This is a genomic window from Rhodococcus sp. NJ-530 (genome assembly GCF_003860625.1).
GTDB classification, from domain to species: domain Bacteria; phylum Actinomycetota; class Actinomycetes; order Mycobacteriales; family Mycobacteriaceae; genus Rhodococcus_F; species Rhodococcus_F qingshengii.
Genome location: NZ_CP034152.1, coordinates 5,290,088 through 5,347,758 on the forward strand (window position 1 = coordinate 5,290,088; position 57,671 = coordinate 5,347,758).

The following is a 57,671-nucleotide window of genomic DNA, read 5'->3' on the forward strand; positions in this document are numbered from 1 at the left end:
TGAAGTCGGACCGTGGTTGGCGGAGAAGTGGGAGGAGACCCCGACCTCGGCGTCCTTCACCATCCGTGACGGGGTGACCTGTACCGACGGATCGACGCTGACACCGCAGACCGTCGCGGACAACATCAACTTCGTGGCCAACCCGGACAACGGTTCACAGTTGCGCGGGTCCTCCGTGCCGACCGGCGCCACTGCGACTGCCGATCCGGCAACGCGCACTGTCACGGTGACCACTCCGGCGCCGAGCCCGTTCCTTCTTCTCAACGTCGGTCGCCTGCCGATCCTGTGCGAGGCCGGATTGAAAGATCCGACAGCGTCGAACAAGAAGTCGCTCGGCACCGGCATGTTCGAAGTCACCGAAGTTGCCGCCAACGACCACTACACGTTCCAGCGTCGCGAGGGCTACAACTGGGGCCCCGACGGCACGACCTCCGACACCCCGGGCGTCCCCAAGACGGTCGTCGCCGCCATGTCGCCGAACGTGAGCACCGCCGCAAATCAGCTGCTCTCGGGTGAACTCAACGCAGCTCCGATCGCCGGTCCGGACAAGGACCGCGTCGCGGCAGCCAATCTGGACTCCGTCGGTCGGCCTCTGCCGGCAGGCCAGATGTACTTCAACCAGATCGCGAGTAATCCCACCAGCGATCCCGCAGTGCGCAAGGCCCTGATCCAAGCGGTCGATCTCGACGACCTCACTCAGGTCATCACCGCCGGACACGGGGTCCGGGCAACCAGCCTCGTCGCCGTCGAACCGCGCGCCTGCGTTTACGACTCTGTCGCAGGCAACATTCCGGACTTCGACCTCACTGCCGCCAAGGCAACACTGGACGGCGCTGGTTGGACCGCCGGCGCTGACGGCAAGCGAAGCAAGGATGGCAAGCCGCTCAATCTCCGCCTCGTGTACGACGGCACCGACGATCCGCGCAACGCGGCGGCGGAACTTGCTCAGTCGGCGTGGTCCGAACTCGGCGCAAACGTCGAGGTGACCGGGGGCGACTCGAACAAGATCATCGACGTCATTCTGAGCGGCAAGGACAACTCTGCCTGGGACATCGCCTGGGTCCAGGTCAACTCCTCGCTGCCCAGCACCTTCACTGCGTACTTTGCCGGGCCGGTTCCCGCAGCAGGCAAGAACTTCGGATCGGTCAGCAACCCCGCCTACGAAGCAGCAGCCACCAAGGCTTCCGGTCTGACCGGTAGCGACGCTTGTGACGCCTGGGCCGACGCCGAGTCGGAGCTCACCAAGACGATCGCGGCCGTGCCCTTCGCAGACTCCGTCATGAACGTGTACTTCAACAAGGCCGGACTCTCATTCGGCAAGTCGCTCAACGGTTCTGCGCTGCGTCTCTACCAGTAGGCCGTCCGCCCACTCTGAAATATCTTCCCGCCCCAGCATCCCGCCCTCCGGAAAGACAGCCCATGAGTCAAACTATTGAAGCCGCGAAACCAGAAGCGGCGCCTCAGGCTCGAGCAAAGTGGCTCGAGTCCGACAGCTGGCCCGCATATCTTCTGCGTCGTTTCGGCACCTTCGTGATTTCACTCTGGGCGCTGGTGACTGCGGCGTTCCTGATGCTCCAACTGATTCCGGGAGACCCGGTTCGGTTGGCACTGGGAATGAACGCACCGGTCGAACTGGTCGAGACAACGAGGTCTCAGCTCGGTTACGACCTTCCCTTGTGGCAGCAGTACTTCCGATTCGTCGGCGGGTTGCTGAGCGGGAATCCCGGTGACTCGATCACCTTGAGGACTCCGGTCTTCGAGGTGATCGCGTCCCGCCTACCGGCAACACTCGAACTGGCTGTACTCACAGTCGTCACGGTGCTGCTAGTGGGCATTCCGATCGGCCTCATCTTCGCTGCACTGACCCGCAACGGTCGACGACGCGGAGTCGAGATCGGTTACACCGCAACGTCGGGCACCATCGCCGTGATCCCCGAGTTCATGTTCGGTACGGCGCTGGTCTACCTCTTTGCCGTCACGTTCCCTGTTCTGCCCGTCGCCGGCCGAGGTGGACCGGAAAGCTACATCCTCCCGGTCGCGGCCATGTCGATCGGTGCCATCGCCTCGATGTCGCGCATCGTCCGTGCAGAGGCGCTCGGCGTGTTGGACATGGACTACATCCGTACGGCGCGCGCCAAGCGAATGCCCGTGGCACGAATCTACTTCCGTCATGCAATGCCCAACCTCATGACGTCGACGCTCACGCTCGCCGGACTCCTCCTGGGTGGTCTGATTGCCGGCACCGTGCTCATCGAGAGCATCTTCGCCTGGCCCGGCATGGGCATGGCGCTGGTCAAGTCCATCACCGAGAAGGACTACCCGCTCGCCCAGACACTGGTCGTGATCTACGGCGCCATCGTCCTTCTCATCAATTTCATCGTCGACGTGGTGCTCGCTCTCATCGACCCACGATCCACAATTCGGGAGAACTGAGTTGAGCACCTCACCTACGGCCCCCACTGCGGCCCCCAAGACGCCCCCGCGACGACACTGGATCGTCGGAACGTTCCGCACCCCATTGGGAATCCTGGCCCTCACCTTCCTGACCGCTCTGATCGCCCTCGTCATCTTCGGACCGATGATCTGGGGTGACGCCGCTGTCGCAGCCAACCCGAAGGCACTCTCTCAGGGACCGAGTTCCGAGCACATCTTCGGCACCGACGCCGGCGGGCGTGACGTCTTCGCCCGCACGATGACCGCCGCGAGACTGTCGGTGCTCATGGCTCTCGGAGCCGTCGCACTCGGTGTCACAATTGGCCTGATACTCGGTACGCTCCCGACGCTCGCTCCCCGCTGGGTCGGACGAATGGTCGTGGCATTCCTCAACTTCGCCATCGCATTCCCCGGACTGCTCCTCGCGATCTTCCTGTTGGTCGTTCTCGGACAGGGTGCTGGCAGCGCGGTGATCGCCATCGGTCTCGCCCTGGCCTCGCCGTTCGCGAGGTTGACGTACGCACTGGCTTCGTCGGTCAACGGACGCGACTTCATCGACGCAGCACGCATCCTCGGGGTTACCAAGCCGGGGCTGCTGTTCCGCCACATTCTCCCCAATATCCGTGAACCACTCATCGTCAATGCCAGCATCGCTGTCGGCAGCGGCCTCGTGGTCTTCGCCGGACTCTCGTTCCTCGGCTTGGGCATTCAGCCGCCTGCATTCGACTGGGGCCGGATGCTCAACGAAGGTCTGTCGAAGATCTTCGTCAACCCGGCCACCGCACTCGCCCCCGGCATCGCCGTCGTGCTCGCCGGCTTGACCTTCACGCTGCTCGGCGAGGCCATTGCTCGCGGCGCGGGAGTTCGCAGCCCGATCAGCAGTCGCCTGCCGAAGTGGAAGCCGATCAACCGGAAAACTGCCCAGGCCGATTCGGCGCCCACCGACGAAGACGCGGTACTGACCGTCCGCAACATGTCCGTCGCAGTCCCCGCGGGTGACGACTGGCGTCGCCCCGTCGACAACATCAGTTTTACAGTTCACCGCGGCGAAACCGTGGGCATCGTCGGTGAATCCGGATCCGGAAAGTCACTGAGTTGCATGGCAATCGCGCAGCTGACCGACCACCCCACCGTGGTCGACGCCGGGCTCATCGAGTTCGACGGCACCGTGCTGATGAAGGACGGCAAGCGGCCGGACGACGCGGCTTCGCGCAAGGTTGCCCGCCAACTCGGCACACGTATGGCGATGGTGTTCCAGGATCCGATGTCGTCCATGAATCCGTCTCTCAAGGTCGGATATCAGGTCGCCGAGATCGGTTGGCTCCACGAAGGTATGAGCAAGGCCGACGCGAAGAAGGCGGCAGTCGAGCGACTGAACGCCGTCAAGATCCCCGACGCGCCCAGGCGTGCGAAGCAGTACCCCCACGAGTTCTCCGGCGGTATGCGTCAGCGCGCGATGATCGCCATGGGTCTGATGGGTAAGCCCGCTCTGATCATCGCGGACGAACCCACCACTGCGCTCGACGTGACCGTTCAGCGTGAGGTCCTCGGGCTGCTCCACGAGGTTCGCGAAGAAACCGGCGCCGCAATCCTTCTCATCTCGCACGACATGGCCGTCATCACCGGCATGTGCACCCGTGTCCTCGTCATGTTTGCCGGCGAAATCGTCGAAGACATCGCAGTCGACGATCTGATTGCCGGCCGTGCAAAGCATCCGTACACCCGCGCGCTGATCGCCGCGGTCCCCACCATGAGCACCGATCGCGACAAGCCGCTTGCCACCGTCGACGAAGCCTGGCAGGTGGAGAGCCTCGACGCCGAGGAGAGCACCGCCGACATCGAGTTGGAAGAACTGTTGGCTGTTGCAGAGGAGATCCGATGAGCAGACTCGAATTCCGTGACGTCAACGTCCACCTCGGTAGCGGTTCGAAAAAATTCCACGCCGTCAAGAACATCAATCTCGACATCCCCTCCGGATCGGTGGTCGGTCTCGTCGGTGAATCGGGTTCCGGAAAGTCGACACTGGCGCGAGCAACTGTCGGCCTGGCCGAGCCCAGTTCCGGCCAGATCCTTCTCGACGGTGTGGACGTCGCTCACGCCCGCGGCGCGACGGCTCGTCTGCGCCACCGGATCCAGATGGTCTTCCAAGATCCGTACTCGTGCCTCGACCCGCGAATGACCATCGGCCAGTCACTCGCCGAGGCGCTGCGGTCCACCGAGCGTCGTGACAAAGCTCGCCGCAGCCGCGGCGACCGCGCTGCCGAGGTCGCTCGACTCCTCACCACCGTCCAACTGCCGGTGGAGAAGGCGCACGAATACCCATCGTCGTTGTCGGGTGGTCAGCGCCAACGCGTTGCCCTCGCGCGGGCTTTGGCAGCCGCACCGGCAGTTCTGCTTGCCGACGAAATCACCTCCGCTCTGGACGTGTCCGTGCAGGGCGCGGTTCTGAATCTGTTGGTGGATCTGCAGAAGCAGCTTGGTCTGACGGTTCTGTTCGTCAGTCACAACCTGGCGGTGATCCGCTACGTCTGTGACCACGTCGCAGTCATGCTCGGCGGCGAGATCGTCGAGCACGGGCCGGTTCTCGACGTGATCGATTCGCCCAAGGAGCCGTACACGGCAAAGCTGTTGTCCGCGATCCCGACATTCGGGGAGCCGATGTTCCAATGACAACGCCGACCACTCTCGACTCCCCCGCAGCCGTAGCCCGTGCCGAAGAACGTCGTTCGGCGAGAATCCAGGATTACGCGTCCGTGGTTACACCGACCAGCATCGCCGTATCGGCGTCGGGACGCATTGCATACGTACGTACCGAATCGAATCCGGCTGCGGATACCAACGAGCACTCGATCTGGTTGGCTTCCCCGCAACTACAGCTCACCGCGGGACCTGCCGACACCTCGCCGGCCTGGCATCCCGTTTCGACGCTGTTGGTCTTCGTTCGGCCGGATTCCTCGGGCACACCACAACTGTGGAAGGTCGACGCCACCGGGGGTCCGGCAACACAGCTGACCACCACGGCGCAGCTCCCGCTCGGCGCGGGGGCACCGGTGTTCTCTCCCGACGGCGCTCGGATCGCCTTCAGCGCCCCCGTCGACCGCACTGCCGCCGGATCGTCATGCCTCTTGGTGGCGAAGCGCCTCAACTACAAGGTCGACGGATCCGGTGTCCGGGGCAGCGTTCGGGCGCACCTGTTCGAGTTCGATCTGGCCGCCGGCTCACTACGGCAGCTGACGGACGGCGATTGGGACGCTTCGCATCCCTCGTACAGTCCCGACGGCACCGAACTGGCTTTCACCGCGGCGATGGACGGCGACGCCGATCTGACGCGGGCGAGTTCCGCCTGGACCGTATCGCTGACTGATCTCGCCTCCGTTCCGCGGATGTTGGGGCACGCACGCGGCATCGCAGGACCACTTGCATGGACACCTGCCGGCGACGCGGTCGTAGCCGTCGGTTGGCACACACCGATCATTCACAACAACGAACTTCTTGTCCTGCACCGCGACCAGCGAGTGGAAGACCGCAGCCTGACGTCCGGACTCGACCGAAACGTCATGCCGGGCGGGACCGGTTATCCCGGTGGCGCACCGAGTTTCACCGCCGACGGCGACATCGTCTTCTGCATCCGCAACCACGGCTCCACCGAACTGCACAAGGTCGATTTCGGATCAGGCTCCGTCTCACCACTTCTCACCGGCGAGCGGACAGTGGTCTCAGGCCTTGCCCTGACGTCCGGGCGAGCCGTCGTCGCGCTGGCAACGGCGACATCCTTCGGCGAGGTCGCCGTCATCGACCTCGAGACTCGTGCAGTCGAAACCGTCACCGAATTGAACACGGAACTGACAACTTCCGTCGCGTTTCCAGTCGCCTCCGAGCGTTGGTTCGACATCAGCGACGGCACCCGTGTTCAGGGTTGGATCCTGCGCGACCCGAACGTCACGGGCGCCGGTCCGCTGGTTCTGGACGTCCACGGCGGACCACACAATGCCTGGACCGGAACGCCGACCGTGATGCACGCATACCACGCGGAACTGGTCGCGCTGGGATTCACGGTCTTGATGATCAATCCGCGCGGAAGTGACGGCTACGGAAACGACTTCTTCGACGGTGTGCGGGACGGCTGGGGTGAGGCGGATCGTGCCGACCTGCTCGAACCGGTCGAAACCCTTGTCGCCGAGGGGATGGCCGATCCGAAGCAACTGGTACTCACGGGCTACAGCTACGGCGGATTCATGACGTGCGCCCTGACGTCCGTCACCGATCGGTTTGCCGTCGCAGTCGCCGGTGGTCTCGTTTGCGACATCGCGAACACAGCCGGCCCCTCGGACGAGGGCATCTTGCTGCAGACGGTCGAATTCGACCCGCAGTCATCTCGGGTACGGGAACTTTCGCCGCTGGGGCGAGTCTCCCAGGTGACGACACCGACGCTGATCCTTCACGGCGGCAGCGACGTCCGTTGCCCGGTCAACCAGGCCGAACAGTGGTTCGGTGGACTGCGTTTGGCCGGCACCCCGACCGAGTTGGTGGTTTTCCCGGACGCGTCACATGCCTTCGTGTTGACGGGTCGGCCGTCCCACCGACTGGAGTACAGCACTCGTCTCGTCGACTGGATCGAACGGCACCTCTCCCCCAAGCCCGCACTGACCACGGTCGATCCCGACTACTGGCAGTACCGACTCGACACCCTGAGTGCGAAGTACGGGGTGCCCGGCGCCTCACTGGGAATTCTGACCACAACCCGCAGCGGATTCTCCCGCACCGTGGTCACGTCCGGTGTCGTCAGTACCCGCACCGGCGTCGCGGCTACGCCCGACACGCTGTTCCAGATGGGTTCGATCAGCAAGGTCTGGACGGCCACCCTGATCATGCAGCTCGTCGAAGAAGGATTGCTGGATCTCGACTCACCTGTCCGGAACATCCTGCCGGACTTCGCAGTTGCCGACGCGGTAGCCACCGAAACGGTCACGACTCGCCACCTGTTGACTCACACCAGTGGCATCGACGGTGACGTTTTCATCGACGGCGGGCGCGGCGACGACTGCGTCGAGCGATACGTCGCATCACTGAAATCAACGGTGCAGCTCTTCGCCCCCGGCACCGATTGGTCGTACTGCAACACCGGCTTCGTGATCGCCGGACGAATCATCGAGGTTCTCCGAGGTAAGAGTTGGGACGCGGTTCTGCGCGAGCGGATCATCGAACCGCTCGGCCTGACCAAAACCACGACCCTGCCTGAGGAGACGGCACTGCACCGCGCTGCAGTCGGGCACGTCGGCGGTGCCGACGACCTCGAGCAGACACCACAGTTCCTCATCCCCCGCTCGATGGGCCCCGCCGGCCTCATCAACAGCACGGCCGAAGATCTACTCCTGTTCGCTCAGGACTCGATGCGCGAGGACCCGGTTCTCCTTCGGCGTTCCACTCATCTGGCGATGCTCGAGGAGCGCCGCCAGATCGGTGACGTGTCGTCAGCGGACATCATGGGAACCACGTGGTTGCTGCACAATTGGGGCGGTGTACTGGCTCATGGCCACAATGGCGGAACTCTCGGCCAGCAGTCGTTCTTGCGAGTGGTGCCGTCGTGCGGTCTAGCCGTGGTCCTGATGGCCAACGGTGGAGCAATGGACGCTCTCTCCGGCGATCTTCTGGCTGAAGTAATCGGTTCCATAGGCGGCGTCAGTGTGACACCGGCATTCTCGCCTGGTGACCCCCACACCCGCGTCACGTCCTCACCTGAAGAACTCGATGCGCTGTGCGGCCTGTACCGCGATGCCGCAGCCGATTTCGTCTTGGAAAGGACCGGCGGTTCCCTGACCGCCCGCCGCACCGATCACATCGACCCTTCGGTCACCGCCGAAAGCGCAGAGTCCGTCTCTCTCAGCCTGATCGAAGTTCACCCTGGAGTGTTCGGGACCCGACTCCCTCAATCAGCAGGTTGGATCCGGATCACTTTCTCCGACAACGGGAGTACACAATTGCTACACGTCGGAAGCCGCGCGTATCCGCGAGTGAACAACCGATGACCATTCTCCGCGATCTGGCCGAGCGCCAACTTCCTCAGATCCTCGAGGACGCCATCGCGCTCATCGAAGTCGAGTCGCCGTCACACGATCTCGAAGCTGTTGCCCGCAGCGCGAAGTGGACGTCAGATCTTGTCCACGAACGACTCGGCGTGACACCGGAGTCGATAGTGACGGAAGGCCGAACCCATCTGGTGACCCGTTTCGGCAGCTCACCGACGCGGTTGATGCTGCTCGGTCATCATGACACCGTGTGGCCGATCGGCACCCTGACACGCCTGCCCGCAGCCGTCACCGACGGAGCGCTCCGAGGTCCGGGCGGACTCGACATGAAACTTGGTGTCGTTCAGGCAATCCACGCCCTCGCTATCGTCCGGGAGCTGCACGGCGACGATGCACTCGACGGAATCACACTCCTCGTGACCGGTGACGAAGAAATCGGTTCACCCACGTCGCGGTCCCTCATCGAGGAACTTGCGGCAGGCGCGGTACTGGTTCTCGAGGCCGGCGGTGACGGTGGCGAACTGAAGACTGTCCGCAAGGGGGTGTCGCTGTATCGGATCCATGTTGCCGGTCGCGCCGCCCACGCCGGGCTGGAGCCGGAAAAAGGCATCAACGCTGCAGTAGAACTGGCTCGTCTCGTGATCGCGATCAACGACTTGTCCTCGCCGGCACAGGCAACCACCGTCACCCCGACTGTCATTTCAGCCGGAACCACAACCAACACCGTTCCGGCAGAAGCCTTCGTCGACGTGGACGTGCGCGCAACCAGCGCCGCCGAGCAGGAGCGCGTCGATGCGAATATCCGAGCCCTGCAGGCAATCCACCCCGAAGCCGTAGTCACGGTCTCGGGTGGTGTCAACCGTCCACCTCTCGAAGCGACGATGTCCGCACCGTTGCTGGCGTTGGCGGAACGCGTTGCGCTCGAGCATGATCTGACTCCGCTCGTCGGCCTCGCCGTCGGCGGAGCCTCGGACGGAAACTTCACTGCCGGTATCGGTATCCCCACCCTCGACGGCCTCGGTGGCGTCGGCGGCGGTGCACACGCCGAGACTGAGCATGCGCTCGTGTCCGCAATCGCTCCGAGGACGGCGTTGGTTGCGGGCCTTATTCGTTCGATCACGTCTGAAGGGGGCCCTCGTGTCGAAAAGCAAAGCGGTTGAGTTTCGAGAACTGGTCGATACCCGCGAAATAGCCGATCTATCCGCCGTTTTCGACGAGATCTGGGCTACCAGTCCCGGACCGGCTCATTTCGGCACTGCGATGTTGGTTGCGCTTCACCACGGTGGTCACTACGTGGTGGGAGCCTTTTCCGAAGGCGAAATGATCGGTGGTTGCGTCGGATTCTTCGTCGAGCCTCTCGGCGAGGTTCTGCACTCACACATCGCCGGAGTACTACCGGGACACGCAGGCAAGGGAATCGGCCGCGCCCTCAAGCATCATCAGCGAGACTGGTGCATCGAGCGCGGCGTCAGGACGATCCGGTGGACCTTCGATCCACTGGTCGCACGAAATGCCTATTTCAACATTCAGCGTCTCGGAGCCGAACCGGCCGAATACAACCCGGATTTCTACGGGTCGATGGCAGACGGAATCAACGCAGGCGACGCCAGCGATCGTATGCTCGTCAGTTGGGACCTCGACGTCGATGGATCTCCGAGTTCTACTGTGGCCGTGAATGATACATTCAAGGTGCTTCAACCCACCGAAGACGGTACGCCTCGAATGCTCCCGATCCCACCCGACTGCGTCGATATCGCAGTCGGAATACCCAGAGACATCGAGCATCTGAGAACAGTCGACCGCGCCTCTGCCTTTGCCTGGCGACACGCGCTTCGCGAGTACCTCGAACCACTGATCGCCTCGAAGGAATGGCAATCGACCGGCTTCGACCCCAGCGGCTATTACATGTTCACGAAAATCTGCGAGACAACCGGAGAAGAGCAAGTCCATGCACATTGAGTCCGTCGAATTGCGCGAACTGCGCATCCCTCTCGTCTCCCCCTTCACCACGTCATTCAGCACCCAGCTCGAGCGCAACACCCTCGTCCTGAAAGTAAGCGGCACCACCGACGGCCCCAACGGTCCGGTGGAGACCGTCGGCTGGGGCGAGTGCGGCTCGCTCAGCGATCCGTACTACAACTCCGAATACACCGCTGGTGCGCGGGCGATGCTTCGCGAGTATCTCGTTCCGACGCTGCGTAAGTCGCAGTCGGATCAGCCGCTCTCGGCCGAGACGGTCGGCAGCGTACTTCACCACGTCGTGGGTCACCAGATGTCGAAGTCGGCTATCGAAATGGCAATCCTCGATGCTGAATTGCGGGCTCGTGGACAGTCTTTCGCTCGGTACCTCGGTGCCACTCGCACTCGGGTGCCCTCGGGAGTGTCCGTCGGCATCCAGGACAGCATTCCGCAGCTACTCGAAACCGTCGGCAACTATCTGTCGCAGGGTTACGTGCGAATCAAGCTGAAGATCAAGCCGGGCTGGGACATCGCTCCCGTGGCTGCGGTGCGCAAGGAGTTCGGCTACGACGTTCCTCTGCAGGTCGACGCGAATGCCGCGTACACCCTCGTCGACGCGCAGTTGCTGCGCCGCCTGGACGAATTCGCATTGCTCCTCATCGAACAGCCGCTGGCCGAGGACGATTTGGTGCAGCACGCCAAGCTCGCCCAGTCCCTCTCGACTCCGATCTGCCTCGACGAGTCGGTCGAGTCGGCCAAGGATGCGGCGGATGCCATCACGCTCGGTGCCGCTTCGGTCATCAACATCAAGCCGAGCCGTGTCGGTGGATATCTGGAAGCCAAGCGCATCCACGATCTCGCCTCGGCACACGGTATTGCGGTGTGGTGCGGCGGAATGCTCGAGACCGGAATCGGCCGCGCCGCCAACGCGGCCCTCGCGGCGCTGGACGGGTTCACGCTGCCCGGCGACATCTCGGCTTCCGATCGCTTCTACAAGGAGGACATCACCGAACCGTTTGTCATCGAGGACGGCCACATCGCTGTGCCGCAGGGACCGGGCTTCGGTGTGACTCCACGTGAAGACGTCATGGATCGCTTCACGGTCGGAACCGAGATTCTGTAGGTCCGTCACACAGTCACGCAGCAGCCACCTCCACCTTCACCCCGGAGGTGGCTGTTCGTCGTTTGTGTCAGTAGGGAGGTGCATAGTGATTCGGACATGACGTTCTGCACCGAAAGGCCCCCGATGAGTAGCTGGTCCGATCGCCCGATCTGCGCGTTCGACCTCGAGACCACGGGGCGGGATCCGTCGACCGCTCGTATCGTCAGTGCCTGCGTCGCGGTGATCGACGGTTCGAGTGTCGAAACACGCACGTGGCTACTCGATCCCGGCGTCGACATCCCCGCCGGCGCCTCGGCTGTTCACGGCATCAGCACCGAGTTCGCGGCGCAACACGGCCAGGATTATTCCGAGGGCTACGAAGAGATTCGCGAGGCTCTGCACAATTCCTGGGCGCGCGATCACGCCGTCGTGGCGTTCAATGCCTCCTATGATCTGACGGTCATGCATGCCGAGGGTCTGCGCATCGGCAAGCCTGCATTCGTTCCGGGGTTGGTGATCGATCCGTACGTGATCGATCGGGCGATGGATACGTTCCGCAAGGGCAAGCGAACGCTTGCGGCCGTGTGCGAGCACTACGGAATTTCATTGGAGTCGGCGCACGAAGCCGAGGCCGATGCCAAAGCTGCGGCAGCGTTGGCCCGCGAGTTGGCCGTGCGGTTCCCCGACATCCTGGGGCTCGATCTCATGGTCGATCAAGCCGATTGGCACGCCGAGCGGCAACGCGATTTCGCCGAGTACCTTCTCAGCCAAGGGAGGGACGTGGCAGATGTGAACGGCCAGTGGCCGATTCGCATCATCGCCTGACGTCCTCCCCGGCTCGGACGACCGCGCGCTACGCCGGGACCGGCGGCCACACCGGCGCAATGGACCACGGACGGGCTGTTTCGAGCTGCGACGCAACCTGAATCAGCAGATCTTCACGGCCGAACGCGCCGACCAACTGCACGCCGATCGGAACGCCGGCCGAGTCATGACCCATCGGCAAGGAAATCGCCGGCTGACCTGAACTGTTGAACGGACTGGTCAAGCCGCTGTACCCGGCCGAATGCTCCCAGATCGACATAGGATTCGCCGTATCGAGCAGACCGAGCGGAGCTGCCGGCCGAGCCATCGTCGGAGTCAGCAACAGGTCGTGATCGACAAAGAACGCACCGATCACCTGGGCGGCCCGCTCGAGTTCCTGCAATGCCTTGACAACGTTCGTCGCACTTTCGGACTTCGCGCGGTCGTAGATCATCCGCGCCATCGGCTCGAGGTCGTCGTCGCGGATCGCGCGGTTCAGGGCGTCGAGTCGTTCGTCGACCTCGATCGTCATCGGAATGCCCATCAACACCGAAAGCCCGGCAGTGAGCGCATCGAGCGGAAAGTTCGGGGCACTCTCGGTGACATCGTGACCGAGTTCTTCGAGCAGGCCGGCAACACCGGTCGCGACGGCCGAGCACTCCGGGTCCACCGGTGTGCCGTCAGGAAGAGCGTTACTCAGACCGATCCGCAACCGTCCGGGATCGGCACCCACTTCCTCGATGTACGGCCGCTTCGGCGCCAGGATCACGTAAGGATCGCCCACTGTCGGCCCGGCGGACAGATCGAGAAGCAGCGCAGTGTCGCGGACACTTCGGGTGAGCGCGTGATGAACACTCATCGGCGACGAGAAGAGCGTGCGCGCCGGTGCCGTCGGAGTACGTCCTCGGCTCGGCTTGAGGCCTACCAGGCCGCAGGCCGATGCGGGAATACGGATCGATCCACCACCGTCGCTGGCATGCCCGCCTGGCACAATCCCGACGGCAACAGCTACAGCCGTGCCACCCGAAGATCCGCCGGGCGAACGATCAAGGGCGTAAGGGTTACGGGTGGGTCCGAACAGCGCAGGTTCGGTACTCGCGTTCTTGCCGAACTCCGGGGTGTTCGTCTTGCCGATGACAACCAGACCAGCCTGGCGGTAGCGCTCGACGAGCGTCGAATCATTTTCTGCCACAGCGTCGGCGAACAATCGAGATCCATTGGTGCTCGGCAATCCTGCCACATCCATGCCGAGGTCTTTGATCACGAACGGGACGCCGTGCAGTGGGCCGTCCGGCAGGCCGCCTGATACCTCGTTGCGCGCTTCCTCTCGACGCTCACTGATCACCGCGTTGACTGCCGGGTTGCGCTCGTCGAGCCTGTCCAGACTGAACTCGAGGACTTCCTTGGCGGAGACGTCGCCGCTCTTGATCGCTTCGGCCAGGCCGGTCATGTCGTTGTTGTCGAACAAATCCTGCATCGATGCCCTCATCACTCGTGTCGAACTCTGCCGATAGTGAGGTCCGTCATATCAACCGGAGCGGCGACGCAGTTCCGAAATTCCGCTTGGCGGGACCGATCAGAGAATCAAGCCCTCACAGAATCAAACCCTGCCGCCGCGCTTCCACGACCGCTTCGTGACGACTGCGGACGTCGAGTTTTCCCATCAGATTCCTCATGTACGTCTTGATCGTTTCGACGCTCAGGGACAACCTCTCGGCGATCTCGGCATTGCGCAGTCCGAGAGCGACGTACCCCATCACCTCCCGCTCGCGTGGCGACAGGACAACGGTGTTCGCGACTGGAGTGTTCGCGGAAGGTTTCGGCGACGCCAACGACCGCAACTTTGCCTCGACCGCGAGGACCTGCGCGCTGAGAGCCATGTCCTCGAGGTTCGCCGCGATCTCGCCGAGCGCCAGGACGCTCTCGGTCAACCCTTCGGATATCTGGGCATCGCGGTTCGAACCATGTTCCACCGCAGCGGTATCGAGCATCGCCACCCGACGATCCACTTCGTCGCGAATCTCGAATTCGCGGGCCAACGCGTACGACGATCGCATCATCGTCTCTGCGATCACGTCGCCGATCGGCAGGTTGGCACGCAGTCCTCCGTAGATCGCTCCGCGAGTAACCCCGCGTACGACGATGGGGACTGCCATCAAGGATTCGATCGCTTCGGTGCCCACTTCGTAGTCGTAGTCGTGAGTGATGTGCGACGAGTTCGCGTAGTCCTGGACCGCGCCCGGTCGTTGTTCTGCGATCGCCCGACCGCCGAGTCCGCATTCGGCGTCGATCCGCAGGTTTCGCAGGATGTTGCTGCGCGTGCCGACGTGACCGGTGATGGTCAGCGACCGGTCGCTGACGCAGCCGCCGAACAGAACCGGCAACTCGGTTTTGGGGTGCAGCCGACGCAGTTCGGCGCGCAACGCGTCGTCGTCGCTCGGTCTCAGTACCCTGTTCACTCTCACCTCCACGTACCCAATTCAGAGGGTAGCGGCACCTTTGGCTGGGCAATAGCGTGCATCCAGGCCATTTGTAGTGCCGATCACACTTATCGTGACACCAACCGTGCCACGTCGCCTTCGGAGGAACCGTGTCTGTCCTGACAGCTGTTGCAGCCAACAACACCCCGCTCAGTCCGCTGCGTTTTCTCGAGCGCAGCGCCGCGGTGTTCCCCGAGCGCACCGCCGTCGTTCACGGCGACCGGACCTACTCGTACCGAGAGTTCGGTGACGAGGTCGCGGCTCTGGCCCGCGTCCTGCGTGAACGCATTCAGCCCGGTGACCGCGTCGCATACCTGGCGCCGAACGTACCCGAGATGCTGTTCGCGCATTTTGCCGTTCCCCTCGCCGGCGGGGTCCTGATCGCCCTGAACTCACGCCTCGCCGGTCCCGAACTCGAATACATTCTCGATCACTCGGGAACCACGATCCTGTTCGTGGACTCCGAATTCGTCGGTTCGGTCACCTCGTCCAAGGCAAACGTGGGGAGCCTGCGTGAGATCGTCGAGATCCCGGACTCCACCGTCCCCTATCCGGACGTTCCCACCGGAATCGTCACCGGGCAGTACGCCGATCTGATTGCCGAAGGCGAAGCTCTCTCCGATCAGCCACTGCACTGGGGCGTCGACGACGAGCAGCAGTGCATCGCCATCAACTACACCTCGGGCACCACCGGAAAACCCAAGGGCGTCATGTACTCCCACCGCGGGGCGTACCTGAACTCGCTCGGCGAGACATTCCACAACGGCTTCGACGGAGCGACGAAGTATCTGTGGACACTGCCGATGTTCCACTGCAACGGGTGGTGCACGCCGTGGGCCGTCACTCAGGCCGCGGGCACACACATCTGCCTGCGCGCGGTCCGCGCCGATGCGATCTGGGACGCCATCGACAATCTGGGCGTGACACATCTGTGCGGCGCTCCTACCGTCTGCTCCACCATCGCCGACGCAGACCAGGCCCACAAGGTCGACGCCTTGCGCATCACCACCGCCGGCGCTCCCCCGTCACCGACGATCATCGGAAAACTCGAAGACATCGGTGTCACCGTCGTTCACGTCTACGGCCTCACCGAGGTATACGGCCCCTACACGATCTGCGAATACCAGGAAGCCTGGGACGACAAGCCGCAGTCCGAGCGCGCCGCACTTCTCTCTCGTCAGGGAGTCGGCATGGTGCAGGCCGAAAATGCTCGCGTTGTCGATGCCGAGATGAACGACGTCCCCGCCGACGGCCAGACCATGGGTGAGATCGTGCTCCGCGGCAACAACGTGATGCTCGGGTACTACCGCGACGAGGCCGCGACAGCCGAAGCATTTGCCGGTGGTTGGTTCCATTCCGGCGACCTCGGCGTCATGCATCCCGACGGATACATCCAGCTCAAGGACCGCGCGAAGGACATCATCATCTCAGGCGGCGAGAACATCTCCACCGTCGAGGTCGAGCAGGCGATCATGAGTCACCCCGCGGTGATCGACGTGGCAGTCGTCGGCGTTCCGGACGAGAAGTGGGGCGAGCGCCCGAAGGCATTCGTGGTGCTGGGCAAGGGATTACAGGCATCCGCCGAAGACATCGTCGAGCACACCCGCACTTTGCTGGCCGGGTACAAGGTTCCCCGCGACATCGTCTTCCCGCTCGACCTTCCTCGCACCCCCACCGGCAAGGTTCTCAAGTTCCAGCTACGCGCCGACAACTGACGCCGACGAAACCTGGATACTTGCATCCATGACCGAGCGCTCCGATGTACCCGGAACTGACCCCGCACAGTTTCGGGTACACGTCGCGTCTCAAGCGATCCGGTTGTTCTCGGAGAACGGGTACGAAGCCACCACCGTCGAGCAGATCGCCGCTGCCGCCGGCGTGTCGCGTCGGACGTTCTTCCGGCAGTTCCGCTCCAAGGAAGACGTGATCTTCGCCGATCACGAGTCCCTCCTCGAACACGTCGCAGAGTTCCTCGCGTCCGATTCCGCCGACCCCTGGGCGTCCGTGTGCGAGGCCGCGGGACTGGTCTTCGATTTCTTCCGCAGGAACCGAGACCTGTCGATGCGGCGATACCGCGTCGTACAGCATGTTCCGGCTCTTCGCGACCGCGAACTCGTCACCGGATTCCGCTACGAGCGCCTCTTCGTCGACTACCTGCGCAGCGCTGTGCCCCGCGAACCTGTCCTCGAGGTTGTCGGTTTTGCCGCAGCTGTCACCGCGTGCCACAACTACCTCTTGCGAAGCATGATCAAAGGCGACGAGGACGCCACAGCTGACGCACTAAGTCAGGCATTGCTCGACGTTCGGCGGACGTACGGCGTGGCACCCGGGTCCAAGACCAGCACGCCAGAATCGAAGTCCGTGCTGGTAGTAGCCTTTCCCCCGGGCACGTCCGCTGATGAGATCAGCAGAAAAATCCACGAACAACTCGGCTGACACTGCTCGTGCACCGAAACTTCACACACCCATCCCTTGACCTGGCACTCAGTGCCGTGTTTGACTGGGGTCATGGGCACCGGTCTGTCCGCGAATCTCGCTGGTAACGCCGGAGCCGCACCGACCGCCTTCAAGCCACCTTCACCAAGGAGCGTTCCCATGGCAGGAAACCCGGATTTCAATCTCTTCGCACTGAACGAAGAGCACGACGAACTGCGGGCTGCTATCCGCGGACTCTCCGAGAAGGAAATCGCGCCGTACGCCAAGGACGTCGACGAGAACGCACGTTTCCCCGAGGAAGCGCTCACCGCTCTCAACGCGTCGGGCTTCAACGCCATCCACGTTCCCGAGGCTTACGACGGCCAGGGCGCCGATTCCGTCGCCACCTGCATCGTCATCGAGGAAGTCGCCCGCGTCTGTGGCTCCTCCTCGCTGATCCCCGCTGTGAACAAGCTCGGCACCATGGGCCTGATCCTCAAGGGTTCCGAAGAGCTCAAGTCCAAGGTGCTCCCAGACCTCGTCAACGGCGGAATGGCGTCGTACGCACTGTCCGAGCGTGAAGCCGGATCCGACGCCGCTTCGATGCGTACCCGCGCAAAGGCTGACGGCGACGACTGGATCCTCAACGGCTCCAAGTGCTGGATCACCAACGGCGGCAAGTCCACCTGGTACACCGTCATGGCTGTCACCGATCCCGACAAGGGCGCAAACGGCATCTCCTCCTTCATGGTCCACAAGGACGACGAGGGCTTTGTCGTCGGACCGAAGGAAAAGAAGCTCGGCATCAAGGGCTCCCCCACCGCCGAGCTGTACTTCGAGAACTGCCGCATCCCCGGCGACCGCATCATCGGCGAACCGGGCACCGGCTTCAAGACGGCACTCGAGACCCTCGACCACACGCGTCCCACCATCGGTGCTCAGGCTGTCGGCCTGGCCCAGGGCGCACTCGACGCGGCTCTGGCATACACCAAGGATCGCAAGCAGTTCGGCAAGTCCATCAGCGACTTCCAGGCTGTTCAGTTCATGCTCGCGGACATGGCGATGAAGGTCGAAGCCGCACGTCTGATGGTTTACACCTCCGCAGCACGCGCCGAGCGCGGCGAGAAGAACCTCGGCTTCATCTCCGCTGCGGCGAAGTGCTTCGCTTCGGACGTTGCCATGGAGGTCACCACCGACGCCGTGCAGCTGTTCGGTGGCGCCGGCTACACCACCGACTTCCCGGTCGAGCGCATGATGCGCGACGCCAAGATCACGCAGATCTACGAAGGCACCAACCAGATTCAGCGCGTCGTGATGTCGCGTGCGCTGTTGAAGTAAGGCACTTCGCGCCCCTGTGCGCCTTTCTGGTAGTTCTGACTACCGGAACGGCGCACAGGGGCTTGCCCCTAATTTTGAGGAGAATTGTGGAACTCGTAGGCGTAATCGGCGGCGGCACCATGGGTGCCGGCATTGCCGAAGTTTGTGCAAAAGCCGGTAGCTCGGTACTGGTGCTCGAAACCAAAGAAGAATTTGCCGCCGCTGCTCGCGAACGGATCGCCAAGTCGATCAACCGCGGCGTCGCCAAGGGCAAGATCACCCAGGAAGACGCCGACGCCGCGATCGCACGCGTCCGCGTCACCTTGGACATGGAAGAGTTCGCCGATCGCGATCTGGTGATCGAAGCTGCTCCCGAGATCGAAGCTCTCAAGTACGAGATCTTCGGCAAGCTCGACAAGATCGTCAAGCCTGCAGGCATTCTGGCGACCAACACGTCGTCGATCCCCGTCATCAAGATCGCCAAGGCCACCTCGCGCCCCGGCCAGGTTGTCGGCGTTCACTTCTTCAACCCCGTGCCGGTCATGCCGCTCGTGGAGATCGTGGTCAGCCTGACGACGTCCGAAGAGACCGTTCTCGCCGTCACCGACTACGCCAAGAACACCTTGCGCAAGAAGACGGTTCGCGCGGGCGACCGTTCGGGCTTCATCGTCAACGCTCTGCTCATCCCGTACCTGTGCCAGGCTGTCCGGATGCTCGAATCCGGCTACGCCACAGCAGAAGACATCGACGAGGCCATGAAGGGCGGCTGCGGCTACCCGATGGGCCCGCTGACGCTGCTCGACACCGTCGGTCTCGACATCGCTCTCGCAGCAGCAGAGTCGCTGTACGCGGAATTCGCAGAACCGCACTACGCTCCGCCGGCACTGCTTCGCCGCATGGTCGACGCCGGTCGCCTCGGCAAGAAGACCGGTCGCGGCTTCTACGAATACGCCTGAGTCCGACCGCTTCACTCTTCCGGCCCCTCACCTGTTGCAGGTGAGGGGCCGGAGTTGTTTTCGGGCAGATCTTGCCGAATCCATTGACAAATTCGCGCGGCGCAGCAAAAGTCATCATGTGACAACAACCGTTGTCACATGAGCGCAGGCGGAGGGTCAACCAGATGAGCAGCGATCCGGACACCGGCACTCGTCGACCCAAGCCCCAGTCGCGACCAGAGCCCCGGGAACTACGAGCAGATCCGATCGGCCCCGGTTCCCTGACGTGGACACACTTCGGCGACGTTCGCGGTCTGCTGTATCTCGGACGCGCAGGCACGCTGCAGAACATGCATCCCGCGGTAAGTGGAGCGCTGCAGGACCATTCGAATTTTTTCGACAACCCGCTCGACCGCCTGTTCCGCTCACTGCCGCCCATCTACGGCGTCGTGTACGACCGGACCGAAGAGGGCACAGGCACGCTCGTTCGCAACTTCCACACCGATCTCAAAGGAATCGACGAAACCGGCGGGCGCTACCACGCCCTCGCTCCTGACACTTTCTGGTGGACACACGTCACGTTCTTCGAGGTGATACTCGATTTCAACGAGCGATTCGCGTACAAGAAGTTCACGGCGGAGCAGAAGGACCAACTTGTCCGTGAGGCCGTAACTTGGTGGCGCTGTTACGGACTCACCGATCGACCGGCTTTCGACGACTACGTCAGCTTCCGCACGTATTGGGAAGACATGCTCGACAACCACCTGATCAACACCCACACCACAAAATGGTCGACGCGCATCGCCGAGCACGACATCGCACCGGCTCCGAAGGTTCCGACGTGGCTGTGGCGTCTTAGCTCTCGCCCCACGATGGCCGTGGCGAACTGGATCGGCAAGGCACTGATGCCGGAGAAGGCACGCAAGACCCTTGAATGGGAATGGACGCCGCGCGACGAACGGATGTACTTCTGGTTCGCCCGCTTCCTGACATTGACAGATCGGTTCTGGCATCTGCTGCCGCTACGACTGCGGTATGCGCCGCGCGCCTACTCGGGCATCCGCGCGCAGGGTCTGTGAGCACTCGTCGGTAGGCTGGAGTGCGTGCCAGCCCAACTCCCCTCCGACGCGATCAGTGTCCGCGTGGACAGCTGGACGTGGGCGGTTCGGCTGTTCAAGACACGCTCGCAGGCGGCGACGGCCTGCCGATCGGGACACGTTCGGGTCAATGGAACGTCGGCAAAGGCGGCTCAGCAGGTGAAAGCCGGCGACGAGGTGCGGGTGCGTGTATCCGGCATCGAACGCATTGTCGTCGTGGTCAAGCCGATCACGAAACGAGTCAGCGCGGTGCTGGCCGCCGATTGCCTGCAGGACAATTCGCCGCCCCCACCACCGCCCGAACTGATCGCGTCCATTCCGCGACGTGATCGTGGCGCCGGCAGACCGACCAAACGCGAGCGACGCGACCTCGAGAAGTTGCGCGGCCTCGAGCCCTGATTGCTACCTCGAAACAGGCTGACGCAGAACCGTCTTCAGTTTCTCGGGCGGTGTACGGCGAGCGTCGCTGAGATAGATCTCGTGATGATCGCCGTTGAAGCTCAGGCCGTTCGACGGGATGAACGTGTTGTGCAGCCGGTCCAGGGTAGGAGCTTCGTCGTCGTACGAGCCGACGTGAAGAATCTGGACGGACAGACCTTCCTCCAACTCGAGAAACCTGACCTTGTCGAGAGCGGCAATCTCCTTCTTGGCCCGCACTGCCTTGGCCCGGACTGCGTCAATCGACGCAGACAGTTCCGTCTCCGTGATCCACTCCGGTTGCGAGATCATCATCGTCCAATCCCACGACGACTTGTCCCGCGTCACGAACACCTCGGGGTCATCTGCCCGCCACAACCCTTCCAGCGGGCCCACGACGAAGTCGCGATCCAGTTCCTTCTTGCTCGCGAATTTGGTCGCGTAGGACACCGAATACAGCGCTTCGAGCGCCTCGGAGTACTCGGTGGCAGTGTTGGGATCACCGTGACCGTCGACGGCGAAGTAGCCGAAGCGCGGGACGGTCACGAGGGCAAAATCGCGGCGCCCGGGGGAATAGAGATCCTTGTATGCCTTCTTGACGTCGTGCTTCTCCATGCGCCACCCACCTGATCACTGGCCGAGTTTCAACGTTCGGAAACCTATCCGAGAACACCGACATTCCGATAGCGGACCACCGTCCCCTTGTTAATAGACCAGTGGACCTTTACTCTGGACGGGGTGATTACACCCCAGGCGACCGACGTCGCTCGAGTTCCGCGCCGCAGACCGTTGCGGATCGTTGCCATATCCGCGATTGTCGCGTCGATCTTGGCTCTGTTGTTCGTGTACCCGTGGTGGAGCTTGTTCGTCCGGCCGGACTGGCCGACAGCGGTGGCAGTTTTCGGCACCGTTCTATTTGCCGCCCTCCTGATCACCCTGCCTGCCACCATGATGCTCAGCCACGGACACACTGACCGCGATCCAGTTCGCCTGGTCGGCGACGCCCTCCTCGGAATCATCTGGGTCGTGTTCGTGTGGACCCTGCTCGGTGAAGTCCTGAGGCTCGGATTGCTCGTCGGCGGCGTGGATGACCCGCTTCGATCGAGGATCGTCGCCGTTGCGGCACTGATCATCTCGGCCCTTCTGCTGATCTGGGGCTACCGGGAAGCCATGAGACTGCCACGGATCAAGCAGGTCGACGTCACCATCCCCCGCCTTGGTGCGGGGATGGACAAACTTCGGGTAGTCGCGATCACCGACACCCACTTCGGGCCGATCAATCGCGAGAAGTGGTCCGAGCGCGTCATCGCGGCAGTCAACGATCTCGACGCCGACATCGTGGCCCACGTCGGTGACATCGCCGACGGAACGGTAGAGCAGCGACTCGGCCAAGCGACCCCCCTCGCATCGGTCGAAGCCGGGCTCGCTCGCGTCTACGTGACCGGCAATCACGAGTACTTCCACGAGGCTCAGGAGTGGCTCGACTACATGACCTCGATCGGCTGGGACGCGCTGCACAACCGCCACCTCGTCGTCACCAAGGGCGGAGACAGACTGGTCATCGCCGGAGTCGACGATGCGACAGCGTTGGGATCGAAACTGGACGGGCACGGCGCGAACTTCGATATGGCCCTTGCCGGCACCGACCCCGATTTGCCGATCCTGATGCTCGCCCATCAACCGAAGCAGGTAACTCAGTCCGCTTCCGCGGGAGTGGATCTGCAGCTCGCCGGTCATACCCACGGCGGACAGATCTGGCCGTTCAACCTTCTGGTCAAACTCGATCAACCGTCGGTGCACGGGCTCACCCGTCACGGCGACCGCACGCAGTTGTACACAAGCCGCGGAACCGGGTTCTGGGGTCCACCATTCCGCGTGTTCGCACCGAGCGAGATCACCGTCCTGACGCTGCACAGCGCCTGAACGGGCTCAGCTCGTTCGGGTTGCCGCTCGCGCCGACAGCCCGACGAGCTGATTGATCAGACCTTCACGTAGGCCGGTTGCGAACATGTCGGCAGCAGGGGGCGCCTGCATCTCGTTCAGTACGACGACCATGGATTCGGCAGGCTCGGCAGTCGGCCACAAGCCTGCAACAATCACCAGGGTTATCTTGGCGAATTGAGCCGCGTCGCCCTCCGACAGGTGAGGCAATTGCGAATGAATCAGCGACGCAAACCTTCCCGAGTTGACCGTTGCCCGCTTCTTGAAGTCACGGGCGAAGTCGACGGAGATGTTTCTTTCGAGGACACCTGCCATGACGCTCATCAACTCACACAGTAAACGCTGTGCGACAAGCGATTCCGCAACCGTCGATGCCACATGGATTTCAGTGGCGAACGGTGACTCGTCACCGGCCGGAGTCAACGACTCGGACAACCCGTCCAACCAAGCTACCCAGTTCTCGTCGAGCACTTCGAGAAAGATGGCTTCGCGACTGTCGAAGTAGCGAAGCACGTTGGACTTCGCCAGTCCGACGCTCTCACTGAGCTCACGCAGGCTGATGTCGGCGACGGGCCTGGACCCGAGCATCGCGCGGGCCGCATCGAGAATCGCGCACCGACGCGCTTCGATCTGCTCAGGCCTGCGCGCGCGCTGAAATCCGTGGGTCGCCACCATCACGCAAGATTATCAGACCATCGTTCTATTGTTCGCTGCGATGCATGTCAGTTGTCCGAAGACGCGTGCTGCGCCACGACTCCCCTCGACGCCAATTCACGACGCAGCGAATCGGTATCGACAGACGCGAGATCAACCCGGTGAGTGCGGGCAGCCAAGGCTCGGACTTCCTCGGACAGGTCCGCCACCTGCTTACGCGTCGCGGCCTGGGATGCCTCGTCCTGTTCCGCCACGCGCTCGACCAACCAGGAAGCGAGTGTGGCAGTCACGATGCCCAGCAACGCAATTCCGCCGATCATCAATGCTCCGGCGATCATGCGCCCGGTCGTGGTAACGGGCGCCATGTCTCCGTAACCGACGGTCGTGACCGTCTCCATCGCCCACCACAATGCCGTTCCGTACGACGTGATGGCAGCGCCCTGCGCGTGACGCTCGGCATCGAGCATGGCCAGCGCCGCGACACCGATCAGCAAGGCCGTGGCACCAGTGGCGTAAATAACCACCCGTCCACGCAAGCTTTGCCCGCTCGAGCGGTGAACTATCGCAAGCAGTGTGACCAACCGAAGTAGGCGCAGCGGACGCAGCATGGGCAACACCACCATCGCCAAGTCCAAGAGATGCCTGACGAACCAGCGACCGCGGGCAGGTGCCAACCACAGGCGAACTGCGTAGTCGACGGCAAAAACGACCCACGCAGCCCACATCGTCCATTCGGTCAGACGATGTGGAAGGCCCGTCGGTTGCGCCAGCACTTGGTACGCGTACGCCACCAAGAACAGGCAGGCCGCAGCGGTCAACGGGATGTCGATGGCTAGCTGCCATTTCTCCAACGTCCACGCAGCGCGGCGGTGCGCCGACTTCGTCGATTCGTTCATCCGAGAAGTCTGACACCACCGCTACCTAGTGCCCGGCAGAACCGACTCAGATCCGAGTGTGCGTCAAGATGTTGAGCGCCATGGGAACTGCCTCGATCGTGATGGGCAACGGCCCCACCCGATCGCCGTCCGCGTAGGCGATGATGCCCTCGGAGACCAACCGCACCTTCTTCGACCGATACGTCTGCACCGCATCCAAGGAGACGTGAGTTCCCTTGTACACCCGCGGAAACAGGCGCACCAGACGCAACCTCGAACCGTGCCCGACGACGGTCAGATCCAGCAACCCATCAGACTTCGACGCGCCCGGAGTGATGAGCATGCCGCCACCGTACGAGCGGCCGTTGCCGACAGCCACGAGCGTCGCGTCCACCGTGATGACCTCGTCGTCGAGTTCGATCCGGTACGGCAGCGGCTTCATCTTCGCCAACTCGGCGAGCATCGCCAAGTTGTAGCGCATCGGTCCCTTGGGCCACGACATCCGATTGGCCCGTTCACTGACCAGCGAATCGAATCCGCTCGCGATGATCGTTCCCGACCAGACGACGGAACCGTCGGCCAGCGTGATCTTCGCCAGGTCGGACTGCTGCACGACGCCGTCGGCGATCACATCGGCGGCTGCCTCGGGATCGCCTGTGGGAATGCCGAACTCACGGGCGTGATCGTTACCGGTGCCCGCCGGGATGAGCCCGATAGGAGTATCGGTCAACGCGGCAGCCTGCAATCCGATGCTGATGGCACCGTCACCGCCGACCACCACCAGCGCGTCGGTACCCTCCTCGATCGCACGACGGGCCAATTTCTTGGCGTCGTCGGCGTCGGTTCCGATGATCTCGGTGACGGCAACTCCCCGAGCGCGCAGTCGCGCAACACCTTTGCGTCCTGCCGCAGGCGCGTGACCATGTCCCGCCATCGGATTGATCAGGACGGTAACCTTCTCGATCTGACTGCGGGTTTCGGTCACGGAATCAGCTTTCCAGGATTGAGGATGCCGGCAGGGTCCACTGCATTCTTCACTGCGCGAAGGATGTTCGCGCCCAGTTCACCGATCTCGTCCTTCATCCATGGGCGGTGATCGGCGCCGACAGCGTGGTGATGGGTGATCGTGCCACCGGCGGCGATGATCGCATCGCCAGCGGCAGTTTTCGCCTTGTGCCACTGAGCGATCGGATCCTCGGTCTGCGCGCTGACCACGGTGAAGTACAGCGAAGCACCGGTCTTGTAGGTGTGCGAAATGTGGCACATCACGAGCGGCTGAGTCCCCTGCTCGACGAGAGCCTTGGTCAGCGCCTCGGTGACCGAGGAGCGCAGGTTCGCGAGGTTACCCCAGGTGGTTGCCGTCTCGAGGGTTTCACACAGCGCACCGACATCGAGGAGAGCGTCACGCAGATACGGTGCATCGAATCGCCCGTGTTCCCAGCTGTTTCCGGGCTCCTCGCCGAGCGATGTGCCGCCGTGAGCGGTGAGAATTGCTCGGGCCTCCGCCATCCGTTCAGCGGTGTGCGAAGCGGTGCCCTCGTAGGTAGTGATGCCGAGGCAACCACCGGTGAAGGCGTTCTCGCCGATCTTGTCGGTGGTCGCCAAATTCACGCCACTCTCGGCCTCGTCGGACAACCGCAGCACGGTCGGAGCCGATCCTTCCTGGACAAGCTCACGCAATGCAGCTGCGCCGGTGGCGAAGTCGGGGAAGCTCCACCCTTCGCGCACGGTGGTCTCGGGCAGACGGTGAACCCGCACACGCACGTGCGTGATGACGCCGAAGGTGCCCTCGGAGCCGACAAAAAGCTCACCCAGATCGGGGCCTGCAGCGGATGCCGGCGCACGCCCGGTCTCGATCACTCCACTCGGGGTGACAACGGTGAGGCCCTGAACCATGTCCTCGAAGCGCCCGTATCCAGCCGACGCCTGCCCCGAAGACCGGGTGGCGGCAAACCCGCCCAGAGTGGCGAACAGGAAGCTCTGCGGGAAGTGCCCGACCGAGAAACCGTGCTCACGCAGAAGCTCCTCGGCCCGTGGGCCGGTAGTTCCGCCGCCGAACGTCGCAATGCCCGATTCCTCGTCCAACCCGACAAGCTGATCGAACCTGCGCAGATCGAGAGAAAGAACTGCGTCGAACCCGTCACGAATGGGATCGAGCCCGCCGACGACGCTGGTGCCACCACCGAACGGGACCACTGCGATCCGGTTGGCAGAGCAGTATCGGAGAACCTGCTCGACCTCTGCGTCTGTCCCTGGAGTGACGACTGCGTCCGGTGCGTCCTGCGGCTCGACGCTACGACGGCGAAGCAGATCCGGGGTGCTCTTGCCACCGGCCCGAAGGATTCGATCGGAATCCTTGGTACTGACGTACTCGGCCCCGACCAGCCCGGACAGCGCTTCGACATGCGACTGGGCCATAGCGGACGGAGCCACCTGGACGTCTTCGATGGCGAGACGCGATCGAGTCGGTGCGGAGACACCGAGAAATCCGGTCAACAATGATGTGACTGCGTCCGACAGTTCACGCTTCTTGGCCGGATCGCCCCAGGCGTCCCACTGCATCGGCGGTTGCAAGGCAGACTTTTCGGTGCTCATAGACACTAGTGTTACATATTTGTGTGATGTGTAAACATCCCGGTGGATCAATCCATCCATCAACCCATCGTCTTGGAACCGTCGATGGCTTCGCGAAGCATGTCCGCGTGGCCCGCATGCTGGGCCGTCTCGGCGATGATGTGCAGCAATGCGCGCCGCGCTGACCAGCGAGCTCCCGCTTCGAACCACGGCGCCGACGGCAGTGGATGCGAGATGTCGAGGCTGTCCAGCGAGGCCACCAACTCGTCGGTCCTGGCCGCGATCCCCTCGTACTCGGAAACGATGCCTGCCAAGGTTTCATCCTCGACCATCGCGAATTCGTTCGCCCGTTCCTGTTGCATCTCTTCCGACCACTGGGTCGGGTCGAAGTCCCCACCAAGTCCGGCCGGCCCTTCCAGAATGAAGTCGACCCATCCCTTTTCCGCCTGACCCACATGCTTGATCAATCCGCCGAGGCACAGTTCACTCACGGTCGGCCTCGAAGCGGCCTGCTCGTCGGTGAGGTCCTTGACGGTGAAGAGAAGGAATTCACGATGCCGACGCAGGCTCTGGAGGAGATCCGCGCGCTCGCCGGTGACGGTGGTGATCGGTGCGTTCATGATGTTTTCCTTCGCTCGTGGGTTCGTGCCCTGTGAGAACTACGTTAGAAGTTATTGCGGACAGAAACGGTCCTCATTAGAAAACGATCAAGAAAAAACTCCCGGCACCCACCGATGAAGGTGAGTGCCGGGAGTTCGAGCGAGCTAGACGAGATCAGACTGTGCGGGCCAAACGATCGGCCAGCAGGCGCGTGAAGTGCGCCGGATCGCTCAGCTCGCCGCCCTCGGCAAGCAACGCCATGCCGTAGAGCAACTGAGCCGTCTCCGTCAGGTTCTCTGCATTGTCATTGGCGGCCTGCGCCTCCCGCAGACCCGAGACAAGCGGATGCTCCGGGTTGAGCTCGAGAATGCGCTTGCTGTGTGGAACAGGCTGACCCGAAGCCTTGTACATCTTCTCGAGCGTCGGAGACATGCTGAACGCGTCGCCGACAATGCAGGCAGCCGACGTGGTCAGTCGCGTCGAGAGACGCGTTTCCTTGATGTCGTCGGACAGGGTTTCGGTCAGCCACGTCAGTAGCGCGCCGAATTCCTTTTCCTTCTCTTCGCGCTCGGCCTCGGCCGCCTTCTTCTCGTCCTCGGTGTCGAGGTCGACCTCGCCCTTGGCGATCGACTGGAAGGTCTTGCCGTCGAAGTCCGAGACTGCGTCGACCCACATCTCGTCCACGGGATCGGTAAGTACCAGAACCTCGAGGCCCTTGGCCTTGAAAGCCTCCATGTGCGGCGAGCTTTCGATGAGGTGACGAGATTCGCCGGTCATGAAGTAGATCTGTTCCTGACCGTCCTTCATGCGCTCCACGTACTCGGCGAGAGTGGTCACGCCCTCTTCACTGTTGGTCGAGGCGAAGGACGAGATGTCGAGCAGCGTCTTGCGGTTGTCGGCATCGGCCATCAGGCCTTCCTTGAGCGCGCGTCCGAACTCGGTCCAGAAAGTCGAGTACTTCTCCGGCTCGTTCGCCTTCATGTCCTTGATGGTCGAGAGGACCTTCTTGGTCAGACGACGACGGATGGCAGCGATCTGCCGGTCCTGCTGCAGAATTTCACGAGAGACGTTGAGCGAGAGGTCTTGTGCGTCGACCACGCCCTTGACGAAGCGCAGGTAATCGGGCACCAACTCTTCGCAGTCGTCCATGATGAAGACGCGCTTGACATAGAGGTGGATCCCGGCCTTGCGCTCACGCATGAACAGATCGAACGGCGCCGTCGACGGAATGAACAGCAGCGCTTGGTATTCGAAAGTACCTTCGGCCTTCATCGGGATGACCTCGAGAGGCTCGTCCCAGGCGTGGCTGACGTGCTTGTAGAACTCCTTGTACTCGTCCTCGGACACCTCGTCCTTGGCGCGAGTCCACAGCGCCTTCATCGAGTTGATCGTCTCGGTCTCGATGGTGACCTCGGGCTCCTCGCCCTCGGCCGGCGTCGACGTACGAGCGACATCCATGCGGATCGGCCACGCGATGAAGTCGGAGTACTTCTTGACCAGTTCCTTGATCTTCCATTCCGACGTGTAGTCGTGCAGGCCGTTCTCGGAATCCTCGGGCATCAGGTGCAGGGTCACGGAGCTACCCTGCGGTGCCTCGTTCACATGCTCGAGCGTGTACGTGCCTTCGCCGGTCGATTCCCAGCGCGTCGCGTGATCTTCACCGGCGCGGCGGGTCAGCAGCGTGACCTTGTCCGCGACCATGAACGTGGAGTAGAAGCCGATGCCGAACTGACCGATCAGTTCTTCGGATGCCGCTGCATCCTTGGCTTCCTTGAGCTTGCGACGGACCTCGGCGGTGCCGGACTTGGCGAGCGTGCCGATCAGGTCGACGACCTCGTCACGCGACATGCCGATGCCGTTGTCGCGGATGGTCAGGGTGCGTGCTGCCTTGTCGATGTCGATCTCGATATGCAGATCGGAGACGTCGACGTTGAGGTCTTTGTCCTGGTAAGACTCGAGGCGGAGCTTGTCCAGCGCGTCCGAAGCGTTGGAGATCAACTCACGAAGGAAGCTGTCCTTGTTCGTATAGATTGAATGAACCATCAGATCCAGCAGCTGACGTGTTTCTGCTTGGAACTCGAGCTGCTCGGTATGCGCGGTCACTTCGATCCCTTTCTCTTCTCGGACTGATCACAGGAATTTTACTTGACCGCGAATACCGCGGGTCGGCCCCTGCACAGACAAGGGAGGCCACGCGACCTGCGCGTGACCTCCCGTTATCTTCACCACCGATCTACTCGGTGACGTTCACCATCGGATAGTTCGAGACGCCGGCGGCCAGCACCCTGAGGTGATCGTCCGATGCGCCCAAAGTGTGTTCGATGGCCACCAGCCGCGAGACGTAGTGCCCGACCGGATACTCGGCTGTCATACCGATACCACCGTGCATCTGAATTGCTTCCTGACCGATCTGATGCGCGGCACGACCGACAGCCAGCTTCGCTCGCGACGCGATCGTCGGATCGATCACTCCGTCGGCGATGGCCATGGTGGCGTACAGACTCATGCTGCTCGCCAGTTCGAGCGCCACGTACATGTCGGCCGCACGATGAGTCAGCGTCTGGAACTTTGCGAGCGGAACACCGAACTGCTTGCGCTGCTTCAGGTAATCCGTCGTCAGTCGCAGTGCCTCGGTCATGATTCCGATCGCCTCGGCGCACAGAGCTGCCTGCGCCCGAACCTCTGCTTCGACGATCGCCTCCGTGACATCGCCGCCCTCACCAAGCTGTTCGGCCGCGGCATCGGTGAACGTGAACTGCGCACCGCGACGGCCGTCGTGAGTTGCGTATTTGCTCCATGAGACACCCGCGCTTTCCGCATCTACCAGAAAGAGCCCGGTGCCCCCGTCTGGAAGTGCGGCGCTGACGATCACGACGTGCGCGCTGTCGCCCTGCAGAACCGGGTTCTTGACGCCGGTGATCGTCCACCCCGATCCCTCCTGCGATGCATTGGTCGTGACAGTGGCGACCGGCCAGCGCGTGCCGGGTTCCGTATGCGCGAAGGCCGACAGAGTGGTCCCGTCGCTGAGCGCCGGCAGGAGCCGCGCCCGCTGATCTGCCGAACCGACAGCCGCGATCAAACCGCCGGGGATCAGAACACCACCCAGATACGGCTCGGGTGCAAGCGCGCGGCCCAGTTCGGTCATCACGACCATGGTCTCGACCGGCCCAGCGCCCATCCCGCCGTCGGCCTCCGCGAATGGCAGGCCGAGCAACCCGAGCTCGGCGAACTGCTTCCACACCGAGGCATTCCATCCCTCGTCAGTGGCCGAGGTGGCGTTACGCTTCTCCGCGTCGTAGCTGCGGTTGAGCAATTCACGCGTCGTGTCGCGAAGCATCGTCTGCTCGTCGTCGAATTCGAAATTCATGTCAGATGCTCACAATCCGAGAATCGAGGAGGCAATGATGGAGCGCTGCACCTCACTTGATCCGCTGTAGATGGAAACCTTCCGGTAGTTCAGGTAGCGCGGCGCCGCTTGCTGCGCCCACTCCGGCGAGTCGATCTCGACCGTATTCACCGGCAACGAGTCCGGACCCGCAACATCCATCAGCAATTCCGTTGCTGCCTGCTGCAATTCGGAGCCGCGGAGCTTGAGCAGCGAGGACGCCGGGTTCGGCTTGCCGTCTGCCGAACTCGCCACAACTCGCAGTTGAGTCAGATCCAGCGCAAGCAAATCGTTTTCCAGCTCAGCCAACCGAGCCGCGAACAACGGATCATCGAGGAGGGTGCCGGTTCCAACGCGAACTGCCCGCGCCTTCTCTTTTGCCGTGGCGACAAGAGTTTTGGAGAACCCGACCCGCGTGACACCCGTGCGTTCGTTGCCGAGCAGGAACTTGGCGTAGTCCCAGCCTTTGTTCTCTTCGCCGACAAGATTCTCCGCAGGGACGCGGACGTTGTCGAAGAACACCTCGTTGACCTCGACGCTGCCGTCGATCAGTTTGATGGGGCGAACCGTGATGCCGGGAGTTGCCAGATCGATGAGCAAGAACGAAATTCCGGCCTGCCGCTTCTGAGCACTGGCATCTGTACGAACCAGACAGAAGATCCACTCGGCGTGCTGCGCGAGAGTAGTCCACGTCTTCTGACCGTTGACGATGTAATCCGCGCCGTCACGAACAGCGGCCGTCTTGAGTGAAGCGAGATCCGAACCGGCTTCGGGTTCCGAAAAACCCTGGCACCACCAGATATCGGCGTTAGCCGTCGCCGGGAGAAACTGCTCCTTCTGCTCCTGCGAACCGAAGGCAGCGATAACGGGCCCAACCATGCTCACGTTGAACGGCAACGGGTTGGGTACCGACGCCAACTGCATTTCCTCGGAATAGATGTGGCGCTGAACCGGAGTCCAGTCCTTGCCACCCCATTCGACCGGCCAGTGTGGAACCGCCAACCCGTGTGCGTTCAGAATCTGTTGACCCGCAACGATGTCCTCACGAGTCAGCTTTCCGAATCCGGCTGCACGTGCTCGAAGTTCGGGCGAGAATTCGGTGGTGAAGAACTTTCGCATCTCCTCGCGGAACGCAACTTCCTCAGTGGTCAGTTCGAGATTCATGTGGAGTCTGCTTTCTTCTTGCAGGATTTCAGAACAAGATTCGCGCGACGGTCTGCGCAACGACGGCAGGTTTGCCCACGCCTTCGATCTCGACGGTGTTGGTGATCTGACTCTGTAGTGAACCGTTCGGCAATTCTTCGATTGCGGAGAGCACTGCGGTATTTCGAACCTTGGCCCCGACTGGCACCGGACTCGGGAATCGAACCTTGTCGGACCCGTAGTTGATGACCATTTTCGCGCCGTCGATGCGATACACGGACTTCGACAGAAGCGGCAGGAGTGAGAGCGTCAGATACCCGTGCGCAATTGGTCCACCGAAAGGTGATTCGCGCCTGGCTCTTTCGTCGTCGACATGAATCCACTGATGGTCACCGGTCGCGTCGGCAAATTGATGGACCATCTCGCGGGTGACCTCGACCCACTCGCTCGAGCCCAGCGTTTCACCGACCGCCCCCAGGAGATCGGACTTGTTCTCGAACACCCGTGTCATCTGATCCTCCACGTTCCCGAACACTGTTAGGTTAATTGGATAATAAACTCACAGTGTAAGGTTGTCCAGTACTCAGACGAAAGGTTTCTGTGCGATGGCGCGACCGCGGGTTCCACTACTGAGCAAGCCGATCATCAGGGACACCGCCCTGAAACTGGTCGACGAGAACGGTTTGACCGACTTCTCGATGCGCAAACTCGCCACCGTCCTCGGCGTGCAGGCACCGTCGCTGTACAGCCATTACGCCAACAAGGACGAGTTACTCGACGACGTCGCGAACGTCATCATGGAGTCGGTCGACGTCAGCGGCTTCGACTCCGACGATTGGCGCGGCGCGCTGCGTACGTGGGCGCGGTCCTACCACGCTGCCCTGGGCAAGCATCCCAACATCGTTCCCTATCTGGCCTACGGTCCGAGCGTCAGGCCCATCGCCCTCGATCGCGCGAACGCCATCCACGGCGGCCTGGTGCGCGCCGGATGGCCGCAGCGCACGGCAACGCTGATCGGCGCTTCCGTCAAGTACGTGGTCATGGGTGCTGCGACGGCAACGTTCTCCGGCGGATTCGTGGACGATCCCGCTATCTACGCCGAGCGTTACCCGCACCTCACACGAGCACACCTGTTGCGTGAGCGTGCCACCGAGATCGACGGCGCCAGCTTCGAACTCGCACTGGAATCCCTGCTGGACGGGCTGGACGCCAAATACGCACTGCTGCAGAGAACTACAGAGCAACCTCCTCGAAACTGAGGGTTGTTACCGTCGATCAAGCGTGCCGAGCATCGCGACGAAGGCCGCCTGACGATCCCCCAGAGCGGCGAAGAATTCCCGGTCCGAAGATTCCACCGCGCGGTTCGCCCTGCCGGCCAAGGCCGCACCCACCGGCGTGACGGCAAGCGAGCGAGCACGAGCATCGGTCGGATGTGGACGTCGTTCGACAAACCCCTTGGATTCGAGGGTCCGAATCACCTGTGACGTCATCATCGCGTCGGTGCGCGCGTACTCGGCAAGACCGCGTTGAGTTATCGGCGTCTCTGCATCCAGCCAGGTCAGTGCGGCGAGCAGAACGAACTGCACGTGGGTCAGGTCGAAAGGTCGCAGCGCCGCGCGAATCGAGGCTTGCCAAGCATTGGTGACACGCCACAACATCAGACCGGGACTCTCGTCCGCGTCCTCGAAGTCGGTTTCCAGTTTCTTCGCCACAGCGCCAGTGTGTCAGCTCGTCGTCGAACGCAGAACCTCGACGTCGTTGTCATCCAACGGAATCAAGCCACGCCGGAGTTGATACCCCCAATTCGGTGCCGAGGTCAGCGCCAATCGACTCCGGACTGCGTCGAGAGGAACGGGGTTGAACTGTTCGTACCGAACTCGCCGCCGAAACGGCTTGAAACACCCCTCGTCCGCCTGCCAGATCTCACCCTCTTCGATCACACCGAGAGCTGTGAACTCGCGCAACGGATCTCGGTCGCCCATGGACTCGACCGGCGAATAATAGACAAAGCACGTCACCTGCTTTCATCCGTACCAAACCAGCTCTCTTTCCGTGCCCGATCTGTGCGATACCGAGATCCACTGCGCGACGCACATGTTCGGCAGAGACAACCCCTAACCAGGCATTCATCGCCGGCCCCCTGGCGAACCGAAAGCACATTCATTCATGCATTTAGTATGCGCGCTTATTATCTTTCACGCAACAGATCCACTCTTGAACGTGTTCAACTCCAGGGCGTACGCTGCACTTGAACATGTTCAAAGAAGGAGTGTCGATGGGTAGTCGCGGGATCGAGACCAGGGAAAAGCTGGTGGAAACAGCATTGCGGCTCTTCCGCGACGAAGGCTTCGCAGCGACGACCATGCGCAAGATCGCAAATGAGGCAGAGGTCTCGCTCGGGAACGCCTACTACTACTTCGCCAGTAAAGACGAACTGGTTAACGAGCTGTATCTCGTCATCCAACGCGATCACCGCGCGCGGGCGCTTCCACTCCTTCGCGAAGGTGGGTCACTGACAGAAAATCTCACGATTGTTCTGCACACCGGACTCGATGTCATGGGGCCCTATCACGGCTTCGGCAGCACGTTTCTGCACGTTGCCCTGCCCACCACATCACAGTCCAGCCCGTTCTCGGCCGAGTCGACCGATGCGAGATCGATGGCCGTCGAATTGATGCGCGAAGCACTGGCGGCGTCGAAGCAGAAGACGCCGTCGTCATTGGAGACCCAGCTCCCAACACTCTTGTGGCTCAGCTATCTGGGCGTGACGCTGCACTGGGTCACCGACTCGTCTCCGGGGCAAACTCGTACCCGATCCCTGGTCGACGGCCTGGTCCCGATCATCGCCAAAGCGCTCACCCTCGCGCGGTTACCAGTGGCCCGCGGCCTGGTCGGCGACGTCGCCGCCCTGATGACCAAAGTCGTTTCTCCAGAGCGGAACAAAAAATCATGAAGACCGTTGTTGTCTGTGGTGCGTCGGGTTACGTAGGCCAACACCTTCTTCGAACGCTCGAATCCAACGGGGTCGACGTTCGGACGATCGGCCGGGGAGGAACGAGCGATGCCACGTGGTCCGACGAGCACGGCGTCGCCGATGTACTCAGCGGCACGGATCTGCTCGTCAACCTCGCCGGCCGCTCCGTGAGCTGCCGCTACAACAAGCGCAATGCCGACGACATCTTCTCCTCCCGAGTGGAAACGACTGCACTGTTGGGTCGTGCGCTGACCCGCACGCCGCAGCCACCCTCACTCTGGGCGAATGCCAGTACCGGCACGATCTACCGAGACGCACGAGATCGACCGATGGACGAGAAGAACGGAGAGCTGGGAAAGGGATTCTCCGTAGCGGTCGCGCGAGCGTGGGAACACGAATTGTTCTCAGCCCCAACGCCTGTTCGCAAAGTGGCACTTCGGATGTCGATCGTCCTCGGAGCCGGCGGTGGGGCGATCAATCCGTTCGTCAACCTCGCCCGAATGGGCTTCGGCGGACGAATGGGCGACGGCCGACAGATGTTCAGCTGGATTCACATCGCCGACGTCATTCGCGCGATCATCCACGTCTACGAGAATCCGGAGATCTCAGGCCCGGTCAATATCGCATCCCCGTATCCGGTAACCAACACCGACATGATGCGGATGGTACGAGCGAAACTTGGCCGACAATATGGGTTTCCGACGCCGGGCTGGATGCTCGAGTTCGGCGCACGAATCATCCGCACCGAGGCTGAACTGGTAACGAAGAGTCGCTGGGTTTCACCAGGGGTGCTCGCGGACAGCGGCTTCCAGTATCAATTTCCGACGTTGGAGTCTGCGCTGAACCAGATCGCTCAAGAGACCCCGCGAGGGTTGCTTCCGGTTTCACTCGGCTGAAGTTCGGCTGCGATCGCAACCGCTCGCACGATATCCTGCTCGAGCAGATAGTGATTCAGTGCAATCGCAGCCTTTGATCCGGCAGCGGCGGCGGTGATCAACTGCGCCGGAGAATCCGACACATTCCCCGCGGCCCAGGCTCCAGGCACACTTGTGCTGCCTGCAGGATCAGTTACCACCCAACCATTTTCGTCGGCTTCACACCCCAGGTCAGTCAACAGATCGCCTCGCGGAACAAACCGTGGGCCGACAAACACTACGCTTCGCGGAATTACCTGACCGGAGGCCAGTTCGACGCCGTCCAATCTACCATCGCCAACCGACACGCCAGCCACATCGCCTTCGACAATGCGAATCCCCCTGGCAATCAGCCGCTCCCGTTCGGCTCCCGTCAGCTCGATACGGTTGGGAAAGAAGACGACATCCTCCGACCATTGACGCACCAACGACGCCTGATGAATGGTGAACGGCCTATTGCCACCACCGAGCACACCGATCGGGGAATCTCGAACCTCGTACCCGTGACAGTAGGGACAATGCAGAACGTCGACGCCCCAGCGATCCTGCAGCCCAGCGATGTTCGGCAGCTCGTCACGTAACCCAGTAGCAACCAGAACAGTCCGTGCCTCCAGCGACGCAGTCGCGTCGGTTTGCACAAGAAACCCACCGTCGTCCGTGCGCTCGATTCGGATTGCGGTGCCAGTCGTCATTTCGCTGCCGTACTCGAGAACCTCCTTGCGGCCGGCCGCAAGTAATTGCGTAGGACTCTCACCATCCCGCGTCAGGTACCCGTGCAGGTGCTCGGAGACACCATTGCGCGGGTTACCTGCATCGACGATCATCACTCGCCGCCGAGCACGAGCCAGAACAAGCGCGGCACTCAACCCCGCCGCACCGCCACCGACAATCACCACGTCGAACCTCATGTGCTCCCCCAGTCCGCAGATCGTCCCACCCGAGACGGTGGGCTATTCTGGCAATCTAGCAAATTTGTTTACCGGTTAACAAAGTTGAGGAATCGTGAACGAACCAACACTCCGCTCCCGTACCTGCAACCTCTGGGCCGAAAACAATCCCGACCTCGACACCTCGCCCATGGAAGTAGTCGCGCAACTCAAACGGATTACGGCGCTTCTCGAACTAGCAGTCGAACCGGTATACCAAACCGCGGATCTCACCGTGTCGGAAGTGGAACTGCTTGTGCCACTTCGATACGCCGAGGAACCGGTCACCGCGATTCGTCTCGCCGAACGCCTCGGTATGTCTCGGGCCGGGGTCAGCAAGGCACTCGCGCGACTCGAGAAGCGAGGATTCGTCTCCCGCACAAGCAATCCCGAAGACAGGCGATCTGCACTGATCACGATGACGGTCCAGGGAAACGCTGTCGTCGACGACGTCTTTCCTCGCGAACTCGCCGCTCACGGTGAATTGTTCACCCAACTCGGCCGGGACCGGGGGAAGGTCCTTGCCGCACTCGAGCGACTGGCAGTATCCATGGAAAGTGGGCTCGATCGGATGAGCGATGCCCGTTCGCGTACCTGAGTCGCCCAATTCCTGTATCGAACTGACGTCGGCGCACTAGATATCGACGACGAGGCGTGCGATGAGTGAGCTGGCTTCCTGGGAAGCGTCGCCGCCCTCGGTCAGATGACGCTGCGCCTCGGGAAGTTCGCGGCCGTGATGTGCCATGGCCTGCGCATACAGGCGGCCGGCGCGGTACGACGAGCGAACCAACGGACCGGCCATGACGCCGGCGAAGCCCATCTCTTCTGCAGCCTTGGAGTGTGCGACGAACTCCTCGGGCTTGACCCACCGCTCGACGGGGTGGTGCCGGGGCGAGGGTCGCAGGTACTGGGTGATGGTGAGGATGTCGCAACCGGCGGCGTGGAGATCTGCCATCGCCTCGGTGACCTCTTCAGGGGTTTCGCCCATGCCGAGGATCAGGTTGGACTTGGTGACCAGTCCGTAGTCGCGTGCTGCGGTGATGACGTCGAGGCTGCGCTGGTACCGGAATGCCGGACGGATCCGCTTGAAGATGCGGGGGACGGTCTCGAGGTTGTGTGCGAGTACCTCGGGGCGTGAGGCGAAGACCTCGTCGAGCAGTTCGGGCTTGCCGTTGAAGTCCGGAACCAGGTTCTCGACGCCGGTGCCCGGGTTGAGTTCGTGGATCTTGCGGACGGTCTCGGCGTAGAGCCAGGCGCCACCGTCGGGGAGGTCGTCGCGGGCGACGCCGGTGATCGTGGAGTACCGAAGGCCCATGGCCTGAACGCTTTCCGCGACGCGACGGGGCTCGTCGCGGTCGAGGGCTTCGGGCTTGCCGGTGTCGATCTGGCAGAAGTCGCAGCGGCGTGTGCACTGCTCGCCGCCGATCAGGAACGTGGCTTCGCGGTCTTCCCAGCACTCGTAGATGTTGGGGCAGCCCGCTTCCTCGCAGACGGTGTGCAAACCTTCACGCTTGACCAGGCCCTCGAGCTCCGTGTACTCAGGGCCCATCTTTGCTCGGGTCTTGATCCAGTTGGGTTTGCGTTCGATGGGCGTCTCCGCGTTTCGGATCTCGAGACGGAGCAGCTTGCGCCCCTCCCCGGTGGTTCGATTGTCGTGCGTCACGACTTTCCTCCAAGCATTCGTTGGGTCTCTGTCATCGCGTGAGCACAGAGGATGCGGCAAGGTGACTGCCTTCCAAGGCTGCAACTGCGCGGGTGATCAATGGTGTCACCAAGGCCGACACATCGCCGAATCTATTTGTGCTCGAGAGCCATTCGCGTCTCTCATCGCACAGTTCCAGCACACGTGCAGCAACCTCGAGAAACCCCACCGAGTAGAACCACGGCAACACGCGTGTATCGACATGGAAGGTAACTGACCTTCGATACCGGGACAACAACTGCTCGAATGCCGGGTATCCGAAATGAACTGAAGGGCAACCCGATACAACGCTGGGAATTCCTCTCAAACCTGCCCAGAAAACGTAAGCGATACCAACGTCCAACAGCGGGTCACCGAAACCTACTCGACGCCAATCTGTCACTGCGCGCAATAGTGGGGAGTCGGCGAGGTCGAAAATCGTTCGATCCAGACGATATTCGCGGTGGAGCAAGCAGGGCTTCCGCGGCGCCGGCACCGATCGCGCGAGGGAATCGAGGAGCGCGTTCAACGCAGGCCTCACACTCAATTCGTGCCGAGCGAGCCTTATTCCAATCTCGGACAGGTAGTTGCGCAGTTCCCCGCACATCCCGGGGAGAGCACTCACACCGTTGAGGCCGACTTCGAGCGAATGAATCCCGGCAAGCGTGTCGGCAAATGAGTTCGCTACCAGGCTTCTCGCGCCGATCTCGACGTCGGCTAACTGAATGTCGGTCCGGAGAGATGATCCATGCACCCGTCGAGAGACGACCAATCCAGAGACTTCGTCCCGGTAGACAAGGAGAGGTACTGGAATGCTGCTCTTTTCGAGCATGCGCAGCGCAGTGGCCTCCGCTCGAATTCCTCGTGTTCCAAGACTGTCATCACTGCTCGACGAACAGCGCAAGATCCATGCTCCTTCACCGCTGGTCAAGGAGTAGGCCTGACCCGGCGGCGAACTGGAAACCTTGTTAGCACTGAATCGCGAGTACCGATCCAACTCGCCACAGTCGATCAGACGCCGTCGAATCTCACCGATATCGAATGGGAGTTGCATTCCCACCAGTTATCCCCATTCGGCATCGATTCGTCATTCGTGAAACCCGGACCGCTATCGATGAAGGCGCAATTCTCGTGACGCGACGACCATCCGATGAACCTCGTCAGCGCCGTCGATGAAACGCATGGTCCGAGCCTGCGCCCACAACATCGCCAGCGGATAGTCTTGCGTCATTCCGCCGGCGCCGTGCACTTGAATTGCCTTGTCGATCACCCAACCCACAGCATCCGGGGCAGCCACCTTGATAGCCGAAATTTCCGTACGCGCCTCACGCGCCCCAACTGTGTCGATCAACCACGCAGTCCGCAGAACGAACAACCGCAACTGATCGATCTTCACACGGGACTGCGCAATCCAATGCTGAATGATCCCCTGATCCGCCAAAGACCTACCAAAGGCCTCACGCTCGTTCGCCCGGCGGCACATCAACTCGATCGCACGCTCTGCCATCCCGATCATGCGCATGCAGTGATGAATGCGCCCCGGACCAAGTCTGGCCTGCGCCAACGCTTGCCCCCGACCACGCTCGCCGAGCATGTGGTCCTTGGGAACAAGCACGTCCTCGAAATGCACCTCCGCGTGACCGCCATGGGCACCGTGAATGAAGCCGAACATCTTCAGCCCCCGGACAATACGCACGCCGGGAGTCTCACGCGGAATCAGAACCAAACTGTGGCGCGACCGCGGATCCGCATCAGGATCTGACACCCCCATCACGATCAACAACGCACAATCGCTGCTCATCGCGCCGGTCGACCACCACTTACGTCCATTGATCCTCCAACAATCACCCTCATCAGTGATTGAGCAGGTCAAGTTCGCGGGATCAGACGACGACACATCCGGCTCCGTCATGCAATACGCCGACCTGATGTCACCGTTCAACAACGGATCGAGCCACCGATGTTTCTGCGCCTCAGTCCCGAACAGCGTCAGCAACTCCATGTTCCCGGTATCGGGCGGGTTGCAGTTGAACGCTTCCGGCGCAACCTCAGGACTCCAACCCGTTACCTCGGCCAACGGTGCGTACTGCAGATTCGACAGTCCCGCACCACGCGGATCGTGCGGAAGAAACAAATTCCACAACCCCCGCGCCTTCGCGTGTTCCTTCAGCTCCGCCATCACCGCCGGACGCTCCCACTGCCGATCCCCAGCTTCCGGGTTGTCGTGGAAGAAATGCTCTGCAGGAAAAACGAACTCGTCCATGAATGCCGACGCAAGTTCCTTCAAATCAATAGTCTTCGCGTCGAACTCGAAGTCCATGTCACACACCTTCACCCTTCGTGGGCCGAGTACGACCGAGATCAGAAATTACTGTTTGACAACAATTTTCGGCTACGCAAGTGCCGAGAGCCCGCGCTCTGCCAAAGGAACGACCATCGAGCCGATGTCCTCGAAACCGTCGCCGACTGTTTCCCCATTGACGAAGCGAAGATGGATGCCTTCCAGAATCACTGCCATCTTGTAGAATGCGAAGCTCGAATACCACTGCAGCGCATCGGTATCGAACCCGGTACCTAGGGAATATCTTTCGACAAGGTCGTCGAACGAGGGGAAACCCTCATGCGCAGAAGGCGTCCCGGCAATCGGATTATCGATACCCGCCCATCCCGACCAGAACAGATGGACTAAACCCAAGTCTGTCAACGGATCACCCAGTGTTGACATCTCCCAATCCAGCACTCCGACAATGTCCGACGGGGCACCTAACCGAACAATCATGTTGTCGAATCGAAAGTCGCCGTGAACGATCGAGGTTGCAGACTGCCCCGGAATCGACGACGCGACCCGCGCCCCCAGTTTTTCCAACATCGGAAGATCGCGAGACTTCGACGACGCCAACTGCTTGCTCCATCGCCGTACCTGGCGCTCGAGGTAACCCTCCGGCCTACCGAAACCAGACAAACCCAGGCTACGAAAGTCTTGCGTGTGCAGTGCAGCCAGGCAATCGACGTAGCGATGCGCCAACTCGGAGCGATTGCCCTCGTCCACGGAAGCGAAGTCGTCATCGGTTCGCAACACCTGACCTTCGATCTTGTCCATGACGTAGAAACTTCCACCCGATGTCGCGTCGAACTCCTCGGAGAACACGATCCGCGGAACCGGGACAGCACTTTCCGCGAGGGCTCGCTGAACGGTCACTTCCCGACCCATGTCGTGAGCAGTCTCCAGACGGTGACCGATCGGCGGACGACGCAGAATCCATCTTCTCGACTTACTCGCCAACTCGAACGTCAGGTTGGATCGACCGCCTGCCAATAGTCGCACAGTCAGTTCCTCGCCCGTACCCAACTCACCCATCTCGACCAACCTGGACCGAACCAAGTCGGCGTTGAACTGCTCGCTCTCCGCTATTGATTCAACCTCATTCATTACAACGTCCTCATCCCATAGTCCGTTACTCGACGCCACAACGCACCACACCCGCACCGGCGGGCAGGTCGGGCCGAACCAAAACCTTCACGTGCTCTATCTCGTCACCCGCGGCCGGGCGCAGCGCAGAGAACACCTCACTCACCGCATCCAGCCCGGCAAAGCCCGTGACCATCAATCCCGGATCGAAACGACGCTCCACGATATGTTCGAAAGTTCGGGAAAACGCTTGGTACGTATGTTCTCCACGCCCCGGACCACCCACGAATTCCAAACTCACATTCTTGAGAATCCCGATTACGGGTCGAATCGACTCGTGCTCCATTGCCGATCCGACAATCACAATGCGTGTGAACGGTGGAACGACAGACATCAAGGAACCCAGTAGATTCCGCGCTCCGGATGCTTCGAAGACAAATACTTCGGTATCTGCCGGAATCATTCCTGCAAGTGTGCTCAGTGGATCCGAGTGCCTCGGATCGACTGCCACATCGGCCCCGTACGCCAAAGCCACAGTTCGTCGAAGTTCCGAAGGGTCGGATACGACGATGGGGTGAACGCCACGTTGCGCCAATTCGATGACTGCGCCGAGTCCCACAGGCCCGCAACCGGTCACCACTGCGGCGGCGCCGGCAACGGTTCGTGAACGCAGCACGGCGTTAACACCAGTGGCGAGAGGTTCGGTCACTGCAGCGGTAACCGGATCCACGTCCGGAGGGATGTGCAGGTGCCCTCCAGCCTGGATAACAACCCTTTCAGCCAGCCCTCCCGGCTTCGAATTGCAGTATCCGACTGTATGAGTCAATCCATCGTCGTCAACGACCCACGGCAGAACCACCAGACGGTCACCGACTGCGTAGTCGACCACTCCGGTTCCCAACTCGGTCACCGTTGCAGTGAACTCGTGTCCGAATACAACATCGTGCGCCGGATCGAACAGCGCTCCCGGCACGTCCGCCTCACGATGCGCAGCCAGGAAATCATCGGTGTGCTGCCAGGCCGAAAGATCACTGCCGCAGATCCCGGTGGCTATCGGCTCCACCAGAAGCTGATTCGGTCCCGGTGACGGCTCCGGAATGTCGGCAAGTATGACGTCTCCACCTCGAAGCACTGCTGCCCTCATCTGATGTCCTCACGTCGAGAAGTGCCTACGATTTTGTCGGCCATTGTTCGAGATACTTCTGTACGGACATCAGCGTGCGCAAGGCTTCGGCGCCGTCGAATGCCCTGTGGTCGAAGGTCAATCCGAGTCGTGCAATGGGCCTGATGGTGAGGAGCTCGGATTCACCGTCGACGCTCTTTCGCGCGACGGGGGTACGCACGATGGCTGGGAGACCGATCGAGGCAACTTGCGGACGAGTCAGGATCGGAGTCGAGACCACGCCGCCGACACTTCCCGAGTTGCTGATCGTAATTGTTCCGCCCGAAAGATCCTCCGGCTGCGCGGAACCCGAGAGTATCGCACTACTGGTCGCGACTATTGCGTCCGACAGTGCCTCCAGTTCGAGATTCTGCGCATCACGTACGACGGGGACGATCAGTCCGTCCGGAGTGTCCACGGCAATTCCCAGGTTGACAGTGTTCCATCGCACGAGGTGCTTGTCCGTGAACGTGGCATTGGCATCCGGGTGGTCTGCGAGCGCCCGGCACAGTGCGTGACCGACAAAGGGAAGGAAACTGAGTTTCCCTTCACCTCGAGCTGATCTCTCACGGTTGATCTTCGCTCGGGCTACTGAGACCGCAGTGAAATCGACATCAACCTGCGCCGTCAATTGAGGAGCCGTATTCCACGATTCTGTCAGATTCTTGGCGATTGCCCTACGCAGGCGAGTGTGTTCGATAGCCGTGTAGGTCACCGCCTCGTATCCGGCGGGAATCGCCACGGTGTCAGCATCTTCCGGTACTCGATCCCTGGCTCCCGGCAAGAATTCGCTCTTGCTCTCCAGCGACATATCAGTCGAGCCCGAATCGAGGCGGAGGCGTCGACTTCCTTCGGGCGGACGATTGACCGGAGAGAACCACGACGCAGCCAACACCAGTGAATCGTTGGGTGGGCGAGAACCCTCGGCGGCGACTGTCGGGGCCGCGCTCTCGAGAGCCCGATCCGGCGAAATCGGGAACGGACCCGCGATCGGACCCGATGTCGACGCCGCCGGCGCGACATCTTCACCGACTGCATCTTCACCGGCAATGGCTTGCGCGACGGCTACCGGGTCGGCGTCGAGTGAGGCAAATCGAGCAATGACGTCACCGACAGGAACCTCCTGATCCACTGCGGCAACGTAGCTGATGAGGATTCCCGAAGTTGGCGAGTCGACTTCGGTGTCGACCTTGTCGGTCGACACCTCACAAAGCGGATCGCCCTCGGCGACCCTGTCCCCAGGCTTGAGCAGCCATTCGGTGAGCAACGCGAATTCCACCGACCCCATGTGGGGCATGTGGACGTCGAATAGTGTGAGCATGGTGAATGTCCTCGTAGTCGAGTAATTAGTCGCGAACCAGGTGACGGGCCGTCTCGATGATGTCGGAAACACTTGGGAAGCAATGATCTTCGAGGAACCGACTCGCCGGAATAGGCGCATCCACAGAACCGAGACGCGCGATCGGAGCGTGGAGCCAGTAGAAGCAACGCTCCTGGATGAGCGCAGCGATCTCGGCGCCAGGACCAGCGGTTCTCGGCGCCTCGTGAACGATCATCGCCCGCCCGGTCCGCATCACCGACGCGATGATCGTGTCGTGGTCCAGCGGAACCAGCGTCTGCAGGTCGACAACCTCGAGTTCGATGCCCTCCGCAGCCAGCACGAGCGCTGCTTCGAGGGAGCGAGGCACCATACATCCATAGCTGATGACGGTTACTGTGTCGCCGCGCCGTGGAATCGATGCTTTACCCAAGGGCATTACGTACTCGGGATCGGTGAATACCTCACCCCGTTTGAAGTTGAGCTGCTTGCTCGGGTAGTACAGAACAGGATTTGGGTCCCGGATTGCGGCCTTGAGTAGGGCTTTCGCGTTGGCAGGATTGGACGGGACAACTGCTTTGAGCCCTGGAAAATGCATCGGTAGCATCTCCATCGAACCCGAATGTTCTGGTCCTGCACCACCGCTCGGCCCGATCGGCATGATGATCACAGCGGGAAGTTCGAATTGACCACCGTGCATATGGCGCCACTTACCCAGTTTCTGAAAGATCTCGTCCCCGGCGATCAAACTGAAGTCTGCAAACCCCAACTGTACGATCGGACGCATTCCGGTCATGGCCGCCCCGGCGGCCGCACCCACCATGAATGCTTCGGTGATTCCGGTGTTTCGGATCCTGTCCAGGCCGAATTCCTCTACCAGGCCTCGGGTTCCGCCGAAGAACCCGCCTGAGGCAATGTCCTGCCCCATGAGAAACACCGAGGGGTCACGGCGCATCTCTTCGGCAATCGCCGCACCCTGTGCTGCCTCGTAGCTTTGCACCGTAGTTTCCGGAGGCGTGCGGTTGACAGACGTGTCGTCAGTGATAGTCATGCAAAAACGTCCTTCATGATAACGGAGGGGTCAGGCAAAAGAGCGGCTTCTGCCTCGGCGAGCGCTTCGGCAACTTCCGCACGCGCTGCGGCGACGATCTGGTCGGCCAGCAAAGCATCGAGTCGAGAACGCATGATGTCCAACGGATCTCGGTACGTCGACAGGAAGTCTTCCGGGCGATACTTCTGCGCGTCACCTTCCCAGTGTCCACCGACACGGGTGACGACTGCCTCGATCAACGACGGCCCCTGACCATCGCGCGCTCGATCAATCGCAGCCTTTGTCGCATGGTAGACAGCGACGGGGTCATGACCATCGACGCGAACGCCGGGAATCCCGTATGCAGTCGCGCGTTCGGCGATAGTGCGTGTCGGACTCACAGATTCAAATGGGGTGGTTACCGAGATTCCATTGTTCTCACAGAAGTAGACCAGCGGTAGTTTCCACCGCGATGCCTCGAGAAGAGTTTCATGGAAGGTGCCACGTGCCGCCGTCCCGTCGCCGAAGTCCGCCAGCGCAACTTGCCCAGTGCCTCTCATTTGCGCCGACAATGCCGCGCCTGCTGCCACCGGATACACCGAACCCAGCGTCGCACCCTCCCCCATGATTCCCAGCGCCGGATCAGCCCAGTGAGGAACGCCGGCACCCTTTCCGCCGGTAGAACCTGTCACTTTTCCAAGCAGGTCACCGATGATCGGCCCCATCGTCATCCCTTTGGCAAGCGGCCATGTGGCTCCTCTTCCCTGATAGAACAGATAGTCGTCGTCTCGCATCGCTGCCACCGCTCCAGCGACAGCACCTTCCTGCCCTTTGCCCGGATGCCAAAATCCGGCAAATCCGTGGTCCCGGATGTGAATCTGCACCGCGTCCTCGATCGCACGCGCACGGGCCATGACGGTGAAAATGTCGATCGCCAACCGTGGGTCGAGTGACTCCGGTTCCACTACTTCGGTCAGCTGTTCGCTTGTGTGCGTGGCCATTCCGATCTCCTTCTGACAGTCCGACATGCAAGTACGAGGTTCGCGCCTTTGACAACCCGGCATCGATTGCCATTCGTGTGGCTGCTGTCACATCACCCTATGTGGATCAAGTGATTCAATCAAGTGCATTCTCTAAATCGACTGAGATCTACTCAGACATCACCGGGTCAGCAGGCCGGAAATCAGGCCGCGACATCGCGATATGATGGGGTCAACAAACCGAAAGGTTGCGGAAATGCCACGATCCAGTCCACGCGACGGCGCAGCAACTCGCCGTGCTCTGATCGACTCAGCGGCAAAGCTGTTCGCAGCAGAGGGAGTCGAGGCCGTCTCGATTCGAGCGATCAATGCCGAAGCCGGATTGGGAGCAGCATCCGCGCACTATCATTTCGGATCCAAGGACGCGATCCTCGACGCCGTCCTCCTCGACTCCGGCGCCGAAGTACTCGCACACATTCATCGCCTGGCCAAGAACATGGTCGATTCCGACACCGTTCCGACAGCGAGGCAGATCGTCGATCTCCTGGCACTGCCGTATCGCCAGTTCCTCGATCAGGAACCTGACAAAGGTGTTCGGTGGCTGACTATTTGTGGACAACTCAGCCTCGCCAACGATCCTCGGCTATTCCCCGTCAAGGACGACACAGCAGAGTTGCTGCGCAAACTACTCGAACGCGCCTACCCCGCAGCCGACGACACCGCGATCGAACTGAACTGGTCACTCACCGTGAACACGCTGATCGTGATGGCGGCACGATGGTCGGACGCAAGCATCGAGGGATCTCGCGCGCTGTCCAACGGTCGATTCGACACACTGGCGGATTTTGTCGCAGGCGGACTCGAGTCACTCATGGATCCAACCCGGACCTAGCTTTGCGGATGGATCTTCCCAGGTAGGGTTGCGGATCCACCATCCACAGAACGCGCCGTCTCCGTGCGCGCTTTTGCAATTTTCTTGGGAAAGATTTAGTGGATCACTTGACAGAATCAATCGATCCATTTTACTGTGCCTCACATCACAAAATGCTTCAGTGGGTCTGCACACTCGCCGCGCCGACTGTCCCGCTCACTGCCCCGTCTTCCCGTCAGAAAGATGCAGGAGCCACGATGACCGCTCCATCCACGGATAATCCTTCCTCGACTCCATCGGAATCTTCCTCCGCAAACCCCACTCTCGCGATAGAAGGCGTGGGAAATCGATCAACCGCCGGCTGGGTCGGAATCCTCCTGATCCTCTGCCTTCTGTCCGAAGAAGTCGCATACGCGTTCAATCTGGTGACGCCCGCACTCCCCAGCATGGCTGGTTCATTCGAGACCTCGAACATCGCTTGGGTGTCAACACTGTTCACACTCTCCGGCGCTATCAGCGCACCGTTGATCGGCAAGCTCGCAGATCGAGACGGTAAGAAGAAATGGCTTCTGATCGCAACCGCCTGCATGGCAACAGGCTCGCTGATCGTCGCAATCGCGCCGACCTTCTCCGTAGTACTAGTCGGTCGTACCGTCGAAGGACTCGGTCTTGCAATCGTGCCGATAACCTACTCGCTGATGCGCGACATCTTCCCGAAGCGGATGCTGGCGATGGCGGTCAGCATGACAACCGCTGGAATTGGTGTCACCACGATCACCGGTCCTGTCATTGCCGGAGTTTTGATCGACAATTTCGGATTCCGCGGAGTGTTCTTCGCATTGGCACTCTTCCCTGTGCTCTTGGGTGCCTTGGTCATGCTCGTTGTTCCCGAGTCCCCGATCCGAGTGAAAACGTCCATCGACTGGGTTGGTGGGATCATGCTCGGGCTCTCGATCGCACTCCTCCTGTACTGCATCGGCGAAGGCGGAACGTGGGGCTGGACGTCGTGGAAGACACTTCTCTGCGCCATCGCCGCGGTGGCAATTTTCATCGGATGGGCTCGATACGAAAAGCGAATCGAGAACCCACTGATCGACATTGCGGTGCTGCGTGGTCGCGCTGTCGTGACGACACTGGTCGCGCAATTTACCGGCCAGGCCGTCATCGTTCTCCAATTCGTCTTGTTGTCTTTCATCGTTCAGACACCTATCGCCCTCGGCGTTACCTACGGGTTGGGGGAAAGCGCAAGCTACATGGCGCGGTTGACCACACCGGCCGGCGTGGCCACCGTCGCAATGGGGTTGCTTGTCGGCATAATCGCAGAACGTCGGGGCGCACGCCTGCCGAACTGGATCGGCTTCGCCTTGATGGCGATCGGCTCCGTGTCACTCGCCGTCTCCCACAAGGAATTCTGGCCGATACTGTTGGGATACTTGGTATACGCATTCGGCGCCGGTCTGATCAGTGCGGCAATACCCAACCTGGTGATCGCCGCCGCGCCGGTTCGACTGCAGGCCGTCACAGCCTCGACGGTCAATGTGGTGGGATCCGTCGGCAGTGCTGTTGCTGTACAGATTGGTTTTGCCATCCTCGCCCTGAACATTGCAACGGTTGCCGACGGAACGCCTATTTACGCTGGAATTGGCTACACAACAGTCTATTTCGTTGCAGCAGGTCTGGCGATAGTCGGACTCGCCGCGACTCTCCTCATGCCGCACGGCCGAAAGCCCCAGTCTGTGGAAGCACTGACCTGATCTGAATCGACTACCTGAGAAATATCGTGACCTCACACTATGACGTCGTTGTCCTCGGAGCCGGCCCCGGTGGGTACGTCGCTGCTATCCGCGCGGCACAACTGGGCCTGAGCACCGCCATCATCGAGCAGAAGTACTGGGGCGGTGTATGCCTGAATGTCGGCTGCATTCCGTCCAAGGCGCTTCTCCGTAACGCCGAACTCGCGCACATCTTCACGAAAGAAGCGAAGACGTTCGGCATGTCCGGAGACGTGTCCTTCGATTTCGGCTCCGCTTTCGATCGCAGCCGCAAGGTCGCGGACGGGCGAGTCAAGGGCATTCACTTCTTGATGAAGAAGAACAAGATCCCGGAGTACGACGGCAAGGGCACGTTCGTCGACGCCAACACCATCAGCGTGGAGCTGAGCAAGGGTGGCACCGAGACGATCACGTTCGACAACGCGATCATCGCGACGGGTTCGTACACCAAGCTGCTGCCCGGCACCTCGCTGAGCGAGAACGTCGTGACCTACGAAGAGCAGATCCTCACCCGTGACCTTCCGGGTTCGATCCTGATCGTCGGTGCCGGCGCGATCGGCATGGAGTTCGGTTACGTCCTCAAGAACTACGGCGTCGACGTTACGATCGTCGAGTTCCTCGATCGGGCACTGCCCAACGAGGACGCCGACGTCTCGAAGGAAATCGCCAAGCAGTACAAGAAGCTCGGCGTCACCATCAAGACCGGTGCCGCTGTGCAGTCCATCAGCGACGACGGCAGCAAGGTCACCGTCTCGATCAAGGACAACAAGTCCGGCGAGATCGAGACCGTGGTCGTCGACAAGGTTCTGCAGTCCGTCGGCTTCGCACCGCGCGTGGAGGGCTTCGGTCTCGAGAACACCGGGGTCGCGTTGACCGATCGCGGCGCCATCGCGATCGACGACTACATGCGCACCAACGTCCCGCACATCTTCGCCATCGGTGACGTCACCGCCAAACTGCAGCTCGCGCACGTCGCAGAAGCTCAGGCTGTCGTCGCTGCCGAGACCATCGGCGGCGCGGAGACGCAGACACTCGGTGACTACCGGATGATGCCGCGTGCGACGTTCTGCCAGCCGCAGGTCGCCTCGTTCGGTTTGACCGAGGAGCAGGCCAAGGCCGAGGGCGACGACGTCAAGGTCGCGAACTTCCCGTTCGCCGCCAACGGCAAGGCACACGGTCTCGGTGACCCAACCGGTTTCGTCAAGCTGATCGCCGACAAGAAGTACGGCGAACTGCTCGGCGGGCACCTCATCGGACCGGACGTTTCGGAACTGCTGCCCGAGCTGACCTTGGCCCAGAAGTGGGACCTCACGGTCAACGAGTTGGCACGCAACGTCCACACCCACCCCACACTCAGTGAGGCACTGCAGGAAGCGATCCACGGCCTCGCCGGCCACATGATCAACCTCTGAAGAACTCCGATCGATCAGAAAGTAGCAGACCTCAGTGACATCTACTGGCAGTACTGAAATCCACGCACTCCCAGCCACCGATCCACCCCGAGACTCCAATCCCTGGGTCGCCATGACCGCGATCGCACTCGGCGTTCTCATCGTTTCGCTCGACGGCACGATAACGGCAGTGGCCAATCCGGTTCTTGTCGTCGATCTAGGCGCGAGTCTCTCTGGTTTGCAATGGATTACCAACATTTATCTGCTCGCGATGGCGGCAACGCTCGTTCTCGCGGGAAGGTTGGGCGATCGCTTCGGACGACGATCTGTGTTCCTTTCAGGGATCGTCGGTTTCGGGCTGGCATCAGCGGGAATTGCCTTGGCGCACAGTGTAGAAATGGTGATCTTCTCGAGACTCGGCCAGGGAATTTTCGGCGCACTGATAGTCACCAACGCTCTGGCATTGCTTCGGTCCCTCTTCTCCGAGGCAGCACTTCCGAAGGCGCTTGCGGTCTTCGCATCGCTGATCGGCGCTTCATCCGCCGCCGGCCCCCTGATCGGCGGATTGCTGATCGAGCACACCAGCTGGCGATGGGCCTTCTTGATCAACGTCCCCGTTGCGGCGATTTCCCTCGCCACAGGATTGTTTCTGCTCCCCAAGGGCCGGGTCGTACGGACTGTAAAGTTCGACGTCCTGGGTTCGATCTTGCTGACGAGTTCACTCCTCGCCATAACCTATGGACTTATAAAAGCCCCCGAAAGTGGTTGGACTGATTGGCATGTCATCGGGTGGCTGGTCGGTGGAACCGTCACTGGTTTGGCCTTCGTAGAAGCGGAGCGACGCGCATCGGATCCTTTGGTGCCGCTTCGGCTATTCGCTGACCGGTCAATCACACTCGGAGTCATCCTGACAATCATCTCCTTCTTTGCGCTTGTCGGCTCACTGTTCTTCATTCTCTTGTTCTTGCAACAGATCAACGGTGACTCCCCCATGGCCGCTGGACTCCACATCCTCCCGATGAGTATCGCGAATGTAATCGCTTCGAGCAGTTGCGGTTGGATCATCAAACGGTACGGCGCACGTCCGCCCTTGTTTATGGGAATGTTGCTCAGCGCAGTGGGATTCCTACTGTTCACCACCATCGAACCACACGGAAGCTACCTTTCTCTGGCCATTCCGTTTGTGGTACTGGGCCTGGGAATCGGGTTTGTGATGACTGCGTCAGTCCAAGCGATCCTAGGGAATGCGAACGTCGCAGACGCCGGACCTGCCGCGGGCGTCCATCAGACCTCACTTCAAGTTGGCGGTATCCTCGGAACTTCAGTGCTCGGAGCCGTGATGGCGGCGGCATCCGCAGCAAAGTTCCACGAAACACTACTGGGCAACGTCATTCCCGACTTCATAGTCGATCGAGTCTCGGAAGATGCGGTTCGCGCCGTCGCCCAGGGCACCACACCAGTCGTGACAGAAATTGACCCGGCTCTTTCCCTCACACTGCGATCAGCGACAGAGACTGCATTCATGTATGGGCTGCAGACGACGATGTGGGTGGGCGCCATCGTCTCCCTGATTGGCGCGTTCGTCTCGATCGGAATCAGAAGAGGGCGAGTCACGAAAACAGCCACTCACATCCACTGAACGGATCACTCCTGCTCTCCGGTCCGCCCGCCGTACGTCGCAATCTTGTACTCCGTCGCAGCCAAAGACAACGTGAGCTCCTTGATCTGCCGACGAACGGTGTCCCGGTGCTCGAGCAGCATGTCGAGCCTCTCCGGAACTGTCCCTTCACCGGCGTCGACCAGTTCGACGTAGTGCTGCAGGTCGCGAATCGCCATACCTGAAATACGCATGCGGGTCAGAAACACCAGCCTGCGAACAGATTCCGGACCGTACACACGATGTCCGCTCGAGTCACGATCGACCTCGACCAGACCGATCTTCTCGTAGTAGCGCAGCGTATGTGCCGAGACATCCAGCAGGTCCGAGACTTCGGCGATCGACATCGGCTCCTGAACGTCCCCTGCATCGACGAGTCGGTGAATCACCTCGATCGACATTGGCCCGTCCACTTCCCCAAGTGCCTCGAGTGCCTTACGCATCAAGTCTTCCGTAGCCATGACTCTCAGCCTAGAACGGGCGGACAGGGCCGGCAGCATCCGCGAAGTCTGCACTGCGAGCCAGGTCGGCCCAGACGCATACCTCGGCGAGATTCTTCCGATACGACGCGGAGACACGCTCCACGGCTTCCTTTCCGAGTGGCAGACGAAGTGGCACATTCTCGCTGTGCACAAGCGAGGTGATGATCTCTGCTGCTTTCTCCGGATCACCCTCCTGAACACCGTCTGCGGCCGCCATGTCCCGCAGAACGGGATCCAGCAAATCACGGTATTCCGATGATGATTCGGCGAAGCTCAGAACGCCAGGCGTGTTGAATGCTGTACGGAATCGGCTGGGCTCGACGATCATCACCCGAACGCCGAACTGCGCGACCTCACCGGCGAGAGCCTCCGACCAACCTTCGAGAGCGAACTTCGACGCCGAGTACGCCCCGACGCCGGGAAACGACATACGGCCGCCTTGACTGCTCATCTGCACGATCGTCCCGCTGCCCTGCACTCGCATCGACGGGAGGACGGCGCGCACCAACGCGGCGGGTCCGATCAGGTGCAGTTCCATGAGATCCCGCAAGGTCGAATCGTCCACCATCTCCGCCGCGCCGACCATCCCACGACCGGCATTGTTGACCAGCACGTCGATGCGACCAAAACGCTCGAGCGCATATTCGACGACGCCCGGAGCCGCTGCGGTATCTCTGACGTCGAACGTCACCGCCGAGAACCGATCCGGATTCGCCGACGCAATATCTGCAACGGACTCGGGACGACGAACTGCAGCGACTACCGCGTCCCCCGATCGAAGTGCAGACAGTGCGAGTTCACGGCCGAAACCCTGAGAAACTCCAGTGATGATCCAGGTCTTTGTTGTCATGGTCGGCAACGCTAGGGGTTAGAGCGCGCTCCAACGCAAGCCTGTGGTTCTACCGCCGAACTACACGCCGGCCCACACCGGTCGTTCCCCGCGAAGGAAACCGTCGACGCCGGCTTTGAAGTCGTCACTGCTGTAGATCATGCTCATCAGATCATCGTTGTCGGCAATCACTCGGGTTCTGATGCGTCGCAGGGACTCCCGAATAGTCCAGACGGTCATCGGGGCGGCGGCAAGTAGATCGCGAGATACCTGGGCAGTCAGGGTCGCGAACTCGGACTCTGTTGCACAGTCGCTGAGGAAGCCGCTCCGCAGAGCCTCGCCACTCGACATCACCCCAGCCCGAGCGATCAACGACATCAGACGCGAACTGCCGATCCTGTCCGCCAGCAAAGCCACGGAATGGATCGACAACGAGTTTCCGAGTGTGCGCGCGATCGGTAGGCAGAAGCGTGACCCCTGCGTCGCGATCCGCACATCGCACGCTGCCGACAGCAACAGCCCTGCTCCCGCGCACACACCGTCGATGACCGCGAGGGTGGGAACCCTCACTTTCTCGAGTTCGGTCAGTACGCCGACGAACCGGCTTTCGTAGTCGAGCCCGTCGTGAAAGCTCGAGAAGGTTTGAAAGTGGCCAATGTCGGAGCCCGCCGAGAACGCCTCTCCCCCAGCACCTCGGAGAGTGAGTAACCGAATCTCGCGGTCGGAGTCGGCGCGCCGGCAGGCTCCGGCAATGGCGTCGTACATCTGCGGGGTCAATGCGTTGCGCTTTTCCGGCCGGTTGAACACGACGTCGAGGGTCTCGCCACGACGGATGATCAAGATTTCTTCGTGCGTTTCAGTCATGACACTCACGTTATTTCCGCTAGAGAAAAGTCGAAACACATTGCACTTGAATATCTTTGCGAATTCTCGATGCAAAGTTGCAGATAGTGCGAACGGAGAAGCGTCGACGAGGCCAGGAGACGGTGATGCCAGAACCGAACCTCGCCGACGCAGTATCAAAGGGGTGTCATGCCACGACAGCAAAAAGTGTCATGCCACGACTGTGCGCTGTGGCACGCCCGAATACTGGCTCAGCGGCCTGATCAGTGCATTCGACTGCCCCTGCTCGATGATGTGCGCCGTCCATCCGGTGATGCGGCTCATCACGAAGATCGGCGTGAACATCTCGACGTCGAAGCCCATGAGGAAATATGCAGGGCCCGTGGGGAAATCGAGATTCGGCTTGATTCCGGTGGCACTGACCATGGTCTTCTCGAGGATCTCGTACATCTGCACCCACTTCTCGCCGTCGGTCGCTGCCGCGACGTCGAGGAGGGCCTGCTTCATGGTCGGAACACGCGAATCACCGTTCTTGTAGACGCGGTGCCCGAAGCCCATGACCTTCTCCTTGGCAGCCAACTTCTCCGACATCCAGGCTTCGGCGCGGTCGGGGTCGTCGATCTCGAGCATGTCGTGCATGACAGCTTCGTTTGCACCGCCGTGCAACGGGCCCTTGAGCGTGCCGATAGCAGCGGTCACTGCGCTGTAGATGTCCGAAAGTGTGGACGTCACAACACGAGCGGCGAACGTCGAGGCGTTGAAGGAGTGCTCCGCGTACAGGATCAGCGAGACCTCGAAGGCCTTCACGATCGCCGACTCCGGAACAGCACCGAAACACATGTTCAAGAAGTTTTCGGCGAAACCCAGGTCCGACTGCGGCGCGATGGGATCCTGACCGCGCCGGCGGCGGAAATCGGCTGCGACGATGGTCGGCAGCACAGCCGTCATCCGCAGCGCCTTGGCCAGATTGGCCTTCTCCGAGTTGTCGTCCTCCGCCGGATCCTCGGCGCCGAGGTAGCTGATCGCCGTGCGGACAACATCCATGGGGTGGCAGTTGTCCGGCATCTTGGTCAGGAGTGAGAGCAGTGAGCGGTCGGCACGACGGGCCGCACGCTCACGCAGGCAGAGTAATTCGAGCTGCTCGGGAGTCGGCAGTTCGCCGTACCAGAGCAGGTGCGCAACTTCTTCGAAGCTGCAGTTCGCGGCAAGGTCCTGCACTGCGTAACCGCGATACGTCAACGAATTCGTCTCGGGCACTACCTTGGAGATAGCCGTCGTATCGACGACAACTCCGGCCAAGCCCTTGTAGATCGCCGGAATCTGTTCGGTCATGTCCTACTCCCCTCCAAGCTGAAATTGAAAATGCCACTGTCGAATTCGTTGTAGCGCTCGTACTCGAGAATCTCGTACAACCTGCTGCGATGCTGCATTTCGCCGAGCAGTCCTTCTTGCGTGCCCTCCGCAAAAATCTCGCGCAGACCCTTTTCGATAGCGAACATCGCCAGCCGAAGGGTGGTCACGGGGTAGATGACGGCGTTGAAACCGATCTCTTCCAATGTCTTCGCCGAAATGAGGTTCGACTTCCCGAACTCGGTCATGTTGGCGAGGAGCGGAGTGTCGACTGCTGCGCGGAACTTCTCGAAGTCTGCTTCGGTGGCAAGAGCTTCGGTGAAGATCAAATCAGCACCGGCATCCACATAGGCCTTTGCTCGCTCGATCGCCGCGTCGATACCGTCGATTCCGGCAGCATCGGTGCGCGCGCAGATGACGAAGTTCGGGTCACGACGCGCCGACACTGCAGCACGAACACGGCGAACCATGTCTTCGGTGGGCACAATTGCTTTGCCGTCGAGGTGCCCGCAGCGCTTCGGGTTGATCTGGTCCTCGAGGTGCAGACCGGCTATTCCGTCGTCCTCGAAGATCGTGACCGTGCGGGCCGCGCTCATAGGTTCACCGAAACCGGTGTCGGCGTCGACGAGCGTCGGGAGGTCCGTGACGCGCGCGATCTGCTTGCTGTGGCCGGCGACCTCGGTCAAGGTGGTCAGTCCGATGTCGGGAAGCGCCAATCCGGCGGAGTACGCACCACCTGAAACGTAGACACCCTCGAACCCGATTTCCTGAATCAGTCTGGCTGTCAGCGGATTGATCGCACCCGGGAGTCGTTGAATCTTTCCGGACGTCAGCCCCGCCCGGAAGGCAATCCGCTTGTCGGCTGCAGACGTCGCTGCTGCGATGAGGCCCGACATCAGAAAAGTCCCTTGCCGACCTTGGGAGCCCGAGCAAGAACGTCTTCGGAAACGGTGAAGGTCAGCTGATCGAGTTCGCCTGCCTTCAATTCGGCGGTGCGCTGAGCCGCATCGAGGAAGCGGTCCTGTTCGCTCGGCTCGATGACGCCCTCGGCGAGGGTGCGGAATTTCGCGACGTACTGATCGCGAGCGAACGGACGTGCGCCGAGCGGGTGCGCATCGGCCACCGCAAGCTCGTCGACGATGACTTCGCCGCTCTTCAAGGTGATCTCGGCGCGAGCACCGAAAGCCTTCTCGTCCGGATCCGTCGAGTGGTAACGGCGTGTCCATTCGGGATCTTCGCGCGTGGAGATCTTGTTCCACAGCTCGATCGTGTCCGCGCGCTGTGCACGCTCGGACGCGTAGGAATGTTCGTGGTGCCACGTACCGTCCTGTAGCGCAACGGCAAAGATGTACATCACCGAGTGGTCGAGGGTTTCACGCGAGGCGGTCGGGTCGAACTTCTGCGGATCGCCGGAACCGGTGCCGATGACGACGTGGGTGTGGTGACTGGTATGCAGGACGATCGACGCGATCTGGTCGAGATCACCGACACGAGAACGCATTCGGCGAGCGAGGTCGATCGGCGCCTGGCTCTGGTACTCCGCGGAGTGTTCTTTGGTGTACGAGTCGAGGATGGCGCGCTTCGCCTCACCCGAACCGGGCAGCGGAACGTGGTACTCCTTGTCCGGGCCACCGAGTAACCAGGCGATGACGCCGTCTTCGCCTTCCCAGATCGGTGACGGTGCGCCCTCACCGCGCATCGCGCGGTCGACCGCCTCTACGGCAACCTTGCCTGCCAGCGCAGGCGCGTACGCCTTCCAACTGGAGATCTCGCCCTTGCGGGACTGACGTGTCGCCGTCGTGAGGTGCAGCGCCTGGCCGATTGCCTGGTAGACCGTCTCGGTGCCCAGGCCCAGCAAAGTTCCGATACCTGCCGCAGCCGAGGGCCGAGGTGTGCGACGTGGTCGATCTTGTGCTCGTGCAGGC

General features: G+C 61.5%; 52 protein-coding genes and 1 pseudogene (2 of these 53 running past the window's edge). 25 read left to right on the forward strand and 28 right to left on the reverse strand.

Annotated elements, in window-relative coordinates; translation table 11 throughout:
* The 9 genes from EHW12_RS24620 to EHW12_RS24660 form a co-directional block, all read left to right on the forward strand.
* Positions 1 to 1,357 carry the 3' portion of an ABC transporter substrate-binding protein gene (locus EHW12_RS24620; protein WP_030535172.1) on the forward strand. The gene continues 245 nt to the left of window position 1, outside the view, so 1,357 of the gene's 1,602 nt are visible here — the last part of the coding sequence; its start codon lies off the left edge, out of view; it ends in the stop codon at positions 1,355 to 1,357.
* Between the two features lie 62 nt (positions 1,358 to 1,419).
* Entirely contained in the window at positions 1,420 to 2,433 is a 1,014-nt protein-coding gene (locus EHW12_RS24625) for an ABC transporter permease (protein WP_003940249.1), read from the forward strand.
* A 1-nt stretch (position 2,434) separates the two neighbouring features.
* Positions 2,435 to 4,315 (forward strand): dipeptide/oligopeptide/nickel ABC transporter permease/ATP-binding protein, encoded by a 1,881-nt coding sequence (locus tag EHW12_RS24630; RefSeq protein WP_225320135.1) that lies wholly within the window; start codon positions 2,435 to 2,437, stop codon positions 4,313 to 4,315.
* On the forward strand, positions 4,312 to 5,103 hold the full coding sequence (locus EHW12_RS24635) for an ATP-binding cassette domain-containing protein (protein ID WP_003940215.1): 792 nt from the start codon (positions 4,312 to 4,314) through the stop codon (positions 5,101 to 5,103). The genes EHW12_RS24630 and EHW12_RS24635 overlap by 4 nt, the downstream gene beginning before the upstream one ends.
* A complete protein-coding gene (locus tag EHW12_RS24640; RefSeq protein ID WP_125051954.1) occupies positions 5,100 to 8,459 on the forward strand; it encodes an alpha/beta fold hydrolase in 3,360 nt (1,119 codons plus the stop codon). The genes EHW12_RS24635 and EHW12_RS24640 overlap by 4 nt, the downstream gene beginning before the upstream one ends.
* Positions 8,456 to 9,619, forward strand: coding sequence for a M20/M25/M40 family metallo-hydrolase (locus EHW12_RS24645; protein ID WP_054187730.1), 1,164 nt, complete (start codon positions 8,456 to 8,458; stop codon positions 9,617 to 9,619). The genes EHW12_RS24640 and EHW12_RS24645 overlap by 4 nt, the downstream gene beginning before the upstream one ends.
* Entirely contained in the window at positions 9,597 to 10,418 is an 822-nt protein-coding gene (locus EHW12_RS24650) for a GNAT family N-acetyltransferase (protein ID WP_007731362.1), read from the forward strand. The genes EHW12_RS24645 and EHW12_RS24650 overlap by 23 nt, the downstream gene beginning before the upstream one ends.
* Positions 10,408 to 11,541 (forward strand): o-succinylbenzoate synthase, encoded by a 1,134-nt coding sequence (gene menC, locus EHW12_RS24655; RefSeq protein ID WP_030535169.1) that lies wholly within the window; start codon positions 10,408 to 10,410, stop codon positions 11,539 to 11,541. Before EHW12_RS24650 ends, menC begins: the two co-directional genes overlap by 11 nt.
* Positions 11,542 to 11,664: 123 nt before the next feature.
* Positions 11,665 to 12,345 carry a 3'-5' exonuclease gene (locus EHW12_RS24660; protein WP_003940028.1) on the forward strand — a complete coding sequence of 227 codons (681 nt, stop codon included), beginning with the start codon at positions 11,665 to 11,667 and terminating at the stop codon, positions 12,343 to 12,345.
* 28 nt (positions 12,346 to 12,373) lie between these two features.
* On the opposite strand, the gene EHW12_RS24665 is transcribed toward EHW12_RS24660, so the two are convergent.
* Both EHW12_RS24665 and EHW12_RS24670 read right to left on the reverse strand, forming a co-directional pair.
* Positions 12,374 to 13,801 (reverse strand): amidase, encoded by a 1,428-nt coding sequence (locus EHW12_RS24665; RefSeq protein ID WP_116057885.1) that lies wholly within the window; start codon positions 13,799 to 13,801, stop codon positions 12,374 to 12,376.
* A 115-nt stretch (positions 13,802 to 13,916) separates the two neighbouring features.
* Entirely contained in the window at positions 13,917 to 14,783 is an 867-nt protein-coding gene (locus EHW12_RS24670) for a response regulator transcription factor (RefSeq protein WP_058037699.1), read from the reverse strand.
* A gap of 131 nt (positions 14,784 to 14,914) precedes the next feature.
* On the opposite strand from EHW12_RS24670, the gene EHW12_RS24675 reads away from it, so the two are divergent.
* From EHW12_RS24675 to EHW12_RS24700, 6 genes are all read left to right on the forward strand, one after another.
* Positions 14,915 to 16,519, forward strand: a complete 1,605-nt coding sequence (locus tag EHW12_RS24675) for an acyl--CoA ligase family protein (RefSeq protein WP_125051956.1) — start codon at positions 14,915 to 14,917, stop codon at positions 16,517 to 16,519.
* A 28-nt stretch (positions 16,520 to 16,547) separates the two neighbouring features.
* Positions 16,548 to 17,240 carry a TetR family transcriptional regulator gene (locus EHW12_RS24680; RefSeq protein ID WP_003939674.1) on the forward strand — a complete coding sequence of 231 codons (693 nt, stop codon included), beginning with the start codon at positions 16,548 to 16,550 and terminating at the stop codon, positions 17,238 to 17,240.
* 159 nt (positions 17,241 to 17,399) lie between these two features.
* Positions 17,400 to 18,557, forward strand: coding sequence for an acyl-CoA dehydrogenase (locus EHW12_RS24685; RefSeq protein WP_003939784.1), 1,158 nt, complete (start codon positions 17,400 to 17,402; stop codon positions 18,555 to 18,557).
* 86 nt (positions 18,558 to 18,643) lie between these two features.
* A complete protein-coding gene (locus EHW12_RS24690; RefSeq protein ID WP_020909078.1) occupies positions 18,644 to 19,492 on the forward strand; it encodes a 3-hydroxybutyryl-CoA dehydrogenase in 849 nt (282 codons plus the stop codon).
* 164 nt (positions 19,493 to 19,656) lie between these two features.
* Positions 19,657 to 20,550 (forward strand): oxygenase MpaB family protein, encoded by an 894-nt coding sequence (locus tag EHW12_RS24695; RefSeq protein ID WP_125051958.1) that lies wholly within the window; start codon positions 19,657 to 19,659, stop codon positions 20,548 to 20,550.
* Between the two features lie 24 nt (positions 20,551 to 20,574).
* Positions 20,575 to 20,967 (forward strand): S4 domain-containing protein, encoded by a 393-nt coding sequence (locus tag EHW12_RS24700; protein WP_029256216.1) that lies wholly within the window; start codon positions 20,575 to 20,577, stop codon positions 20,965 to 20,967.
* Between the two features lie 3 nt (positions 20,968 to 20,970).
* Here EHW12_RS24700 and EHW12_RS24705 read toward each other — a convergent pair whose 3' ends face one another.
* Positions 20,971 to 21,600, reverse strand: coding sequence for a GyrI-like domain-containing protein (locus tag EHW12_RS24705; RefSeq protein ID WP_125051960.1), 630 nt, complete (start codon positions 21,598 to 21,600; stop codon positions 20,971 to 20,973).
* A gap of 123 nt (positions 21,601 to 21,723) precedes the next feature.
* On the opposite strand from EHW12_RS24705, the gene EHW12_RS24710 reads away from it, so the two are divergent.
* On the forward strand, positions 21,724 to 22,908 hold the full coding sequence (locus EHW12_RS24710; RefSeq protein ID WP_003940035.1) for a metallophosphoesterase: 1,185 nt from the start codon (positions 21,724 to 21,726) through the stop codon (positions 22,906 to 22,908).
* Between the two features lie 6 nt (positions 22,909 to 22,914).
* On the opposite strand, the gene EHW12_RS24715 is transcribed toward EHW12_RS24710, so the two are convergent.
* The 9 genes from EHW12_RS24715 to EHW12_RS24755 all read right to left on the reverse strand — a co-directional run bounded on the left by EHW12_RS24715 (position 22,915) and on the right by EHW12_RS24755 (position 32,668).
* Positions 22,915 to 23,601: a TetR family transcriptional regulator gene (locus EHW12_RS24715; protein WP_064687692.1), complete on the reverse strand. Its 687-nt coding sequence runs from the start codon at positions 23,599 to 23,601 to the stop codon at positions 22,915 to 22,917.
* Between the two features lie 47 nt (positions 23,602 to 23,648).
* Entirely contained in the window at positions 23,649 to 24,476 is an 828-nt protein-coding gene (locus EHW12_RS24720) for a potassium channel family protein (protein WP_030535162.1), read from the reverse strand.
* 46 nt (positions 24,477 to 24,522) lie between these two features.
* The gene (locus EHW12_RS24725) at positions 24,523 to 25,440 is read right to left on the reverse strand and encodes a diacylglycerol kinase (protein ID WP_003940547.1); all 918 of its coding nucleotides are present in this window, start codon (positions 25,438 to 25,440) and stop codon (positions 24,523 to 24,525) included.
* A complete protein-coding gene (locus EHW12_RS24730; protein ID WP_042452763.1) occupies positions 25,437 to 27,017 on the reverse strand; it encodes an FAD-binding oxidoreductase in 1,581 nt (526 codons plus the stop codon). The genes EHW12_RS24725 and EHW12_RS24730 overlap by 4 nt, the downstream gene beginning before the upstream one ends.
* Before the next feature lie 92 nt (positions 27,018 to 27,109).
* Positions 27,110 to 27,649: a DinB family protein gene (locus EHW12_RS24735; RefSeq protein WP_003940638.1), complete on the reverse strand. Its 540-nt coding sequence runs from the start codon at positions 27,647 to 27,649 to the stop codon at positions 27,110 to 27,112.
* Positions 27,650 to 27,803: 154 nt separating this feature from the next.
* Positions 27,804 to 29,732, reverse strand: a complete 1,929-nt coding sequence (gene htpG, locus EHW12_RS24740) for a molecular chaperone HtpG (protein ID WP_003940518.1) — start codon at positions 29,730 to 29,732, stop codon at positions 27,804 to 27,806.
* A gap of 130 nt (positions 29,733 to 29,862) precedes the next feature.
* Entirely contained in the window at positions 29,863 to 30,996 is a 1,134-nt protein-coding gene (locus tag EHW12_RS24745; RefSeq protein ID WP_125051963.1) for an acyl-CoA dehydrogenase family protein, read from the reverse strand.
* Between the two features lie 9 nt (positions 30,997 to 31,005).
* Positions 31,006 to 32,178 carry an acyl-CoA dehydrogenase family protein gene (locus tag EHW12_RS24750; RefSeq protein WP_125051965.1) on the reverse strand — a complete coding sequence of 391 codons (1,173 nt, stop codon included), beginning with the start codon at positions 32,176 to 32,178 and terminating at the stop codon, positions 31,006 to 31,008.
* 28 nt (positions 32,179 to 32,206) lie between these two features.
* Complete coding sequence (locus EHW12_RS24755; protein WP_042453553.1) at positions 32,207 to 32,668, reverse strand: MaoC family dehydratase; 462 nt, start codon at positions 32,666 to 32,668, stop codon at positions 32,207 to 32,209.
* Positions 32,669 to 32,762: 94 nt separating this feature from the next.
* Between EHW12_RS24755 and EHW12_RS24760 the strand changes: the two genes are divergently transcribed.
* Positions 32,763 to 33,416, forward strand: a complete 654-nt coding sequence (locus EHW12_RS24760) for a TetR/AcrR family transcriptional regulator C-terminal domain-containing protein (protein WP_003939740.1) — start codon at positions 32,763 to 32,765, stop codon at positions 33,414 to 33,416.
* A gap of 6 nt (positions 33,417 to 33,422) precedes the next feature.
* On the opposite strand, the gene EHW12_RS24765 is transcribed toward EHW12_RS24760, so the two are convergent.
* Positions 33,423 to 33,869 carry a MarR family transcriptional regulator gene (locus tag EHW12_RS24765; protein WP_080961218.1) on the reverse strand — a complete coding sequence of 149 codons (447 nt, stop codon included), beginning with the start codon at positions 33,867 to 33,869 and terminating at the stop codon, positions 33,423 to 33,425.
* Positions 33,870 to 33,881: 12 nt separating this feature from the next.
* Positions 33,882 to 34,139 (reverse strand): hypothetical protein, encoded by a 258-nt coding sequence (locus tag EHW12_RS35455; RefSeq protein WP_241199038.1) that lies wholly within the window; start codon positions 34,137 to 34,139, stop codon positions 33,882 to 33,884.
* Positions 34,140 to 34,432: 293 nt separating this feature from the next.
* On the opposite strand from EHW12_RS35455, the gene EHW12_RS24775 reads away from it, so the two are divergent.
* Positions 34,433 to 35,110, forward strand: a complete 678-nt coding sequence (locus tag EHW12_RS24775) for a TetR family transcriptional regulator (RefSeq protein WP_047271239.1) — start codon at positions 34,433 to 34,435, stop codon at positions 35,108 to 35,110.
* Complete coding sequence (locus tag EHW12_RS24780) at positions 35,107 to 36,027, forward strand: TIGR01777 family oxidoreductase (protein WP_050656413.1); 921 nt, start codon at positions 35,107 to 35,109, stop codon at positions 36,025 to 36,027. The genes EHW12_RS24775 and EHW12_RS24780 overlap by 4 nt, the downstream gene beginning before the upstream one ends.
* On the opposite strand, the gene EHW12_RS24785 is transcribed toward EHW12_RS24780, so the two are convergent.
* A complete protein-coding gene (locus tag EHW12_RS24785) occupies positions 35,985 to 36,953 on the reverse strand; it encodes an NAD(P)/FAD-dependent oxidoreductase (RefSeq protein WP_037125744.1) in 969 nt (322 codons plus the stop codon). The genes EHW12_RS24780 and EHW12_RS24785 overlap by 43 nt on opposite strands.
* Before the next feature lie 94 nt (positions 36,954 to 37,047).
* Between EHW12_RS24785 and EHW12_RS24790 the strand changes: the two genes are divergently transcribed.
* Entirely contained in the window at positions 37,048 to 37,569 is a 522-nt protein-coding gene (locus EHW12_RS24790) for a MarR family transcriptional regulator (RefSeq protein WP_083056713.1), read from the forward strand.
* 36 nt (positions 37,570 to 37,605) lie between these two features.
* On the opposite strand, the gene lipA is transcribed toward EHW12_RS24790, so the two are convergent.
* Positions 37,606 to 38,634 carry a lipoyl synthase gene (lipA, locus tag EHW12_RS24795; protein ID WP_064443745.1) on the reverse strand — a complete coding sequence of 343 codons (1,029 nt, stop codon included), beginning with the start codon at positions 38,632 to 38,634 and terminating at the stop codon, positions 37,606 to 37,608.
* 568 nt (positions 38,635 to 39,202) lie between these two features.
* On the opposite strand from lipA, the gene EHW12_RS35925 reads away from it, so the two are divergent.
* Positions 39,203 to 39,331, forward strand: a complete 129-nt coding sequence (locus EHW12_RS35925; RefSeq protein ID WP_265154139.1) for a hypothetical protein — start codon at positions 39,203 to 39,205, stop codon at positions 39,329 to 39,331.
* A 429-nt stretch (positions 39,332 to 39,760) separates the two neighbouring features.
* On the opposite strand, the gene EHW12_RS24805 is transcribed toward EHW12_RS35925, so the two are convergent.
* The 6 genes from EHW12_RS24805 to EHW12_RS24830 all read right to left on the reverse strand — a co-directional run bounded on the left by EHW12_RS24805 (position 39,761) and on the right by EHW12_RS24830 (position 46,572).
* Entirely contained in the window at positions 39,761 to 40,972 is a 1,212-nt protein-coding gene (locus EHW12_RS24805; protein ID WP_125051969.1) for an acyl-CoA dehydrogenase family protein, read from the reverse strand.
* Between the two features lie 72 nt (positions 40,973 to 41,044).
* The gene (locus EHW12_RS24810) at positions 41,045 to 42,082 is read right to left on the reverse strand and encodes a phosphotransferase family protein (protein ID WP_030538055.1); all 1,038 of its coding nucleotides are present in this window, start codon (positions 42,080 to 42,082) and stop codon (positions 41,045 to 41,047) included.
* A gap of 25 nt (positions 42,083 to 42,107) precedes the next feature.
* Positions 42,108 to 43,205: an alcohol dehydrogenase catalytic domain-containing protein gene (locus tag EHW12_RS24815; RefSeq protein ID WP_125051971.1), complete on the reverse strand. Its 1,098-nt coding sequence runs from the start codon at positions 43,203 to 43,205 to the stop codon at positions 42,108 to 42,110.
* Between the two features lie 25 nt (positions 43,206 to 43,230).
* Positions 43,231 to 44,544: a dihydrolipoamide acetyltransferase family protein gene (locus EHW12_RS24820; protein ID WP_125051973.1), complete on the reverse strand. Its 1,314-nt coding sequence runs from the start codon at positions 44,542 to 44,544 to the stop codon at positions 43,231 to 43,233.
* A 25-nt stretch (positions 44,545 to 44,569) separates the two neighbouring features.
* Positions 44,570 to 45,592 carry a transketolase C-terminal domain-containing protein gene (locus tag EHW12_RS24825; protein ID WP_125051975.1) on the reverse strand — a complete coding sequence of 341 codons (1,023 nt, stop codon included), beginning with the start codon at positions 45,590 to 45,592 and terminating at the stop codon, positions 44,570 to 44,572.
* A complete protein-coding gene (locus EHW12_RS24830) occupies positions 45,589 to 46,572 on the reverse strand; it encodes a thiamine pyrophosphate-dependent dehydrogenase E1 component subunit alpha (protein ID WP_125051977.1) in 984 nt (327 codons plus the stop codon). The genes EHW12_RS24825 and EHW12_RS24830 overlap by 4 nt, the downstream gene beginning before the upstream one ends.
* A 235-nt stretch (positions 46,573 to 46,807) precedes the next feature.
* Here EHW12_RS24830 and EHW12_RS24835 point away from each other — a divergent pair, with 235 nt between their 5' ends.
* The 4 genes from EHW12_RS24835 to EHW12_RS24850 all read left to right on the forward strand — a co-directional run bounded on the left by EHW12_RS24835 (position 46,808) and on the right by EHW12_RS24850 (position 52,224).
* The gene (locus EHW12_RS24835) at positions 46,808 to 47,443 is read left to right on the forward strand and encodes a TetR/AcrR family transcriptional regulator (RefSeq protein WP_228232242.1); all 636 of its coding nucleotides are present in this window, start codon (positions 46,808 to 46,810) and stop codon (positions 47,441 to 47,443) included.
* A gap of 236 nt (positions 47,444 to 47,679) precedes the next feature.
* On the forward strand, positions 47,680 to 49,176 hold the full coding sequence (locus EHW12_RS24840; RefSeq protein WP_241199039.1) for an MFS transporter: 1,497 nt from the start codon (positions 47,680 to 47,682) through the stop codon (positions 49,174 to 49,176).
* 26 nt (positions 49,177 to 49,202) lie between these two features.
* The gene (gene lpdA / locus EHW12_RS24845; protein ID WP_125051979.1) at positions 49,203 to 50,606 is read left to right on the forward strand and encodes a dihydrolipoyl dehydrogenase; all 1,404 of its coding nucleotides are present in this window, start codon (positions 49,203 to 49,205) and stop codon (positions 50,604 to 50,606) included.
* Between the two features lie 34 nt (positions 50,607 to 50,640).
* A complete protein-coding gene (locus EHW12_RS24850; protein WP_241199040.1) occupies positions 50,641 to 52,224 on the forward strand; it encodes an MFS transporter in 1,584 nt (527 codons plus the stop codon).
* A gap of 5 nt (positions 52,225 to 52,229) precedes the next feature.
* Here EHW12_RS24850 and EHW12_RS24855 read toward each other — a convergent pair whose 3' ends face one another.
* The 6 genes and pseudogenes from EHW12_RS24855 to prpD all read right to left on the reverse strand — a co-directional run.
* Positions 52,230 to 52,703, reverse strand: coding sequence for a MerR family transcriptional regulator (locus EHW12_RS24855; RefSeq protein ID WP_030538051.1), 474 nt, complete (start codon positions 52,701 to 52,703; stop codon positions 52,230 to 52,232).
* 10 nt (positions 52,704 to 52,713) lie between these two features.
* On the reverse strand, positions 52,714 to 53,574 hold the full coding sequence (locus tag EHW12_RS24860) for an SDR family NAD(P)-dependent oxidoreductase (protein ID WP_042925046.1): 861 nt from the start codon (positions 53,572 to 53,574) through the stop codon (positions 52,714 to 52,716).
* Positions 53,575 to 53,634: 60 nt separating this feature from the next.
* A complete protein-coding gene (locus EHW12_RS24865) occupies positions 53,635 to 54,417 on the reverse strand; it encodes an enoyl-CoA hydratase (RefSeq protein WP_047269778.1) in 783 nt (260 codons plus the stop codon).
* Positions 54,418 to 54,606: 189 nt separating this feature from the next.
* Positions 54,607 to 55,728, reverse strand: coding sequence for a bifunctional 2-methylcitrate synthase/citrate synthase (locus EHW12_RS24870; RefSeq protein WP_116057879.1), 1,122 nt, complete (start codon positions 55,726 to 55,728; stop codon positions 54,607 to 54,609).
* Positions 55,725 to 56,642: a methylisocitrate lyase gene (gene prpB / locus EHW12_RS24875; RefSeq protein ID WP_042448311.1), complete on the reverse strand. Its 918-nt coding sequence runs from the start codon at positions 56,640 to 56,642 to the stop codon at positions 55,725 to 55,727. The genes EHW12_RS24870 and prpB overlap by 4 nt, the downstream gene beginning before the upstream one ends.
* Positions 56,642 to 57,671: pseudogene (prpD, locus tag EHW12_RS24880) on the reverse strand (2-methylcitrate dehydratase PrpD) (it continues 472 nt past the right edge of the window). The gene prpB and the pseudogene prpD overlap by 1 nt, the downstream one beginning before the upstream one ends.

Bases quoted from the DNA above. Each gene is read 5' to 3' on its own strand.
- EHW12_RS24645 (WP_054187730.1), top strand. From the start codon at position 8,456: ATGACCATTCTCCGCGATCTGGCCGAGCGCCAACTTCCTCAGATCCTC.
- EHW12_RS24785 (WP_037125744.1), bottom strand. From the start codon at position 36,953: ATGAGGTTCGACGTGGTGATTGTCGGTGGCGGTGCGGCGGGGTTGAGT.
- EHW12_RS24830 (WP_125051977.1), bottom strand. From the start codon at position 46,572: ATGGCCACGCACACAAGCGAACAGCTGACCGAAGTAGTGGAACCGGAG.
- EHW12_RS24840 (WP_241199039.1), top strand. From the start codon at position 47,680: ATGACCGCTCCATCCACGGATAATCCTTCCTCGACTCCATCGGAATCT.
- EHW12_RS24865 (WP_047269778.1), bottom strand. From the start codon at position 54,417: ATGACTGAAACGCACGAAGAAATCTTGATCATCCGTCGTGGCGAGACC.
- EHW12_RS24685 (WP_003939784.1), top strand. From the start codon at position 17,400: ATGGCAGGAAACCCGGATTTCAATCTCTTCGCACTGAACGAAGAGCAC.
- EHW12_RS24780 (WP_050656413.1), top strand. From the start codon at position 35,107: ATGAAGACCGTTGTTGTCTGTGGTGCGTCGGGTTACGTAGGCCAACAC.
- EHW12_RS24750 (WP_125051965.1), bottom strand. From the start codon at position 32,178: ATGAATCTCGAACTGACCACTGAGGAAGTTGCGTTCCGCGAGGAGATG.
- EHW12_RS24680 (WP_003939674.1), top strand. From the start codon at position 16,548: ATGACCGAGCGCTCCGATGTACCCGGAACTGACCCCGCACAGTTTCGG.
- EHW12_RS24825 (WP_125051975.1), bottom strand. From the start codon at position 45,592: ATGACTATCACTGACGACACGTCTGTCAACCGCACGCCTCCGGAAACT.
- EHW12_RS24855 (WP_030538051.1), bottom strand. From the start codon at position 52,703: ATGGCTACGGAAGACTTGATGCGTAAGGCACTCGAGGCACTTGGGGAA.
- EHW12_RS24730 (WP_042452763.1), bottom strand. From the start codon at position 27,017: ATGCAGTGGGACGCCTGGGGCGATCCGGCCAAGAAGCGTGAACTGTCG.
- EHW12_RS24775 (WP_047271239.1), top strand. From the start codon at position 34,433: ATGGGTAGTCGCGGGATCGAGACCAGGGAAAAGCTGGTGGAAACAGCA.
- EHW12_RS24720 (WP_030535162.1), bottom strand. From the start codon at position 24,476: ATGAACGAATCGACGAAGTCGGCGCACCGCCGCGCTGCGTGGACGTTG.
- EHW12_RS24860 (WP_042925046.1), bottom strand. From the start codon at position 53,574: ATGACAACAAAGACCTGGATCATCACTGGAGTTTCTCAGGGTTTCGGC.
- EHW12_RS24705 (WP_125051960.1), bottom strand. From the start codon at position 21,600: ATGGAGAAGCACGACGTCAAGAAGGCATACAAGGATCTCTATTCCCCC.
- EHW12_RS24640 (WP_125051954.1), top strand. From the start codon at position 5,100: ATGACAACGCCGACCACTCTCGACTCCCCCGCAGCCGTAGCCCGTGCC.
- EHW12_RS24665 (WP_116057885.1), bottom strand. From the start codon at position 13,801: ATGCAGGATTTGTTCGACAACAACGACATGACCGGCCTGGCCGAAGCG.
- EHW12_RS24660 (WP_003940028.1), top strand. From the start codon at position 11,665: ATGAGTAGCTGGTCCGATCGCCCGATCTGCGCGTTCGACCTCGAGACC.
- menC (WP_030535169.1), top strand. From the start codon at position 10,408: ATGCACATTGAGTCCGTCGAATTGCGCGAACTGCGCATCCCTCTCGTC.
- EHW12_RS24755 (WP_042453553.1), bottom strand. From the start codon at position 32,668: ATGACACGGGTGTTCGAGAACAAGTCCGATCTCCTGGGGGCGGTCGGT.
- EHW12_RS24635 (WP_003940215.1), top strand. From the start codon at position 4,312: ATGAGCAGACTCGAATTCCGTGACGTCAACGTCCACCTCGGTAGCGGT.
- EHW12_RS24810 (WP_030538055.1), bottom strand. From the start codon at position 42,082: ATGAATGAGGTTGAATCAATAGCGGAGAGCGAGCAGTTCAACGCCGAC.
- EHW12_RS24695 (WP_125051958.1), top strand. From the start codon at position 19,657: ATGAGCAGCGATCCGGACACCGGCACTCGTCGACCCAAGCCCCAGTCG.
- EHW12_RS24805 (WP_125051969.1), bottom strand. From the start codon at position 40,972: ATGGACTTCGAGTTCGACGCGAAGACTATTGATTTGAAGGAACTTGCG.
- EHW12_RS24625 (WP_003940249.1), top strand. From the start codon at position 1,420: ATGAGTCAAACTATTGAAGCCGCGAAACCAGAAGCGGCGCCTCAGGCT.
- EHW12_RS24745 (WP_125051963.1), bottom strand. From the start codon at position 30,996: ATGAATTTCGAATTCGACGACGAGCAGACGATGCTTCGCGACACGACG.
- EHW12_RS35455 (WP_241199038.1), bottom strand. From the start codon at position 34,139: ATGGGCGACCGAGATCCGTTGCGCGAGTTCACAGCTCTCGGTGTGATC.
- EHW12_RS24870 (WP_116057879.1), bottom strand. From the start codon at position 55,728: ATGACCGAACAGATTCCGGCGATCTACAAGGGCTTGGCCGGAGTTGTC.
- prpB (WP_042448311.1), bottom strand. From the start codon at position 56,642: ATGTCGGGCCTCATCGCAGCAGCGACGTCTGCAGCCGACAAGCGGATT.
- EHW12_RS24815 (WP_125051971.1), bottom strand. From the start codon at position 43,205: ATGAGGGCAGCAGTGCTTCGAGGTGGAGACGTCATACTTGCCGACATT.
- EHW12_RS24760 (WP_003939740.1), top strand. From the start codon at position 32,763: ATGGCGCGACCGCGGGTTCCACTACTGAGCAAGCCGATCATCAGGGAC.
- EHW12_RS24835 (WP_228232242.1), top strand. From the start codon at position 46,808: ATGCCACGATCCAGTCCACGCGACGGCGCAGCAACTCGCCGTGCTCTG.
- EHW12_RS24820 (WP_125051973.1), bottom strand. From the start codon at position 44,544: ATGCTCACACTATTCGACGTCCACATGCCCCACATGGGGTCGGTGGAA.
- EHW12_RS24735 (WP_003940638.1), bottom strand. From the start codon at position 27,649: ATGAACGCACCGATCACCACCGTCACCGGCGAGCGCGCGGATCTCCTC.
- EHW12_RS24715 (WP_064687692.1), bottom strand. From the start codon at position 23,601: ATGGTGGCGACCCACGGATTTCAGCGCGCGCGCAGGCCTGAGCAGATC.